At 60.5% G+C, this 57,213-nt stretch carries 50 protein-coding genes and 1 pseudogene (1 of these 51 only partly in view); 19 read left to right on the forward strand and 32 right to left on the reverse strand.

Going from position 1 to position 57,213, the window contains the following annotated elements; genetic code table 11:
* Positions 1–469 precede the first annotated feature (469 nt).
* The gene (locus ACLD1Y_RS18450; protein WP_429479283.1) at positions 470–1,594 is read left to right on the forward strand and encodes an IS481 family transposase; all 1,125 of its coding nucleotides are present in this window, start codon (positions 470–472) and stop codon (positions 1,592–1,594) included.
* A 381-nt stretch (positions 1,595–1,975) separates the two neighbouring features.
* Here the strand turns inward: ACLD1Y_RS18450 and ACLD1Y_RS18455 are convergent, their stop codons facing one another.
* The 6 genes from ACLD1Y_RS18455 to ACLD1Y_RS18480 form a co-directional block, all read right to left on the reverse strand.
* Complete coding sequence (locus ACLD1Y_RS18455) at positions 1,976–4,417, reverse strand: penicillin acylase family protein (RefSeq protein WP_429479284.1); 2,442 nt, start codon at positions 4,415–4,417, stop codon at positions 1,976–1,978.
* 230 nt (positions 4,418–4,647) lie between these two features.
* Positions 4,648–5,292 (reverse strand): glutathione S-transferase N-terminal domain-containing protein, encoded by a 645-nt coding sequence (locus ACLD1Y_RS18460; RefSeq protein WP_429479285.1) that lies wholly within the window; start codon positions 5,290–5,292, stop codon positions 4,648–4,650.
* A gap of 93 nt (positions 5,293–5,385) precedes the next feature.
* Complete coding sequence (locus ACLD1Y_RS18465; protein ID WP_429479286.1) at positions 5,386–6,171, reverse strand: ABC transporter ATP-binding protein; 786 nt, start codon at positions 6,169–6,171, stop codon at positions 5,386–5,388.
* Positions 6,168–7,226: a FecCD family ABC transporter permease gene (locus ACLD1Y_RS18470; RefSeq protein ID WP_429479287.1), complete on the reverse strand. Its 1,059-nt coding sequence runs from the start codon at positions 7,224–7,226 to the stop codon at positions 6,168–6,170. Before ACLD1Y_RS18470 ends, ACLD1Y_RS18465 begins: the two co-directional genes overlap by 4 nt.
* Positions 7,227–7,356: 130 nt before the next feature.
* The gene (locus tag ACLD1Y_RS18475; protein WP_429479288.1) at positions 7,357–8,484 is read right to left on the reverse strand and encodes an ABC transporter substrate-binding protein; all 1,128 of its coding nucleotides are present in this window, start codon (positions 8,482–8,484) and stop codon (positions 7,357–7,359) included.
* Positions 8,485–8,509: 25 nt separating this feature from the next.
* Positions 8,510–10,891, reverse strand: a complete 2,382-nt coding sequence (locus ACLD1Y_RS18480; protein ID WP_429479474.1) for a TonB-dependent receptor — start codon at positions 10,889–10,891, stop codon at positions 8,510–8,512.
* 210 nt (positions 10,892–11,101) lie between these two features.
* Here ACLD1Y_RS18480 and ACLD1Y_RS18485 point away from each other — a divergent pair, with 210 nt between their 5' ends.
* Entirely contained in the window at positions 11,102–11,812 is a 711-nt protein-coding gene (locus ACLD1Y_RS18485) for a response regulator (protein ID WP_429479289.1), read from the forward strand.
* Positions 11,809–13,194: an ATP-binding protein gene (locus tag ACLD1Y_RS18490; RefSeq protein WP_429479290.1), complete on the forward strand. Its 1,386-nt coding sequence runs from the start codon at positions 11,809–11,811 to the stop codon at positions 13,192–13,194. The genes ACLD1Y_RS18485 and ACLD1Y_RS18490 overlap by 4 nt, the downstream gene beginning before the upstream one ends.
* Positions 13,195–13,339: 145 nt before the next feature.
* Here ACLD1Y_RS18490 and ACLD1Y_RS18495 read toward each other — a convergent pair whose 3' ends face one another.
* Genes ACLD1Y_RS18495 through ACLD1Y_RS18510 form a run of 4 tightly spaced genes read right to left on the reverse strand, consistent with a single transcriptional unit; the run spans position 13,340 to position 15,016 of the window.
* A complete protein-coding gene (locus ACLD1Y_RS18495) occupies positions 13,340–13,546 on the reverse strand; it encodes an SEC-C metal-binding domain-containing protein (RefSeq protein WP_034137262.1) in 207 nt (68 codons plus the stop codon).
* Positions 13,543–14,025 carry an LEA type 2 family protein gene (locus ACLD1Y_RS18500; RefSeq protein WP_429479291.1) on the reverse strand — a complete coding sequence of 161 codons (483 nt, stop codon included), beginning with the start codon at positions 14,023–14,025 and terminating at the stop codon, positions 13,543–13,545. The genes ACLD1Y_RS18495 and ACLD1Y_RS18500 overlap by 4 nt, the downstream gene beginning before the upstream one ends.
* Before the next feature lie 18 nt (positions 14,026–14,043).
* On the reverse strand, positions 14,044–14,514 hold the full coding sequence (locus ACLD1Y_RS18505; RefSeq protein WP_135310924.1) for a YchJ family protein: 471 nt from the start codon (positions 14,512–14,514) through the stop codon (positions 14,044–14,046).
* A gap of 4 nt (positions 14,515–14,518) precedes the next feature.
* Positions 14,519–15,016 (reverse strand): DUF6231 family protein, encoded by a 498-nt coding sequence (locus tag ACLD1Y_RS18510; RefSeq protein WP_429479292.1) that lies wholly within the window; start codon positions 15,014–15,016, stop codon positions 14,519–14,521.
* 190 nt (positions 15,017–15,206) lie between these two features.
* On the opposite strand from ACLD1Y_RS18510, the gene ACLD1Y_RS18515 reads away from it, so the two are divergent.
* Both ACLD1Y_RS18515 and ACLD1Y_RS18520 read left to right on the forward strand, forming a co-directional pair.
* On the forward strand, positions 15,207–15,902 hold the full coding sequence (locus ACLD1Y_RS18515; protein WP_429479293.1) for an OmpA family protein: 696 nt from the start codon (positions 15,207–15,209) through the stop codon (positions 15,900–15,902).
* A 172-nt stretch (positions 15,903–16,074) separates the two neighbouring features.
* Positions 16,075–16,833, forward strand: a complete 759-nt coding sequence (locus ACLD1Y_RS18520) for a collagen-like protein (RefSeq protein ID WP_429479294.1) — start codon at positions 16,075–16,077, stop codon at positions 16,831–16,833.
* 107 nt (positions 16,834–16,940) lie between these two features.
* Here ACLD1Y_RS18520 and ACLD1Y_RS18525 read toward each other — a convergent pair whose 3' ends face one another.
* Positions 16,941–17,405, reverse strand: a complete 465-nt coding sequence (locus ACLD1Y_RS18525; protein WP_429479295.1) for a CopD family protein — start codon at positions 17,403–17,405, stop codon at positions 16,941–16,943.
* Between the two features lie 99 nt (positions 17,406–17,504).
* On the opposite strand from ACLD1Y_RS18525, the gene dinG reads away from it, so the two are divergent.
* From dinG to ACLD1Y_RS18555, 6 genes are all read left to right on the forward strand, one after another.
* The gene (gene dinG / locus ACLD1Y_RS18530) at positions 17,505–19,649 is read left to right on the forward strand and encodes an ATP-dependent DNA helicase DinG (RefSeq protein WP_429479296.1); all 2,145 of its coding nucleotides are present in this window, start codon (positions 17,505–17,507) and stop codon (positions 19,647–19,649) included.
* Between the two features lie 88 nt (positions 19,650–19,737).
* On the forward strand, positions 19,738–22,035 hold the full coding sequence (locus ACLD1Y_RS18535) for a beta-galactosidase (protein WP_429479297.1): 2,298 nt from the start codon (positions 19,738–19,740) through the stop codon (positions 22,033–22,035).
* 82 nt (positions 22,036–22,117) lie between these two features.
* On the forward strand, positions 22,118–23,263 hold the full coding sequence (locus tag ACLD1Y_RS18540; protein WP_429479298.1) for a serine hydrolase domain-containing protein: 1,146 nt from the start codon (positions 22,118–22,120) through the stop codon (positions 23,261–23,263).
* A 143-nt stretch (positions 23,264–23,406) separates the two neighbouring features.
* Entirely contained in the window at positions 23,407–24,534 is a 1,128-nt protein-coding gene (locus ACLD1Y_RS18545) for an OmpA family protein (protein WP_429479299.1), read from the forward strand.
* A gap of 27 nt (positions 24,535–24,561) precedes the next feature.
* Positions 24,562–25,209, forward strand: a complete 648-nt coding sequence (gene pdxH, locus ACLD1Y_RS18550; RefSeq protein WP_429479300.1) for a pyridoxamine 5'-phosphate oxidase — start codon at positions 24,562–24,564, stop codon at positions 25,207–25,209.
* 264 nt (positions 25,210–25,473) lie between these two features.
* Positions 25,474–25,938, forward strand: coding sequence for a glycine zipper 2TM domain-containing protein (locus ACLD1Y_RS18555; protein ID WP_003189251.1), 465 nt, complete (start codon positions 25,474–25,476; stop codon positions 25,936–25,938).
* Between the two features lie 767 nt (positions 25,939–26,705).
* Here the strand turns inward: ACLD1Y_RS18555 and nhaA are convergent.
* On the reverse strand, positions 26,706–27,881 hold the full coding sequence (gene nhaA / locus ACLD1Y_RS18560; RefSeq protein WP_429479301.1) for a Na+/H+ antiporter NhaA: 1,176 nt from the start codon (positions 27,879–27,881) through the stop codon (positions 26,706–26,708).
* Between the two features lie 217 nt (positions 27,882–28,098).
* On the opposite strand from nhaA, the gene ACLD1Y_RS18565 reads away from it, so the two are divergent.
* Positions 28,099–29,193, forward strand: a complete 1,095-nt coding sequence (locus tag ACLD1Y_RS18565) for a PLP-dependent cysteine synthase family protein (RefSeq protein ID WP_429479302.1) — start codon at positions 28,099–28,101, stop codon at positions 29,191–29,193.
* Between the two features lie 136 nt (positions 29,194–29,329).
* Here ACLD1Y_RS18565 and ACLD1Y_RS18570 read toward each other — a convergent pair whose 3' ends face one another.
* From ACLD1Y_RS18570 to ACLD1Y_RS18580, 3 genes are all read right to left on the reverse strand, one after another.
* The gene (locus tag ACLD1Y_RS18570; RefSeq protein ID WP_429479303.1) at positions 29,330–30,943 is read right to left on the reverse strand and encodes an NAD(P)/FAD-dependent oxidoreductase; all 1,614 of its coding nucleotides are present in this window, start codon (positions 30,941–30,943) and stop codon (positions 29,330–29,332) included.
* A gap of 106 nt (positions 30,944–31,049) precedes the next feature.
* Positions 31,050–31,721, reverse strand: a complete 672-nt coding sequence (locus ACLD1Y_RS18575) for a COG3650 family protein (protein ID WP_429479304.1) — start codon at positions 31,719–31,721, stop codon at positions 31,050–31,052.
* A gap of 95 nt (positions 31,722–31,816) precedes the next feature.
* Positions 31,817–32,416: a short chain dehydrogenase gene (locus ACLD1Y_RS18580; protein WP_429479305.1), complete on the reverse strand. Its 600-nt coding sequence runs from the start codon at positions 32,414–32,416 to the stop codon at positions 31,817–31,819.
* Positions 32,417–32,520: 104 nt separating this feature from the next.
* Here ACLD1Y_RS18580 and ACLD1Y_RS18585 point away from each other — a divergent pair, with 104 nt between their 5' ends.
* On the forward strand, positions 32,521–33,429 hold the full coding sequence (locus ACLD1Y_RS18585) for a LysR family transcriptional regulator (RefSeq protein WP_429479306.1): 909 nt from the start codon (positions 32,521–32,523) through the stop codon (positions 33,427–33,429).
* Here the strand turns inward: ACLD1Y_RS18585 and ACLD1Y_RS18590 are convergent.
* From ACLD1Y_RS18590 to ACLD1Y_RS18630, 9 genes and pseudogenes are all read right to left on the reverse strand, one after another.
* On the reverse strand, positions 33,426–33,911 hold the full coding sequence (locus tag ACLD1Y_RS18590) for a DoxX family protein (protein WP_429479307.1): 486 nt from the start codon (positions 33,909–33,911) through the stop codon (positions 33,426–33,428). The two genes, ACLD1Y_RS18585 and ACLD1Y_RS18590, sit on opposite strands and share 4 nt — an antisense overlap.
* The gene (locus ACLD1Y_RS18595; RefSeq protein ID WP_429479308.1) at positions 33,908–34,684 is read right to left on the reverse strand and encodes a DNA-binding domain-containing protein; all 777 of its coding nucleotides are present in this window, start codon (positions 34,682–34,684) and stop codon (positions 33,908–33,910) included. Before ACLD1Y_RS18595 ends, ACLD1Y_RS18590 begins: the two co-directional genes overlap by 4 nt.
* Positions 34,681–35,559 (reverse strand): MNIO family bufferin maturase, encoded by an 879-nt coding sequence (gene bufB / locus ACLD1Y_RS18600; RefSeq protein ID WP_429479309.1) that lies wholly within the window; start codon positions 35,557–35,559, stop codon positions 34,681–34,683. Before bufB ends, ACLD1Y_RS18595 begins: the two co-directional genes overlap by 4 nt.
* 23 nt (positions 35,560–35,582) lie before the next feature.
* The gene (locus tag ACLD1Y_RS18605; protein WP_429479310.1) at positions 35,583–35,879 is read right to left on the reverse strand and encodes a BufA1 family periplasmic bufferin-type metallophore; all 297 of its coding nucleotides are present in this window, start codon (positions 35,877–35,879) and stop codon (positions 35,583–35,585) included.
* Between the two features lie 424 nt (positions 35,880–36,303).
* A pseudogene (locus ACLD1Y_RS18610) lies at positions 36,304–36,999 on the reverse strand (ABC transporter ATP-binding protein); the annotation flags it as partial.
* 1 nt (position 37,000) lies between these two features.
* Positions 37,001–37,768, reverse strand: coding sequence for a high-affinity branched-chain amino acid ABC transporter ATP-binding protein LivG (livG, locus tag ACLD1Y_RS18615; RefSeq protein ID WP_017735934.1), 768 nt, complete (start codon positions 37,766–37,768; stop codon positions 37,001–37,003).
* Positions 37,765–39,018 (reverse strand): high-affinity branched-chain amino acid ABC transporter permease LivM, encoded by a 1,254-nt coding sequence (locus ACLD1Y_RS18620; RefSeq protein WP_429479311.1) that lies wholly within the window; start codon positions 39,016–39,018, stop codon positions 37,765–37,767. Before ACLD1Y_RS18620 ends, livG begins: the two co-directional genes overlap by 4 nt.
* Positions 39,015–39,938 carry a high-affinity branched-chain amino acid ABC transporter permease LivH gene (gene livH, locus ACLD1Y_RS18625; protein WP_429479312.1) on the reverse strand — a complete coding sequence of 308 codons (924 nt, stop codon included), beginning with the start codon at positions 39,936–39,938 and terminating at the stop codon, positions 39,015–39,017. The genes ACLD1Y_RS18620 and livH overlap by 4 nt, the downstream gene beginning before the upstream one ends.
* A 229-nt stretch (positions 39,939–40,167) precedes the next feature.
* Complete coding sequence (locus ACLD1Y_RS18630; RefSeq protein WP_429479313.1) at positions 40,168–41,295, reverse strand: branched-chain amino acid ABC transporter substrate-binding protein; 1,128 nt, start codon at positions 41,293–41,295, stop codon at positions 40,168–40,170.
* A 340-nt stretch (positions 41,296–41,635) separates the two neighbouring features.
* On the opposite strand from ACLD1Y_RS18630, the gene ACLD1Y_RS18635 reads away from it, so the two are divergent.
* The gene (locus ACLD1Y_RS18635; protein ID WP_017735930.1) at positions 41,636–41,938 is read left to right on the forward strand and encodes a DUF2288 domain-containing protein; all 303 of its coding nucleotides are present in this window, start codon (positions 41,636–41,638) and stop codon (positions 41,936–41,938) included.
* Between the two features lie 270 nt (positions 41,939–42,208).
* Positions 42,209–43,300: a hypothetical protein gene (locus ACLD1Y_RS18640; protein WP_429479314.1), complete on the forward strand. Its 1,092-nt coding sequence runs from the start codon at positions 42,209–42,211 to the stop codon at positions 43,298–43,300.
* A 36-nt stretch (positions 43,301–43,336) separates the two neighbouring features.
* Here the strand turns inward: ACLD1Y_RS18640 and ACLD1Y_RS18645 are convergent, their stop codons facing one another.
* The 3 genes from ACLD1Y_RS18645 to ACLD1Y_RS18655 all read right to left on the reverse strand — a co-directional run bounded on the left by ACLD1Y_RS18645 (position 43,337) and on the right by ACLD1Y_RS18655 (position 48,490).
* Complete coding sequence (locus tag ACLD1Y_RS18645) at positions 43,337–45,514, reverse strand: hypothetical protein (protein WP_429479315.1); 2,178 nt, start codon at positions 45,512–45,514, stop codon at positions 43,337–43,339.
* A 205-nt stretch (positions 45,515–45,719) separates the two neighbouring features.
* Entirely contained in the window at positions 45,720–47,984 is a 2,265-nt protein-coding gene (locus ACLD1Y_RS18650; protein ID WP_429479316.1) for a putative bifunctional diguanylate cyclase/phosphodiesterase, read from the reverse strand.
* Positions 47,985–48,124: 140 nt separating this feature from the next.
* Positions 48,125–48,490, reverse strand: a complete 366-nt coding sequence (locus ACLD1Y_RS18655) for a YkgJ family cysteine cluster protein (RefSeq protein WP_429479317.1) — start codon at positions 48,488–48,490, stop codon at positions 48,125–48,127.
* Positions 48,491–48,741: 251 nt separating this feature from the next.
* Here ACLD1Y_RS18655 and ACLD1Y_RS18660 point away from each other — a divergent pair, with 251 nt between their 5' ends.
* A complete protein-coding gene (locus ACLD1Y_RS18660) occupies positions 48,742–50,088 on the forward strand; it encodes a spinster family MFS transporter (protein WP_429479318.1) in 1,347 nt (448 codons plus the stop codon).
* A gap of 148 nt (positions 50,089–50,236) precedes the next feature.
* Here ACLD1Y_RS18660 and rapA read toward each other — a convergent pair whose 3' ends face one another.
* Complete coding sequence (rapA, locus tag ACLD1Y_RS18665; protein WP_429479319.1) at positions 50,237–53,083, reverse strand: RNA polymerase-associated protein RapA; 2,847 nt, start codon at positions 53,081–53,083, stop codon at positions 50,237–50,239.
* A 219-nt stretch (positions 53,084–53,302) separates the two neighbouring features.
* On the opposite strand from rapA, the gene ACLD1Y_RS18670 reads away from it, so the two are divergent.
* The gene (locus tag ACLD1Y_RS18670) at positions 53,303–53,644 is read left to right on the forward strand and encodes an aspartate-semialdehyde dehydrogenase (RefSeq protein WP_429479320.1); all 342 of its coding nucleotides are present in this window, start codon (positions 53,303–53,305) and stop codon (positions 53,642–53,644) included.
* Here the strand turns inward: ACLD1Y_RS18670 and ACLD1Y_RS18675 are convergent.
* The 3 genes from ACLD1Y_RS18675 to ACLD1Y_RS18685 form a co-directional block, all read right to left on the reverse strand.
* Positions 53,641–54,822, reverse strand: a complete 1,182-nt coding sequence (locus ACLD1Y_RS18675) for an aminotransferase class V-fold PLP-dependent enzyme (RefSeq protein ID WP_429479321.1) — start codon at positions 54,820–54,822, stop codon at positions 53,641–53,643. The two genes, ACLD1Y_RS18670 and ACLD1Y_RS18675, sit on opposite strands and share 4 nt — an antisense overlap.
* Complete coding sequence (locus ACLD1Y_RS18680; RefSeq protein ID WP_429479322.1) at positions 54,819–55,289, reverse strand: RidA family protein; 471 nt, start codon at positions 55,287–55,289, stop codon at positions 54,819–54,821. The genes ACLD1Y_RS18675 and ACLD1Y_RS18680 overlap by 4 nt, the downstream gene beginning before the upstream one ends.
* Before the next feature lie 89 nt (positions 55,290–55,378).
* Positions 55,379–56,245, reverse strand: a complete 867-nt coding sequence (locus ACLD1Y_RS18685) for a LysR substrate-binding domain-containing protein (RefSeq protein WP_429479323.1) — start codon at positions 56,243–56,245, stop codon at positions 55,379–55,381.
* Between the two features lie 98 nt (positions 56,246–56,343).
* Between ACLD1Y_RS18685 and ACLD1Y_RS18690 the strand changes: the two genes are divergently transcribed.
* Both ACLD1Y_RS18690 and ccoM read left to right on the forward strand, forming a co-directional pair.
* The gene (locus ACLD1Y_RS18690) at positions 56,344–56,538 is read left to right on the forward strand and encodes a hypothetical protein (RefSeq protein ID WP_429479478.1); all 195 of its coding nucleotides are present in this window, start codon (positions 56,344–56,346) and stop codon (positions 56,536–56,538) included.
* 143 nt (positions 56,539–56,681) lie between these two features.
* Complete coding sequence (ccoM, locus tag ACLD1Y_RS18695; protein ID WP_337678412.1) at positions 56,682–56,798, forward strand: cytochrome c oxidase subunit CcoM; 117 nt, start codon at positions 56,682–56,684, stop codon at positions 56,796–56,798.
* 139 nt (positions 56,799–56,937) lie between these two features.
* Here the strand turns inward: ccoM and ACLD1Y_RS18700 are convergent, their stop codons facing one another.
* Positions 56,938–57,213: the end of an inorganic phosphate transporter gene (locus tag ACLD1Y_RS18700; RefSeq protein WP_429479324.1), read on the reverse strand. Its footprint extends 1,200 nt past the window's final position; 276 of the gene's 1,476 nt are visible here — the last part of the coding sequence; the start codon falls outside the window, past its right edge — the gene reads right to left on this strand; the stop codon is at positions 56,938–56,940.

The following is a 57,213-nucleotide window of genomic DNA, read 5'->3' on the forward strand; positions in this document are numbered from 1 at the left end:
GGTGGGGCGAAGTCTCCCACGGTCTGTACTGGCTAGAGTCAGATGCTGGCTTTTAGTCCCACCACCCCTACAAGTCTAACCATACAAGCTGGCTTGCCTGCGATGAGCATAGGTATCTACACAACGATTGAACCTGACCGACCCCGAAGCTCTGGCTCTGGCTTTTGATTTGGCTTTTGATCTTGATCTAAGCGCCCCGTTAAACCACGCTGGCCGAACGCAGGCTTGAATCCGTGGGTAACCCGGCAGGACGCCGGGTTAGCCGCACTGGGCCATGGATGGCCCATTGCGGCGGCCCACGGATTCAAGCCGGAGTGAGGGCACACCGAGCCTAGGCGAGGTGCCGAGTGGTGGGGCAAGAGCCCTTTGCTTACTTTGGGGCTTTTTGTACGGACCGGACACATGGTTGACGGGTGTACGGGGACATGGTGGACACTTTGCGGCGAGTCAACTTCGCCGGAAAGCCATCATGCCTTGGACTACGAGAGACGCCATGAGCCTGAAACAAGAGTTCGTTGCCTTAGCACGGCAACCCGGTAGCAACAAACGTGAGCTATGTCGACGATTCGGTATCAGCCCGCAAACAGCGTACAAGTGGCTCAAACGCTACGAGGCGCTGGGTCAGCCTGGCCTGCAAGAGAAGTCCCGCAGACCAGCGAATAGCCCCAAGCTGACCCAGACAGCGTTGGAGACACAAGTCATCGAGCTTAGACAGGCTCATCCGGCATGGGGTGGACGCACAATCAGTAGCCTGCTGGAAAAGCGCATCGCTCCCAGCACCGTCACCAATGTCTTGCATCGGCATGGCCTGATTCAACCGCCTCAGAAGGAACATGCGGCGACACTGCGATTTGAACACGACGCGCCTAATGATCTTTGGCAGATGGATTTCAAAGGGCATTTCGCACTGCAACAAGGTCGATGCCACCCCCTGACTCTGTTGGACGACCACTCCCGGTTCAGCCTAGCCATTGAGGCCTGTGACAATGAACGGGCAGCCACGGTGAAGGAGAAGATGATCGAGGTTTTTCAGCGCTATGGCTTGCCGGTTCGGATCAACGTCGATAACGGTCCTCCCTGGGGCTCGCCACGCAATCCGGGTGAGGTTTCAGAGCTGAGTATCTGGCTGATTCGCCTTGGAATCCGCATCAGCTTCAGCCGCCCTCACCACCCTCAGACCAATGGAAAGATCGAGCGTTTCCACCGCTCGCTCAAAGCAGAAGTGCTTGATGGGCGGTACTTTTCCACACTGATGGACGCTCAATCGGCTTTTGATCAATGGCGTGAGGTTTATAACCTGCAGCGTCCTCATCAGGCGCTGGGCTACAAGGTACCTATGGACCGCTATCGGAGCAGCTCTTGGGCGTATCCACGGCAACTGTCGGAGTTTGAATACGGCCCAGATGATGTGCTGGCCAAGGTGTATGACAGTCGATTTCGCTTTCAGAAACGCTACTTCAGCATCGCCAAAGGTCTGCGTGGACAACACATCGCAATACGCCCTAACGCTGAAAGAGATGGCTTGTTTGACGTCTACTTCTGCCATCAATTTCTACGGACCTTCGACGTGAATAACCCTGACTACGGGGCATAATGTGTCCACCATGTCCCCGCACAGGTGTCAACCATGTGTCCGGTCCGTACAGGCTTTTCCAAAGTGAGCCGCCGTAAGGGCGGAACCCTAAGTAGCCGTTACCCAAATAACGGATATGTACTCCGACCACCCCCCTGTAGCGCCTGACACATAGCTATCGCAGGCAAGCCAGCTCCCACATTAGACCGGTGTACATCCAGCAAAACTCAGCCGCAGGACAGGCCGCCTTCGCGAGCAAGCCCGCTCCCACAGGTCCAGCGCAAGACTCAAAGTTGTGTAGATACCTATGCTGCGATGAGGTCCTGTCAGTCATTCTTTCAGTGACTGAAACGCCGCCATCGCAGGCAAGCCAGCTCCCACATTTTGATCCGGTTTATGCAGTTACTTACCGGGGGTCAGGGTCAACCGAGCCTTGCCATACACCTTCTCAAAGTTCTGCGGCTGCATCGGGAAGCTCAAGTATTGCGCCTTGAGCGACGGGTCGATGCCATTGGCATAGTTCGGGCTGGCGGGGTTGCCGGATTGGCCGATGCCGCCTTGGCCCATCATCGGCTCTACCTGCCCGAAGTCGACGATCATGCGCAGCGCCGGCACCTGGGTGGTGTTGAAGTCCTGGCCCCAGTTGTACGGCGAAGGGTTCAAGGTGTTGTGGTCGCCGCCGGAGGCCAGCGGGCCGCGAATCACTTGGCCATTGCTGTTCTTCCACGTGGTGCTGTGCAACTTGCCCCACTGCCAGGCCTTGTGATCAGCGCCCAGTTGGCTGTCGCCAGCAGTGATGGCGGCGGCCAGGCTACGGGCCAGGATCGCCGGTTTATCTTCTTTTTGCGAGGTGCGCACGTCATCCCAGAACGGGCTGTCTTCGCGGCCCAGCAGGTGGTCGGCCTGGGCGGCGTAGGACAGGCTGGCGTTGCTGACAAATGCCTTCCAGCTGGCGCTGTTTTCCGGACCAAGCTCGTCGAGGAAGATCTGCTTGGTGCTTTCCTGCAGGAACAGTTCGTACAGCGCGGCGTCGGCGGAGGTCGACACCAGGCGGCCATCAAACGCCATCAGGCGATTAAGCGCCTCACGCGCCTTGGCCTGTTCGGCCGCTGGCAGCGCATCAATCGCCTGTTTCAGCGGTTGGGCCATGCCCGGTGCCTGGAACATGGTCTTGAGCTTGGCGGCAAAAGTAGTGGTCTGGTCGTACTGCATGGCGATCATGCTGCGGTTGTCGTGCTTGCTAGCATTGGCCAATTGCGCCAGGCGCTCGCTGCGCTCCGGTGCATCCCATGAGTTGGACAGCTGCATGCCATAGCCGCGCGGTGCGGTGCGTTGGTTGGCAGTGCCGATCCAGCCTTGGGCCGGGTCTTGGTCGTACGGGTGCAGCATCGCGTCGGCGTAGCCGTCCCAGTCAAACCGCGCATCCCAGCCCGGCGACGGCAGCAGGCCTTCGCCTTCGCGGCGGTTGGGGAAGCGACCGGTGACTTGCCAGCCGATGTTGCTGGCGTCGGCGAACAGCATGTTCAGCGGGATGGCGCGAATTTCGCGGGTGGCGTCCGAGGCTTTGGCGACGTTTTGCGCGCGGGACAGGTCGAAGAACGCGTCCAGGCTCTTGTCGTCCTTGAAGTCGGCGGTTTGCAGGGCCAGGCCCAAGCCGGTGGTCAGCGCCTGGCTGCTGTTGAGCAGGGCGCCGTGGCGGGTTTCGTACACCACTTCGCGAATCGAGCGTTGGCCTTTGACGAAGAAGGTTTCGTTACGTACGCCGGCAGGTAGCCATTTGCCGTTGTTCTCGTAGTACAGCGCGCTGCCTTGGCGTTTGACCTTTTCCAGGAACAGGTCCTGGGTGTCGCCCTTGACCGTACTCATGCTCCACGCCACCTTGCCGTTGAAGCCGGACAACAGGGTTGGCAAACCGGCAATCGATGCACCTACTGCCTGGTATTTCGGTGCACGGATCTGCACGTAGTTCCACGGCGACGGCGCCTGTGGCTGGGCGGCCAGGTCACCCGCCAACAGGCTTTTGCCGCTGCGGCTGCGTTGCGGGCCGATGGCCCAGTTGCTCGATGTGGTAACCGCCAGGGAATTGAGGCTGCTCAGTTGCTGGGTGACGGCATCCAGACCGGCCAGGCCGGTGATCTGGCTCAGGGCCACGCCTTTGAGTTTCTCGGCTTCGGCCAGCGGGATCGCTTCATCCGGGGCGCTTGGGGTGAGCCAGGCGAGTTTGTCGACACCGACTTTTTGCGCCAGCACCAGGGACGCAATCTCTTCTTGCAGGTTGGCCGACTCGCTGAAATTCAGCAGGCAGAACAACAGCGCCGAATCTTCTGGCTTCCAGTACTCAGGCTTGTAGCCGGTCTGGGCCAGGTCTGGCGGCAGCTTGTCGCGGTAGCGGAACAGATAGGCGTTGACGCCACGGGCATACACCTCAAAGAAGCGCTTGAGACGCGGGCTTGAGGCGTTGTACAGCTCGCCGGCGCTTTTTTTCAGGTTGACCGCCCGCATGAAACGGTCGACATCCAGCACCTGCGGCCCCGACATTTCCGCTAAACGGCCCTGAGCCAGCAGGCGCAGGGTGACCATCTGGGTGATGCGGTCACTGGCGTGCACATAGCCGAGGCTGAACAGCGCGTCGTGGAAGGTGTTGCTTTCAATCAGCGGCATGCCTTGGGCATTGCGGCGCACCGACACGTTTTGTGCCAGGCCTTTGATCGGTTGCACGCCGGCAACCGGCGGCAAGGTGTCCTGGGTGCTCTGGAGTTGGCAACCGGCCAGGCTTAATGCACTGGCCACTGCCGCGGCAACGCCGAACCGGGGAAGAAAATGTGAGAGGGCTGGCGAGGCCATGGCAAAGCTCCTGCGGGGGGTAGCGTCAGTAAAGGCGCTACGTTAGTGAGCGCGGCGATACGACGCAAGCGGGAGTTTTGGCAATTGGATGAGAACTTAAGACGGGTGGAGATTTAAGTGTGGGAGCGGGCTTGCTCGCGAATGCGGTGGGTCAATCACATCTGCATTGACTGATCCACCGCATTCGCGAGCAAGCCCGCTCCCACATTTAGACCCTGTACGACTTAAGATCAGGACTTCGGCGGGTTCACTTTCTGCACCAACTCATACGCCCGCACCGTCGCCGGCCGCTCCTTGATGCTGTTAAACCAGCGATGCAGATGCGGGAAATCTTCCAACCGCTGGCTTTGCCACTTGTGGGAAACAATCCACGGGTAGATCGCCATATCGGCAATGCTGTAGGTCTCGCCCGCGACAAAAGCACGATCCGCCAGGCGCCGATCCAGCACGCCATACAGGCGCGCGGTTTCGTCGACATAGCGCTTGATCGCGTAGGGGATCTTCTCCGGTGCGAATTGGCTGAAATGGTGGTTCTGACCTGCCATCGGCCCCAACCCACCCATTTGCCAGAACAACCATTGCAGGGTTTCTTGGCGACCGCGTAGGTCTTGTGGAATGAACTGGCCGGTTTTTTCCGCGAGGTACAACAGGATGGCGCCGGACTCAAATAGCGAAAGTGGCGTGCCACCGTCGATCGGGTTGTGATCGACGATGGCCGGGATGCGGTTATTGGGAGCGATCTTCAGGAAGTCTGGCTTGAACTGGTCGCCCTGGCCGATGTTGATCGGGTGTACCTCGTAGGGCAGGCCGGCTTCTTCCAGGAACAGTGACACTTTGTGACCGTTGGGGGTTGTCCAGTAATACAGGTCGATCATGAAGCTCTCCAATTGAGCGAATGCCTGTAGGTATAGGTGATGCTGGGTGTACGAAAATTCAATGAAACATTTGCGCATACCCTTAGAAGCAAATCACACGGCCCCATCCACCAATACCTGCAACGACTGCTGGGAGCAGCGCTCGATGCGCGCCCGCACGCGGTACACCTCGGCAAACAGCAGCGGGTCGAGCACGTCATCGGCGGCACCGCTGGCATACAGGCGGCCTTGGCGCAACACGGCGATACGGTCGGCAAAACGCGCTGCGAGGTTGATGTCGTGCAGCACCACCACGGCGATCAGGTTGTGTTCGCGCACCAGGTCGCGCACGCAGTCCATCACTTTCAATTGGTAATTGAGGTCGAGGGCGCTGGTGGGCTCGTCCAGCAACATCACTTGGGGGCGGCGCGCGATCAGTTGGGCAAGGCTGACCAGTTGGCGCTGGCCACCGGACAAGGTGCTCAACAGTTGATCGGCCAAGTGGGCAATGCCGATGCGCTGCAAGGCCTCGAACGCTTCACGCAGGCACGCGTCGCTGGACAGTGGGATGCCGTCCACATTGGCCACGCGCAATGCGGCGATCACACTTTCCATCACGCTCAGGCTCAAGCCCGGCGGCAGGTTTTGCGGCATATAGGTGACGCGCCGTGCACGTTCGGCCACGGACATCGCCGACAGGTCGAGGTCACCCAGTCGCACAACGCCTTGCATCTTTTCCAGCCCGGCCACGGCGCGCAACAAGGTCGACTTGCCGGCACCATTGGGGCCGATCAAGGCGGTCAGGCTGCCGTGGGGCAAGGTGGGCAAACTCAGGTCATGCACGATCTGCCGCCGGCCATAACTGACATTGGCGTGGTGGATGCTCAACCCTTTGCTCATAACTGCCTCCCGCGCTTGAACACCAACACGACAAAAATCGGCACGCCCACCAACGCGGTGACAATGCCTACCGGTACGATCACGCCGGGCATGATCAACTTGCTGGCAATCGACGACAGCGACAGCAGCAACGCCCCGGTCAAGGCGCTGGCCGGCAGCAGGAAGCGTTGGTCTTCGCCCACCAGAATCCGCGCGATATGCGGACCCACCAGGCCGATAAATCCGATAGTGCCTACAAACGCCACGGCGGTGGCCGACAACAAGCTGATGCGCAACAACGAGAAAAACCGCAGGCGTTTCACATCCACGCCAAAACTTTGCGCACGGTCTTCGCCCATGCGCAGCAGGGTCAGGCGCGGCGCGGCGGTGAAGGAAAACGGCAGCACCACTGCGACCACCAGGGCCAGGATGCTCAGTTTGTCCCAGTTGGCGCGGGTGACACTGCCCAAGGTCCAGAACACCAGTTGTTGCAGCACATCTTCGGTGGCCACCAGTTGCAGCAAGGCCACCACCGCATTGCAACTGAACACCAGGGCGATGCCGAACAGCACCAGGCTTTCTACCCCGGCGCCGCGCAGGCGTGACATGGCTTGCAGCAAAAACACCGAGGCCGCCGCGAAGATGAAGGCAGAGATAGAGATTGCGGTGTTGGCCGACACCCACAGCGTGGTCACCGGAAACACGATCACCAGGGACGCACCCAAGGCCGCCGCCGATGACACGCCCAAGGTAAACGGGCTGGCCAGCGGGTTATTCAAAATGGCCTGCATCTCGGCCCCGGCCAACGACAGTGCGCAACCCACCAGCACTGCCATCAGTGCGTAGGGCAGGCGTACGTTCCAGATGATGACCTGGTCGGTGGCGCTCAAGTGGGACGGGTGCACAATTCCGTCGAGCAAGGCCAGGAGCCCCATGCCCGATGGGCCGCTGGCCAGGTCCACCAGGATGGCGCAGACCAGTGCGGTGCCGAGCGCGGCCAGCAGCCAGGCACGCCGTGCGAGCAGGCGGCGGTAGCCGTGGGTGGCGCTGGCGAGGTCGAGGGTTTGAGTGGTCATGAGGTTCACACGGTTTCAAAAGCAATGGAGATCTAAATGTGGGAGCGGGCTTGCTCGCGAATGCGTAGTGTCAGTCACTGAATAGTTGCCTGAACCACCGCTTTCGCGAGCAAGCCCGCTCCCACATGGTTTACCGCGTTTCTGCAGTGACCTTGGTGTCGATCCAGTAGGCACCCTGCAACGGCATCCCCAGGAACTGCTCGTTTATCTGTTCCATGGTCGCCTGCGGGTCCAGCTTGGCGAACACCTGCGGGTGCACCCACTTGGCCAACGCTTCAATCGCCAGCAGGTTGTACGGCGAGTTGTAAAAGTCATGCCACAGGCCGTGGGCATTGCCTTCGCGAATAGCACGCAGGTTGGCGAATTCTGGACGCGCCAGCACCCGGTCAAATGCTTCGCGGGCTTCATCGGTGGTTACGCCAGCCCCCAGGATCAACCCCGGCTTGTGGTTGCCGGTGGCGACATACACATCCGGATCAGCCTTCAGCGCGTACTCCACGCTGATATCTCCCAGCGCCCCCGGCACCACATCGGCGGCGATGTTGCGCCCGCCCACCAGCTTGATCACTTCACCCATGCCGCTCTTGCCGGTGGTGTGCCCCGGTGCTTGCCAGGCGCCGGCCAGCAGTTCGAGGAACACACTGGGGCGCGGGCCCGCAGGCAAAGTGGCCACGGCGTCGGTGATGACCTTGATGTGCGCATCATAGAAATCCAGGAACGCCTTGGCCTGATCTTCGCGCCCCAATGCCTGGCCCAGCGCGTTCATGCTGGTGTGGGTGCCTTGCACCGGGTTGATGCGAAAGTCGACGAACAACACCGGAATGCCGGCCTTGGCTAGCACATCGGCGACCGGGCTGTGTTCGGTGGGGCCGTGGCCGGAAATGCTGAACACTGCCAGGTCCGGTTTAAGCGAGAGGATTTCCTCGGCGCTCACGCTTTGTTCCGACGCCTGGCCGATCAGGGGGATGTCTTTTACTGTCGGGAATTTCGCGACGTAGGCGTTGTAGGTGTGCTGGTCCAGCAGCTTCATATCGTTCTGCCAGCCGACGATGCGCTGGAACGGCGCATCGCGGTCGAGCAAGGCAAAGGCCGAAATCAGCCGGCCTTCACCGAGGACAACGCGCTTTACGTTGTCGGTGACTTCGACCTTGCGGCCCAGCACATCGGTGACTTGCTGTGCGGCAGCGGTTTCGGCATGGCCAAGGACCAGCGCGGCAAACAGCACGCCGAGTTTGAGCAGTTGACGGGGTGTGCGCATGGCAAGGGCTCCTGATACGGGAAATTTAGAATTCATAATCGACGCTGGCGGTGAGGGTGCGCCCGGCGCCGGGGATGCCGTAGAGCTGGAAGCCGTCGAGGGAGGCGCCGACCTGGCTGTAATAGAACGTGTTGAACACGTTGTTGAGGTTGAGGTTGACCGTGGTGTCCTTGTTCACCTTGTATTGCGCGGCCACGTTGCTCAGCCAGTAGCCAGGGGCTTTTTCGTGGTCGCGGGTGTAGATCGCGTAAACGCCGGAGGCGCCGCTGGCGTAGCTGCTGTTGTTGTTCAAGCCCCCGACGTACTTGTTGTCGGTGTAGCGGCGTCGGCCCACGTATTGCTCGCCGTAGCTCAGGCTCAGGGCGTCGGTGACGGCGTAGGTGGTCCACAGGTTGGCGGTGAGGTCAGGCACGTTCTTGGCTTCGGCGCCTTTGTTGATGCCTTTGGTCTGCACACTTTTCAGGGCCGAGAAACCGCTGTAGGCGGTCCAGCGCGGGGTGATATTGCCTTGCAGGCCCAACTCGATACCGTCTACACGCTTGGCCGGCAGCGCACGTACCGGGGCTGATTCGCCGTCCTGGTATTCCCAGGAGTTCTCCAGCTCGGTGCGAAAGATCGCCGCCGTGACGTTCAGCATGTCGTGGGCGATGTCCCACTTGGTGCCCAGCTCGTAGGTCTTGGATTTGGCCGGGCTGTAATTGCTGGTGCTTGCAGCACCGTAGATCTGGTTGTTGGTGGACGCGCCGAGTGCCGAGGGTTGTGCCGCTTCGCTGTAGGACGCGTAGATGCTGCCGTTGGGCAACGGCTTGAACACTGCGCCCACCCGACCGCTGACCGCACCGTCGCTGCTGCTAGTAGTGGCCTGGCCGCGTTGGCGGGTTTCGGCCTGCCAGTTGTCGTAGCGCAGCGAGCCCAACACTTGCCATTGATCGTTGAGGGTGACGGTGTCGCCCAGGTAGATGCCAGCGTTGTCGATCACCGAGCGTGGCTCGCCGACGCCTTTGGTGACATAGGTGCTGGCGAAGCTATGACTGGGGTTGCTCATGTCGAACAGCATGTTGCCGTCCGGCACTTCGGCGTTGCGTTTCAGGCCGCCGTAGGTCTCGTGGTAGAACTCCAGGCCCGAGACCACGGCGTGTTGCAGGCTGGCGGTATTGAACTTGAAGCTGAAGTCGGTCTGGTTATCCAGGATGGTGTAGCGCTTGGACAAACCAAAGTCGCTGCCACGCAGGATGCCGTAGGCGGTGTTGCTGTTATTCACGTAGTCCGTGTAGGCATTCACCGTGCTGCCCGGCACTTGGCTGATCGGGCCTACACCGGTGTAGCCCAAGGTCGCACAGCGGGTGCCGGTGCAGGTTTTACCGCCGCTGGCGCTGGCGGCGAAAAAACGTGCCGGGGACAGCACGGCGAAGTTGTCGCTGCGTTCCCAGCGGGTCTGGTTACGCAGGTTGGCGTCATTCCAGTCGAAGTCGTGCTCGAAACGTGCGGTCAGCGAGGTGGTTTTGTTTTCTTGGGTGTAGAGGCTGGAGTCGCCGTACCAGTTGGAGCGTTTCACGCCGGGCATGCGGTCGCCGTTGGTGCCGCGCTGGATGGGCACGCCGCCGTCCGGGGTGTTGGTGTCTTTCTGGTAGAAGGTGTCGATGAAAAAGCGCGTGTCGGTGCCCAGGCCAAAGCCGAACGAGGTGGCGATGCCCCAGCGGTCGTAGTCCACATCGTCGCGCTCGGACACTTGGTTGTAGTGCTTCATCAGGTTGACGCGTACGGCGGTGGTGTCGTTCAGCTGTTTATTCAGGTCGGCGGTGAGGCGGCGGTACGCGTCGGTGCCGATACCGGCGGACACTCGGTTGGCATCACCCAGGTGCGCTTCTTTGCTCACCAGGTTGACGCTGCCGCCCACGGCGGAAACCCCGGACTCGATGGAGCCGGTGCCCTTGAACACTTCGGCCTGTTGCAGGTTGAAGGTGTCAGTGCGGGTGGACATGCCGGCATCGCGCACGCCGTCCACGGTCAGGCTTTGTTCGGACGAGAAGCCGCGGATCGAAAACAGATCGCCCCAGCCCAGGTTGCCTTCACCGGACATAAAGGTGATGCCTGGCACGTTGCGCAGCACTTCCTGCAGGGTTTGCGCGTTTTGTTCCTTGAGCACCTGCTGGGGCACGATGGTCACGCTTTGCGGCGCATCCAACAGCGGCTGGCTGATTTTTGTCGAGGTGACCCGGTCGACCTTGAAGGTGGAAGTGGCTTCGCCGTCGACCTTGATTTCCGGCAGGCTCAGCACCGAGTCATTCGTGGTAGCGCTGGTGGCGTCGGCCCAGGCAACCGGGGTTACGCTGCCTGCGGCAAGCAAGCCGAACATCGGGGCCAGGGTATTTTGCAGCGCATGGCTACGGGGTGTGGGCAATGTGATGGACGGTGGCATAGGATACATCCGAGTCTAAATTACAATTACTCTCATTTAGGTTCGGTAGTCTAAAGAGCGATTTCACCTGCCATGCCCTGGCTTTGTATCGCTGATGCGTGATTATCGGTTCCTACAACATTCCATTACATTTGCGTACACAGCTGGCTGAACTTTCGGCTATTTGCTGCGTTTTATAGTTTTTCGGATTGACTGCCCATGGCCAAGCAAGACCACCTCCTGATCGTCGATGACGACCCGCAAATCCGCCAGTTGCTCTGCGACTACCTGAGCGATGCCGGCTTCCAGGTCTCCACCGCCGCCGATGGCAAGGAGATGCGTCGGCGCCTGGAATTGAATGTCATCGACCTGATTGTCCTCGACCTGATGCTGCCCGGCGAAGACGGCCTGAGCCTGTGCCGCGAACTGCGGGTAAGTTCCAACACGCCGGTGGTGATGCTCACCGCCAAGGGCTCGCTGATCGACCGTATCGTCGGGCTGGAAATCGGTGCCGACGACTACCTGCCCAAGCCGTTCGACCCCCGTGAGTTGCTGGTGCGCATCAAGGTGGTGCTGCGCCGTGTGCAGAGTTTTCCCGACCGGGCGCGCTTGGATGAGGCGCCGAGCATTCACTTTGCCGGCTGGCAACTGGACACGCGGGCGCGGCAATTACTGTCGCCGGACGGGGTGGTGGTCAGCCTGGGCAACTCGGATTACCGCGTGCTGCGCCTGTTGTTGCAGCATCCCAATCGGCCCCTGAGCCGCGACTTTTTGCTCAACCATGTGTTCGACAAAGACAGCACGCCGTTCGACCGTTCCATCGACGTGTGCGTCAGCCGCTTGCGCTCACAACTGCCGGCCGGGTTGATCAAGACGGTGCGCAACGAGGGTTACATGCTCACCGCCGACGACGTGGCGCTGGAGTCGTGAGACTGCTGCCGCGTTCGCTGTTCGGTCGGTTGGTGCTGATTTTGGTCAGCGGCATGCTTGCGGCCCAAGCCCTGACCAGCAGCATCTGGTACGACCGCCGCCATGGCCAGGTGCTGGAAATTCCCGCACGGCTGATCGCCACGCGGCTGGCCGACATAGTGCGCCTGGTGCACAGCGACCCGCAGCAGGCTGATCAACTGATCAAGCTGCTCGACAGCCCACACTTTCATCTGACCCTGAGCGATCAGGCCAGCGCGGTGCCCAGCAGCTTGCACGACAGTGACCGGCCTACGGAGCGATTGCTTAAAAAGGTACTGTCGGAGAAAACCGGTTACTCCCAGACCCTGATTCTTTTGCAACTGTCCCTGGTGGACGGTGAAGGGCAAACCGCCGGGCTCTCCACCTTGCTCGGCTCCAAGCCGGTGGTGGGGCAATTCCTGATCGACCTGCGCCTGCCGGATGGGCGTTGGTTGCAGGTGGATGCTCGCGAGGAACAGGGCTGGACCAGCACCTCGCCGCTGGACCTGTTGTTCGACTATGTGATGCGCATTTATCTGCTGCGGGTGTTGGTGCTGGTGGTGATTGCCCTGGTGGCGGTGCGCCTGGCCATCCGCCCGCTCAACGCCTTGGCCAAGGCGGCCGAAGCGTTGGGGCGCGACATCCAGCGCCCGCCGTTATCAGAAGATGGTCCCACCGAAGTGCGCCGCGCCGCCCAGGCGTTTAATGCGATGCAGCAACGCCTGATCGCCAACATCGCCGAACGCACGCGCTTTCTCGCGGCGATTTCCCACGACCTGCGCTCACCCATCACACGCCTGCGCCTGCGCACCGAGATGCTTGATGACACCCGCACCCGTGAGCGTTTTCGCAGTGACCTGGAAGAAATGGAGCACATGGTTGCCAGCACACTGGATTTTGTCAGTAGCGGCGAAATCAACGAGGCGCGGCAAAATATCGATATCAATGCCTTGTTGCAAAGCCTGCAGGCGGATCTGGAAGACGTCGGCGAAAGCGTGCGCATCGAAGGCCGGGCGAAACAACCATTGCCGGGGTATGCGCGCAGCCTGAAACGGTGCGTGCAGAACCTGCTGGAAAACGCGGTGCGTTATGGCCGCGACGTGGTGGTGCGGGTCGAGGACCAGGCAGACAGCTTGAAGATCATCATCAGCGACCGGGGCCCGGGAATTTCCCAGGAACAGCTGGAGCAGGTGATGGAGCCGTTTTATCGGGTGGAGGGGTCACGCAATGCCGAGACCGGCGGGTATGGGTTGGGATTGAGCATTGCTCACACCATCGCCAGGGCGCATGAGGGGCGGTTGAGTTTGAGGAATCGGGAGGGTGGGGGGCTGGAAGTTGAGTTGCAGTTCCAACGCAAAACCTGAACTTGAAACGCGGTCCAATGTGGGAGCGGGCTTGCTCGCGAAAGCGGTGGGTCAGATATGAATCCAGTGACTGATTCACCGCATTCGCGAGCAAGCCCGCTCCCACACAAGCCCGTTTACACATTTGGATCTTGCGCGTGGCGTATTACGCCCCGTGGCACTTCTTGAATTTCTTCTCACTGCCGCACGGGCAAGGATCGTTGCGGCCAACGTCCTTCAACGCATTACGCACCGGCTCCTGGTGAGCGTGGCCGCAGTTCGGGCCGTGGACATGGCCGTGGTCGTGATCATGGTGATCGTGATCGTGATCGTGGTTGCAGTCAGGACCATGGACATGGGGTTGCTGAGTCATTGATGTCGCTCCGGAATAAAATCGCCGGGGATTATCTCGCCATTGTGGGCCACCTGCACGTCATAACCGATGAATAATCCGGTTTTGAGCTCGCCTTCCAAGCGATATGGCACGGGGTGGTCGGGTTTTTTCAGCATCTGCACCACATCGCGGATCTGTGGCCAGAGGTTGGTGCGCACCGATACCCGGAAAAATTTATGGCCCCGTGGCGGCACCGTGAGCCATTCATTGGACTCGCCTTCGGTCAGCACGAAATTTCCCAGAGTCACCTTGTAGATCAGGCCGCGCACGGTCAGGTCGTCGTCATCGCGGTTATCCACGCGAAAGTACAGCTTGAACTTCTGCTCCAGCAGCTTGGCCCGCACCACTTCGACTTTTACCAGGGATACGTGGGGCGGTGGCGCGTCGTCTTCGAACCAGGAGGCACAACCGGTGAGGGTCAGGGTAAACGCCAGCATCAAGCTGTAGATCCGAAGCATGGCGTCAGTCCTGTAGGGTCAGAGATAGCTGGAGCAACACTTCTTGAATTTCTGCCCACTGCCACACAGGCAGGCATCGTTGCGCCCGGCCTTCACCTCCACGGTCGGGTCGATGAAGTACCAGCGCCCGTCATTCTGTACGAAAGAAGACTGCTCGCGGTGGCTATGTTCGCCGGTGCTGTCATGCCAGCGTGCGGTAAAGGTCACGAACGCGTGTTCCGGCTGCCCGCCGAACACTTCCGAACTCTCCACTTCCAGGCCCAGCCAAGTGCTCTGGGCACTCCAGGCGCCGATGGCGTCGCGGTCCAGGCCAGCCTGTTGCGCGGGCAAGGTGGTCGCCACTAAGTAGTCCACCAACCCCAGCACGTAGGCGCTGTAGCGCGAACGCATCAGCGCGCTGGCGCAAGGTGCCGGGTGGCCGGCGTGATAATGGCCGCAGCAGGCATCCAGCAGGTTGCCACTGCCGCAGGGGCAAATGGATGTACTCATTGGGTTACCACCAATACTTTCCAAAATTTTCCGGGTTGGCCCAGAAGCGGGCGTTGAGCCAGTCCGGCACCTGTTTATAGTCAAGCAGATCGTAGGTAAACAGCGTCAGAACCTGTTCATCGCGCTGGAATCGCTCGCCGGCTTGTAGGGCCAGGGAGAAGAAGTCGGTGTCTTTCCAGTCGCAGGCGCCCAGGTCAACCAGCACGGCAATCCGGCTGGCATTGAGGTTGCGGATGCCGCCGAGCAGGGTCAGGCCTTGGGGTTTTGACAGGTGTTCCAGGCAGTCGACCACCAGTGCCAGGTCAAAACGCTGCGCCGCAAGCGCTGCCGGCAGCGGGCCGGGCGGGGCTACGGCGACTTGGGTGTCCGGGTGTGCGGCTTGAAAGGCTTCCAGCGCCGGGAACTGGCTGGCGCCCAGCAACAGCAGGCGTTTGGGCCGGTGTTGGTCGAGCAAGGCGGCCAAGGCTTGCTGGGGTGTACGAGAAGAAATACCAGCGGTCATCACAGATCCTCACATCAGGACCGTAGAGACTAGCGCGGCTGAGCGTGCTGGCCTAGAGCGGGTAATTGCGAAAAGCCAGCCATACAAGGCCATCCTCAATGAATCCGGGGGTATGGCCAACTGGCGCAGATGAAAAGAGCCGTCTTTACTCCACCCATCGGCCCCCGCCGATCCCCTCAGGAGAAATCAGATGAGCATCATGCGGACAGCTCTACCTTTGGTTCTGCTAACCGGAGTATTGACAGGTTGCGCAGGCTTGCAAAAAACCGATTGGCCCACCTGCGCCGCCGTGGGTGGTGTAACGGGCGCGGCACTGGGTGCCACCGAAAGTTCTTCATGGGCCGGCGGCGGCGCATTGGTGGTCGGCGGCCTGGCCGGTGCCTATTGCTGGGTGCACGGCGATGGTGACGAAGACGGCGACGGCGTACCGGACAGTCGCGACAAGTGCCCGGGCACGCCTAAAGGCGTGCCGGTGAATGCCGATGGTTGCCCGCCTGTGCCGGTAGCGGCAGTGGTTGAAGAGGTGGTCGTGGTCAAGGAGGAAACCATCGTGATCCGCGATGTGCACTTCCAGTTCGACTCGGCCAAGTTGACAGCGACGGATAAAACCAAGCTCGACACCATCGCCACCCGCCTGAAGCAAGAGGCCCCAGGCGCACAACTGCGGGTCAGTGGCCACACTGACAGTGTCGGCAAAGACGCCTACAACCAGAAACTCTCGGAAAAACGCGCGCACTCGGTCACCGATTACCTGATTGGTGCCGGTGTACCTCGCAGCAACTTTGTGTCCGTCACCGGTGCCGGTGAAAGCCATCCGGTCGCCGACAACAAAACCGCTGAGGGCCGTGCCCTGAACCGCCGCACAGAAATCCAGATCAACCGCTGACAGCCCTTGCCCCTGTGGGATCCACAGGGGCATTGCCGGTGGGCCCTCGCTGAACCTTCCCGTTTATTAACTTTTTTGAACCTTCACTGGCAAATCGCCGGTAGAAGTCGTTACTGTGCGTCCAAAGAAAAAACTAGAAATATTTTTTGAATGCACTTGAGGGAGCTCCACGATGCGCAAGGTTTTACTGTTGGCCCTGTTGGTCAGCCCCGTTGCCCTGGCCCAGAGCGTCAGTGTTGAAACCAACTCATTGATGCGCCTGCCCAGCAGCACCAGCGTGTTGCAACTGGAGCGTCTGGATGTGGCGGACTACGGCACTTTGCTGATTCCCGCCACCATCAGCCAAGTCACCGTGGATGAGCTGCACCTGGGGCGCGAAGCGCGCATCGCCATTGCTCCTGGCGGTACCGGGCTGCAACTGCAAGTGCGCCATGCGCAACTGGATCACGGCAGCCAGATCACCTCGCGCGGAGCCCCCGGCACCCATGAAAAACCCGCCAAGGCCGGACGTGACCTGACCTTGCGCATCAATTCCCTGACGGCAGAGCAGCTTTCGGTAGACGCCCGCGGCGGCGCCGGTGCCCAGGGGTATGCCGGGTTAGACGGCGCTAATGGCGTGGACCCAGGCTGCACCTGGGGTTCGGCCGGGCGTGGGGCCAATGGCGATAACGGCGGCGACGGCTTGCCAGGCGGTGCAGGGGCGCTGGTGCGGGTTGAACTGCCACAGAGCTTCCCGGCTGAACAGATCAAGGTCTGGGTGGACGGCGGTGCCGGCGGTTTGGCGGGCACGGCGGGCAAGCCTGGGCGCGGTGGGCAGTCCAAGGGCTGCCTGGTGTACCAGGCTGATGGCGGCGAGAAGGGCCGCCCTGGGTTGGAAGGGCAGCCGGGGCCTGCGGGGCCAGCGGGTGCTGTCACTATTCAGCGGCTCTGAGTCGTCTGGGCTGACGCTATCGCGGGCGAGCCCACTCCCACATTTGGTTTGTGAACACCTTTAAATGTGGGAGGGGGCTTGCCCCCGATGGCGGATTCAAGGTCGCCTCAGAACATCGGCCGGGCCGAAGCAATGGCTACCACCACCAACCCCACCATCAAATTAATCCCCACCAACCGACGAATCTGCCCCAACACCGCAGCCCCCACCGGCCAATCCTCAGCCGCCACCGCCGCTCGCAACTCCGGGAATTTCAACGCCTGGATACGGATAAACAGCGCTGTCATCACCACATACAACCCCATCATCACCTGCACATAACGCGGCGCGGTCTCAAACCCGCTAAAGCGCAGTTGCAGCAGGCCAATGCCGCTGATCGGCAAAACTGCCACCGCGACCCATACCCACACGAAAAAACGTTGAAACACATTTGCCCACAGCTTGAGCCGGGCAGGGCCCTCAAGTGCCGCCATTGCGGCGGGGCGCAGGATCATCCAGGCGAAAAACATACCGCCGACCCAGATCAGGGCGGCCAATACATGCAAGGTGTAGGCGAGGCTAAACGCGGTCATTGAAGTACTCCGTTCTGCGCGGGATTAATTAGCGGGGTATGATAGCGGCCGATCCGAACCACTGAAAATTTATCCAGCGTTTTTTGCGCCCGACTATCCATGATCAGCACTGAACTCAAAACCACGATCCAGGGCGCCTATTCGCGTTTTCTCGAAGCCAAGAGCTTGAAACCGCGCTACGGCCAACGCCTGATGATCGCCGAAGTGGCCAAGGTCCTCGGGGATATCGACACCGATGACGAAGGTCGGCGCAGTGGCGACCCTGCGGTCGTGGCCGTCGAAGCCGGCACCGGTACCGGCAAGACCGTCGCCTACAGCCTGGCCGCGATCCCCACCGCCAAGGCCGCCGGCAAGCGCCTGGTGATCGCCACCGCCACCGTCGCCCTGCAAGAGCAGATCGTCTACAAAGACCTGCCTGACTTGATGCGCAACAGCGGGCTGAATTTCACCTTCGCCCTGGCCAAGGGCCGTGGCCGCTACATGTGCCTGTCCAAGCTCGACGTACTGTTGCAGGAAGGCCACGCACAAACCGCCACGGCATCGCTGTTCGAAGAAGAAGGCTTCAAGATCGAAGTCGATGAAGTCAGCCAGAAGCTATTTACCAGCATGATCGAGAAGCTGGCCGGCAATAAGTGGGACGGCGACCGCGACAGCTGGCCCACCGCCCTGGAAGATTCCGACTGGGCGCGCCTGACCACCGACCACAGCCAATGCACCAACCGTCATTGCCCCAACTTCGGCCAATGCGCTTTTTATAAAGCCCGCGAAGGCATGGGTAAGGTCGACGTGATCGTCACCAACCACGACATGGTGCTGGCCGACCTGGCCCTGGGCGGCGGTGCCGTATTGCCCGACCCCCGCGACACCCTTTACGTGTTCGACGAAGGCCACCACCTGCCGGACAAAGCCATCGGCCACTTCGCCCACTACACCCGGCTGCGCTCCACCGCCGATTGGCTGGAGTCCACCGCCAAGAATCTCACCAAGTTGCTGGCCCAGCACCCGCTGCCGGGCGACCTGGGCAAGCTGATCGAACAAGTGCCGGAGCTGGCGCGGGAGATCAAGACCCAACAGCAGTTCATGTTCAGCGCCTGTGAGCAGGTGGCCGACTTCAAGCCCGGCGAAGACGTGGAAGGCCGTGAGCGGCCGCGTCATCGTTTCGTCGGTGGCTTGATCCCCGAGCATATGCGCGAAATGGGCATCGAGTTGAAGAAGGGCTTCTCACGCCTGACCGACCTGTTTACCCGCCTCACCGACCTGCTTAAAGAGGGCATGGACGGCGAGGTCAACATTGGCATCGCCAGCAACCAGGCCGAAGAATGGTACCCACTGTTCGGCAGCCTGTTGTCCCGCGCCCAAGGCAACTGGGAGCTGTGGACCGCCTTTACCGTGGAAGACCCGGAAGACAACCCGCCCATGGCGCGCTGGCTGACCCTGGCCGAAAGCGGGGCGCTGTTTGATATCGAAGTCAACGCCAGCCCCATCCTGGCTGCCGAGATGCTGCGCCGCAACTTATGGAACGTGGCCTACGGCTGCCTGGTGACCTCGGCCACGCTGACCGCCCTGGGCACTTTCGACCGCTTCCGTATGCGCGCCGGCCTGCCGAAAAAAGCCGTCACCGCCGTGGTGCCGAGCCCGTTCCATCACGCCGATGCCGGTGTGTTGCGGGTGCCAGACCTCAAGGCCGACCCGCGGGATGCAGCGGCCCACACCGCAGCAATTATCCGCGACCTGCCGGAATTGGTCGAAGGTTCACGCGGTACGTTGGTGTTGTTCTCATCGCGCAAGCAAATGCAGGACGTGTTCGACGGCCTCGACCGTGACTGGCGCAAGCAAGTGTTTATCCAGGGCAACCTGTCCAAGCAGGAAACCCTCAACAAGCACAAGGCGCGAGTGGACGGTGGCGATTCCAGCGTGCTGTTCGGCCTGGCCAGTTTCGCCGAAGGCGTGGACTTGCCCGGCGCCTACTGCGAACACGTGGTGATCGCCAAGATCCCGTTCTCGGTACCGGATGACCCCGTCGAAGCGGCCCTGGCCGAGTGGATCGAAGCGCGGGGTGGCAACCCCTTCATGGAAATCTCGGTGCCGGATGCTTCATTGAAGCTGGTGCAGGCCTGTGGACGCTTACTGCGTACCGAGGAAGACCGGGGCACCATCACCTTGCTCGACCGCCGTTTGGTCACCCAGCGCTATGGCAAAGCTATTCTTAATGCTCTGCCGCCGTTCAGGCGCGAAATTTCTTAAGCCACCGTGGGCGGTTTCGCCCACTTCGTGGTCTATCTCAATCATGTCATCAGGCCATTCACCGGCCGTCTGGGAGAACCTTGCTCGTATGATTCGCACGCTGCCCGCTCTTTTTGCTCTGTTGTTCGCTGCGCCCTTGATGGCCGCGCCTGCCGGGCAACAGACCCTGTTCAACTTCGTCCGGCCTGCCGATGTGGTCAAGGTCGCGACCCAGGACGCCAGCCTGCCGCAATACAACGCCGAACAAACCCCCGAAGGCGAGGTGTTGCGCCGCATCACCTTCAATCCGGCGGCCGAGCCGAGCCTGATGCTGAGCCCGCAGACCGGTGCCTGGGACTGGTCCCAATCCAGCGCCATGAGCCTGCGGATCCAGAGCGCCATGGACTGGGCGCTGACTCTTTACGTCAAGGTGCAGAGTGCCGACGGCAAGACCTTGCTCAGTCGTATCGACCTGCCGGCTGGCCCGGCCCAGACCCTGCTGATTCCGCTGCAAGCCAACTCGCCGCTGAGCCAGGGCATGAAGGCCGGGCCACCGATGCCGATTACCGTGGACGGCCAGCGCGTGTTGCTGGGCAGCAGCGCGGGTGAAATCGACCGCAGCCAGGTGGTTTCGGTCACCCTGTCGATGATCAAACCCAACGCCGCCCAGAGCATTCTGCTGGAGCGCTTCGGCGTGCAGGACGGCGAGCCGGTGCTCAAGGCCGCCTACAGCGAGTTGGTGGATGCCTACGGCCAATCCACCCGTTCGCGCTGGCCGGAGAAGGTCGGCAGCGACGAGCAACTCAAAGCCGGCGCGGCCAAGGAACAGCAACAGCTCCAGAGCTGGCTGGCCACACGGGATAAATCCGCTGTGGACCAATACGGCGGCTGGAACAAAGGCCCAGCCTTTGACGCCAGTGGGTTTTTCCGTACCGAGAAACGCGACGGTCGCTGGTACCTGGTGACGCCGGAAGGCCATCCGTTTTACTCCCTGGGAGTCAACACCGTGGCCCCGGACAACAGCCAGACCTACGTGGCGGGCCGTGAATGGATGTTTGCGGCACTGCCCAAACCTGGCGAGCCTTTTGATAAGTACTATGGCAGCAGCGACAACCGCACCGGCAACGGCGCGGGCGAAGGCCGCAGTTTTGGCGCCGGACGTTGGTATGACTTCTATGGTGCCAACCTGCAACGCACCTATGGCGGTGAGGGCTTCGACCAGAAACGCTGGGTAACCCACACCCTCGACCGCTTGCAGGCCTGGGGTTTCAACACCGTGGGCAACTGGAGCGACGAGGACCTGGCCACCGCCGACCGGGTGCCCTACACCTTGCCGCTATCAATTGTCGGCGACTACACCAGCATCAGCACCGGCACCGACTGGTGGGGCGGCATGCCCGACCCGTTCGACCCGCGCTTCGCCATGGCCACCGAGCGCGCCGTGGCCATTGCTGCCCGCGATCATCGCGACGATCCCTGGTTGATCGGTTTCTTTGCCGACAACGAACTGGCTTGGGCCGGTCCTGGCGATGATGCTAAATCCCGCTACGCCTTGGCTTACGGCACTTTGCGGATGACCACCGATGTACCGGCCAAGCGCGCGTTCCTCAAGCAGCTGCGCGACAAATACCGTAACGAAGGGGGGCTGTCCAAAGCCTGGGGCATTCACCTGGCTGGTTGGGAACTGATGGAAGACCCGGGTTTCGAGCCGCCGATGCCGAATGCCGAGCACCCGGAAATCGAAGCCGACTTCAAATTCTTCCAGAAGACGTTCGCCGACGCCTACTTCAAGACCATTTCCGACTCGCTCAAATGGCACGCGCCCAACCAATTGCTGTTGGGCGGCCGCTTTGCTGTGAGTACGCCGGAAGCGGTGGCGTCCTGTGCCCAGTATTGCGATGTGTTGAGCTTCAATATGTACACCCTCAAACCCCAGGACGGTTACGACTTCGCCGCCCTGCGCGCGCTGGACAAACCGGTACTGATCACCGAATTCAACTTTGGCTCCGCCGACCGTGGCCCGTTCTGGGGCGGCGTGACGCAATTGGCCAAGGAAGACGACCGCGCGGTGGCCTATGGCAACTTCCTTAAGCAGGCAATGGCCGAGCCGTCGATTGTCGGCGTGCATTGGTTCCAGTATCTGGACCAGCCTGTGACCGGTCGCTTGCTGGATGGGGAAAATGGCCATTTCGGCCTGGTGGGCATCACCGACGTGCCGTTCCAGGGCTTTGTCGACAGTGTGCGCAAAAGCAACCTGGCGGCGGTTGACCAACTGGGCAAGGAAGCCGAAAAGGCCAAGGCGTCCAGCGCCGTGCGTGAGGGTGAAGGCGGCAAAGGCGGGCATGACGGCAAAGGCGCGGGGCAGGGCGCTGGGCATGCCGGTGGACACTCCGGCAACGGCCATTGATTAAGGTTTGATGGGTTCACAAATCCTACAATGGCTGGAACAATGTCGACCACTTTTTAGCGTGTTTTCCGAGGGCGTTCAGGTGCAGATTCAGGGTCATTACGAACTCCAGTTTGAAGCGGTACGCGAAGCTTTTGCCGCGTTGTTCGATGACCCGCAGGAGCGTGGCGCCGGGCTTTGCATACAGATCGGTGGCGAAACCGTGGTTGACCTGTGGGCCGGCACCGCCGACAAGGACGGTGCCGAGGCCTGGCACAGCGACACCATCGTCAACCTGTTCTCCTGCACAAAGACCTTCACGGCGGTCACAGCCCTGCAGCTGGTGGCTGAAGGCAAGCTGCAGCTGGACGCTCCGGTCGCCAAATACTGGCCCGAATTCGCTGCCGCCGGGAAAGAAACCATCACCCTGCGCCAGTTGCTCTGCCACCAGGCCGGGTTGCCGGCGATCCGCGAGATGTTGCCCACCGAAGCCCTGTACGACTGGCAGTTGATGGTCGACACCCTGGCCGCCGAAGCTCCGTGGTGGACGCCGGGCCAAGGCCATGGCTATGAGGCAATCACCTACGGCTGGCTGGTGGGCGAACTGCTGCGTCGCGCCGATGGCCGTGGGCCGGGCGAGTCCATCGTGGCGCGGGTTGCGCGGCCATTGGGGCTGGACTTTCATGTGGGCCTGGCGGATGAAGAGTTTTATCGCGTGGCCCATATAGCGCGCAGCAAAGGCAACATGGGCGATGAGGCCGCACAACGTTTATTGCAAGTAATGATGCGTGAACCGACGGCGATGACTACGCGGGCATTTGCCAATCCACCGTCTATTCTGACCAGCACTAATAAGCCCGAATGGCGGCGCATGCAGCAGCCAGCGGCAAATGGCCACGGTAATGCACGCAGTCTGGCGGGTTTTTATAGCGGTTTGTTGGACGGAAGTTTGCTGGAAGCCGACATGCTCGAACAATTGACCCGTGAGCACAGTATGGGTCCGGATAAAACGTTATTGACACAAACCCGTTTCGGTTTGGGGTGCATGTTGGATCAACCCCAACTGCCCAATGCCACGTTCGGCCTTGGCCCGCGTGCATTTGGCCATCCGGGGGCGGGTGGTTCGGTGGGGTTCGCCGACCCTGAGCATGATGTAGCGTTTGGTTTCGTGACTAATACATTGGGGCCTTATGTACTTATGGACCCGCGGGCACAGAAGTTGGTCGGAATATTGGCCGGTTGTCTGTAAACCCCTTGCTGTTTCACGTTTTTTTGTTACAAAGGCAACTATAAGAAGGTGCTGTAGGAAAAGTTGTAACTTTATTCTCCTTCAAGCGTCTGTTTAACGGGTCATCCAGGCCCTCCGGTTTTTTCTCATTTTGTGGATATATCATGTTATCGAACAAGTCCTTGGCACTGGCGCTTTGCCTCACCATTACTGGCTGCGCACAAACTCCACAAAATGATGCCGACGGCGGGCATTGGTGGTCATTCGGGTCGGATAAGACCGCTACCAAGGATGCCGTGACCCAAACCGAGGCCAAGCCCGCTGCCGGCGCCAAGCCTGCTGCGCCTGTAGCCGCCGCTGCCGCGCCTGCCGCCAAGGCAGACACCGGCTCCAGCTGGTGGCCGTTCTCCTCCAAGAGCGCTGACGACAAGGCGGCCGACGCCAAGGCCGATTTGAAAGCCGACCTCAAGGCCGCCACACCCGCTCCTGATGCCGCCGCCGTCGCCAAGACCGACAGTGAAACCCACTGGTGGTGGCCATTCGAAAGCAAGCCAAAACCACTGGCCAAGGTCGACGTGACCAATGTGCCGATGCCCGACCCGAAAATTACCCAAGCCTGGCTCGACGACTACGAGCCACGCCTGCGTGCTGCCATCAAGGACAGCAACCTGCAGCTGGAGCGCCGTGACAACGTATTGGTGGTGATCGCGCCAGTAGACGGCTCCTACAACCCGAAACGCCCGGCCATGCTGCTGCCGATTACGTTGGGGCCGTTCACCCGTGTTGCCAAGGCGGTTGAAGCTGATCCCAAGACCGCCGTGTTGGTACTGGGCCATGTGGACGCCACGGGTACCGCGCCTGCGAGCCAGACATTGAGTAAAGAGCGTGCGCAATCCATCGCGTCCATCTTCAGCCTAAGCGGCCTGAAGCAAGACCGCCTGATGCTGCGTGGCATGGGCGACTTGATGCCACGTGCCGCCAACGACAGCACCCAGGGCCGTGCGCTGAACCGTCGCATGGAAATTATGTTCACTCAGCGTACAACTATGTTGGCCCTGCTGAGCAAGTACAACTCGGGCAAGACACCGCCTGTGGCTGAGATGGTTGCCGTACAGAACGCTCCGGCTCCGGCGCCTGCTGCTGCCAAAACCCCTGCGAAAAAGGCACCCGCCGCCAAGAAAGCCGCTGCCAAACCAGCCGCCAAAAAGGCCCCGGCCAAGCCTGCTGCCAAGAAACCGGCTCCGGCCAAAGCCAAGGCAGCTGCACCGGCGAACGACCAGGCGAAAAACTGATCTGTTGAACCAGAAGGATAAAGCTGCATGACCCAGGCCCTGGCCGATATGCGCCGTGACTACACACGGGATGGTTTGAGCGAGGCCCAGGCCCCGAGCGAGCCGTTTGCCTTGTTCCACCAGTGGTTCGCTGACGCGGTGAAAACCGAACAGCCGCCAGTGGAGGCCAATGCCATGACGCTGGCCACGGTCGACCAGGACGGTCGCCCGCACTGCCGCATCCTGTTGCTCAAGGGCCTGGATGCGCAGGGCTTTACCTTCTTCACCAATTACCAAAGTGCCAAGGGCGAACAGCTTGCGGCACGGCCGTTCGCGGCCATGACCTTTTTCTGGCCGACCCTGGAGCGCCAAGTGCGTATCGAGGGGCGAGTGGTCAAGGTGACGCCTGAGGAGTCGGACGCTTATTACCAGGTCCGTCCGCTGGGCAGTCGTCTGGGCGCGTGGGCATCGCCACAGAGCAAAGTCATTCGTGACCGTGAAGAACTGCAGGATCTGCTCAAGGCCACCGAACAGCGTTTCAGCGATACCCAGCCTGATTGCCCCGAGCATTGGGGGGGCTATCGTCTGCTGCCGGAACGCATCGAGTTTTGGCAAGGCCGCGCCAGCCGCCTGCACGACCGTCTGAACTACCGCCTGCAAGGGGCACAGTGGACCCGCGAACGCTTGGCACCCTGAGCTGCACCTTTCGTCGTTTAACCTGAATATTACCCTGCGCGCCGACGTCTCTATTCAAGAGACGTCGGCCGCGTGCGGCTGCGCGGCTACAATATGGAAACCGTCATGACATCTCTTGGCACAAATGCTGAGATACCGTTGATCGAGTTTTCGGCTACTGGCAGTCTGTACTAAGGCTGAATGAATGCAGTTTTCTGCCGTGCTTGCCGTGACAGGCGCCAAGCTGCAGCGTTTAATGACCCCCTGTCCTTTGGAGTTGATGCTATGCGTAAGTCCGTTTTACTGGTTGCCTGCTTTACCACCCTGTCATTGCTGCTGGGTGGCTGCGCCTCGAGTCTGACCGGCGACTCGTACTCCCGTGATGAGGCGCGTCGAGTCCAGACCGTGCGCATGGGTACCATTGAATCCCTGCGTCCGGTGAAAATCGAAGGCACCAAGACCCCAATCGGCGGCGCTGCCGGTGCCGTTATCGGCGGCGTTGGCGGCAGCGCTATCGGCGGCGGCCGTGGCAGCATCGTGACTGCCGTGATCGGCGCCGTCGCTGGCGGCCTGCTGGGTTCGGCCACCGAAGAAGGCCTGACCCGTACCCAAGGCGTGGAAATCACCGTACGTGAAGACGACGGCAGCATGCGCGCCTATGTGCAGGCTGTGCAGGAGAATGAAATCTTCCGCATTGGCGACCGTGTGCGCATCATGACCGTTGATGGCACCAGCCGCGTTACGCGTTAAGCGCTGGGTGTAGAAACACAAAACCCCAACCGGGTGATCGGTTGGGGTTTTTTCTAGGGATCTAAGGGTCAAAACCTTTGAGAACATTGTTTGACCACTGAGCATCTGATAATGGCGATTCGAAAAATGCAGGCAATAAAAAACCGCCTTAGTAGGGCGGTTTTTTATTGCCTGCCTGGTTTTAAGCCGGGCTTGCATACTCACAGGACGCGGTGACATGGTCGAGATACTACTGTCGACTAGGCGGGTGTGCAAGGTTCAGCGATGAGCGGCTGACTTCATTTGTAAGATTTTTTATTTCAGTGTTTGCGTAAAAAATTGACATGAAAATCTAGGACTCACCACGAATTCGATCACGTGCAGTCACACCTTGGACCCGGGCGCTCAGTTAGTATCCACACCGTTCCATGTTCATTGCTTTGTAGTTTGGCTGGGTCAGTATCCAAGGTTTTGGACCTCCCGCCACGGGCTAGTAATCCGTGCCGGATTCATGCGGAAGGCCCATCAACCCAGCCACCTCAAAGGACGCGGTGACAGCATCCGAAGGCCCACGTGTTCCGGTAAGTGCGCTGGAGGTCAGGCCCAACCCTTGGAGGGCCGAGTATGTCTAAGTTTGCACGACGTACGTGGAACCTCGTAGTGAACTGCCTGCGTGTTTATCACGTGTGGAAGTTCCTGCGGGACAGCTTTGATGACCTGTAAGGTCTGAGAAGTGGAGCCCCCTCGGTTCAAACCGAGGGGGCTTTTTAGTTTCGGGGGCTGTAACTTCACACCGTCTTGCGACTCGCCATCGCCGTCACCGCATAACCAATACACGCCGCCAATATCGACCCCGTCAGAATCCCCATCCGGTCCTCCCCCGCAAACTCACTGGCGCCCGGCACAAACGCCAGAGAGCCGACAAACAGGCTCATGGTGAAACCGATACCGCATAGGATCGCCACGCCGAATACCTGGCCCCAGTTGGCGCCGGAGGGCAGGGCGGCGATGCCGGTCTTGACGGCGAGCCAGGTGAGGCCGAACACGCCGATGGTCTTGCCGATCAGTAGGCCGGTGGCAATGCCCATGGGCACGTGGTGGGTGAAGCTTTCCAGGCTGACCCCAGTCAGTGACACACCCGCATTGGCAAAGGCAAACAGCGGCAGGATGCCGTAGGCGACCCACGGATGCAGGGCATGCTCCAGGGTCATCAAAGGTGAAGGCTCGGCGTTCTTGGTGCGCATAGGGATGCAGAACGCCAGGGTCACACCGGCCAGGGTGGCATGCACGCCACTCTTGAGTACGCACACCCACAGGATCAGGCCGATGATCAGGTACGGACCCAGTTTGATCACCCCCAGGCGGTTCATGGCAATCAGTGCTATCAAGCACAGGCCCGCGCCCGCCAGGGAAGCACCGGACAGGTCGGCCGAATAGAACAGAGCAATCACGATGATCGCACCCAGGTCATCAATGATGGCCAGGGTCATCAGAAACAGTTTCAGCGACACCGGCACACGCTTGCCCAACAGAGCCAGGACGCCAAGGGCGAAGGCGATGTCGGTGGCCATCGGGATCGCCCAGCCGGACAGCGCAGCGGGGTAGTCCTTGTTGATAGCCCAGTAGATCAGCGCCGGCACCACCATGCCGCCGATGGCCGCAGCCCCCGGCAATACCACTTGCGATGGCTTGGACAGGTGGCCGTCAAGCAACTCGCGCTTGACCTCCAGGCCGATCAGCAGGAAGAACAAGGCCATCAGGCCATCGTTGATCCACAGCAGGGCAGGCTTGGCGATTTTCAACGCACCCACCTGGGCCACCACCGGCACCTCGAGAAAGGCGTTGTAAAGGTGCGAAAGCGGTGAGTTGTTGATGATCAACGCCAGGGCGGCGGCGGCGATCAATAACAGGCCACTGGCGGCTTCCAGCTGGAAGAAACGGGTGAAAGTGCTACGCAGAGGCAAGGGATGCTCTCCAATCAAGGTTCAATAGGTGGGTACCCTAACCCGTACCGTTAGTTGTTAAAACAAAAGTTATATTCTTATTTGTTATAAGTGGGGCGTGCCGTCAACGTCGCTTTCACCGCAGGTAATTGTGTGTCCAATTGAGTCGTTACTGTATCTGTGTGGAGTGTAGGAAACCTCCTAAGATTGGTGTTGAAAACTCTTAGAGAACTCCAGCATGAGCGACCACCGTCCCTGGGCCCGCGAAGCCATTCGCATCATTGAAGCGGACTTCCAGCGCAGCGCCGATACGCACCTGATTCCGCTGCCACTGCCGGGCCTGCCGGGTATCGCGTTGTACTTCAAGGACGAATCCAGCCACCCCACAGGTAGCCTCAAGCATCGGCTGGCCCGCTCGCTGTTCCTCTATGCGCTGTGCAATGGCTGGCTCAAGCCAGGTGCGCCGGTGATCGAAGCCTCCAGTGGCTCCACCGCCATTTCCGAAGCCTACTTTGCGCGCTTGCTCGGCCTGCCGTTTATTGCGGTAATGCCGGCGACCACCTCCCAAGAGAAAATCGCGCAGATTGCCTTTTATGGTGGCAAGAGCCATTTGGTACAAGATCCGACGCAGATCTACGCCGAATCTGAACGCCTGGCGCAGGAAAGTGGCGGTCATTTTATGGACCAGTTCACCTACGCGGAGCGTGCCACCGACTGGCGGGCGAACAACAACATCGCCGAGTCGATCTTCCAGCAGATGCGCTTTGAGCAGCATCCGGTGCCCAGTTGGCTGATCTCCAGCCCTGGCACTGGCGGCACCACGGCGACCTTGGGCCGCTACGTGCGTTATCGCCAGCATTGCACCCGTGTGCTGTGCGCCGATGCCGAGCGTTCGGTGTTCTTCGACTTCTATCAAAGCGGTGATGCCAGCTTGCGATTGGACTGTGGTTCGCGCATCGAAGGCATCGGCCGGCCCCGGGTGGAGGCTTCGTTCCTGCCCAAAGTGATTGATGCGATGGTCAAGGTGCCGGACGCGTTGTCGCTGGCAGCGATGCATTACCTGGCCGGGCGTTTGGGGCGGCGAGTGGGTGGTTCCAGCGGGACAAACCTGGTGGGCGCGCTGTTAGCGGCGCAGCAGATGAAAGCGGCGGGGGAGTCGGGGTCGATCGTGGCGATCTTGTGTGATGGCGGCGAGCGTTATGCCACGACTTATTACGATCAGGCGTGGCTGGCAGCCCAAGGCTATGAGTTGGAGGGGTTGATTGCGCTTGTTGCGGCGTGCGTCGAACAAGGCCAACGATTGCCAGATAGCATCTTGCGCGCGAATATCTGACCAGACACAAAAACTAATGTGGGAGCTGGCTTGCCTGCGATGGCAGTCGTTCAGCCAACTCCTGTGTGGGCTGACACTCCGCTATCGCAGGCAAGCCAGCTCCCACAGATGATTTGTGGTGGCTGGCTGAATGTTGTCAGGCTTCGAGGCCGAGCATATCCCGGGCCACCGCCTCGGCAATCCGAATCCCATCCACACCGGCGGACAGAATCCCACCCGCGTAGCCAGCACCTTCGCCAGCCGGGAATAGGCCTTTGATGTTCAAGCTCTGCATCGACTCGTCGCGGGTGATCCGCAGCGGCGACGAGGTGCGTGTCTCGATGCCGGTCAACACCGCATCGTGCAGCGAGTAGCCCTTGATCTGCTTCTCGAACGCCGGCAGCGCTTCACGGATGGCCTCGATGGCGAAGTCCGGCAAGGCCAGGGCCAAGTCGCCCAGTGCTACGCCGGGCTTGTAGGACGGCTCCACACTGCCGATGGCCGTGGACGGTTTGCCGGCGATGAAATCACCCACCAATTGCGCCGGAGCTTCGTAGTTGCTGCCACCGAGGATGTAGGCGTGGGACTCCAGGCGCTCCTGCAGCTCAATACCGGCCAGCGGCCCGCCTGGGTAATCTACTTCCGGGGTGATGCCGACCACGATGCCGGAGTTGGCATTGCGTTCGTTACGCGAGTACTGGCTCATGCCGTTGGTGACGACACGATTGGGCTCGGAAGTGGCCGCTACCACGGTGCCGCCTGGGCACATGCAGAAGCTGTAGACCGAGCGGCCGTTCTTGGCGTGGTGTACCAACTTGTAGTCAGCCGCCCCGAGTTTCGGATGCCCGGCGTATTTACCCAGGCGCGCGGCATCGATCAGCGATTGAGGGTGTTCGATACGGAAACCCACCGAGAACGGCTTGGCTTCCATGTACACGCCGCGACCGTGCAGCATGCGGAAGGTGTCACGGGCGCTGTGGCCCAGGGCCAGGATCACGTGTTTGGACAGGATCTGTTCGCCGCCATCCACCACCACGCCGCAGAGTTGGCCCTCTTCGATCAGCACGTCGGTAACCCGCTGTTCAAAGCGCACTTCACCGCCTAGGGCGATGATCTGCTCGCGCATGTTTTCCACGACGCCGGTCAGGCGGAAGGTACCGATGTGCGGCTTGCTGACGTAGAGGATTTCTTCCGGCGCGCCGGCTTTCACAAACTCATGCAAGACTTTGCGGCCGTGGAATTTCGGGTCCTTGATCTGGCTGTACAGCTTGCCATCGGAGAACGTCCCGGCGCCGCCTTCGCCGAACTGCACGTTGGATTCTGGGTTGAGCACGCTTTTACGCCACAGGCCCCAGGTGTCCTTGGTGCGTTGGCGCACTTCCTTGCCGCGCTCGAGGATGATTGGTTTGAAACCCATCTGTGCCAGCAACAGCCCGGCAAAAATCCCGCAAGGGCCGAAACCCACCACGATTGGACGTCCCGTCAAGCCTTCCGGTGCCTGACCCACCACGTTGTAGCTCACGTCCGGTGCCGGGTTGACGTTGCGGTCATCAGCGAACTTGAGCAGCAAGGCAGCTTCGCCCTTTACGTTCAAGTCGATGGTGTAGATGAAGCACAGCTCCGAGGATTTCTTGCGCGCGTCGTAGCTGCGTTTGAACAGGGTGAAATCGAGCAGGTCATCACTGGCGATGCCCAGGCGCTGCACGATGGCAGGCCGCAGGTCTTCTTCGGGATGGTCGATGGGCAGCTTGAGTTCGGTGATTCGTAACATGACGGGATCCGGTAGGCGGCGGACAAAATGGCCGGCTGTTTTGCAAACCGGCGATTATAAGCCTCAATGGCGGTTTCCCGTCATGTTAAAACAGCGCCGGGCGCAGTCAGTCGTCGCGCGAGCCGCCAAACGACGCGCAACCACGCTGTACCTGGCCATTGACGCGCAACTCGGCGGTCATGTGTTGCAAGCTACCGCTGGCGCTGTCCACGCAGCGTTGCGGGGCTACCCACAACTCGACATGCTGGTTGTTGGCTTCGGTCATCAGGTTGAAGCGGCCGTCACCGATTTGCTCTTCCACATACGGCACCGCCAAGGGCGGCTGGCCTTCACGTTCCAGCACCATGCCCTTGGCGGTGACGTTCATTGCCCAGGCCGGTTTGTGGCCGTTGGCCCGCAGGATCATGCGCTTGAAATCCGGGTCTTCGCAGGCTGAGGTCGAGCGCTCTACACGGTAGAGTTGCTGCAGGTCCACCGAGCCTTGGGTGCCGGCCGCGACGCCGGAGAACTTGCCGCGCAGGTCGGCAAACAGCGCCCCTTGCTGGCCGGCCAGGGAAGCGGCTTCCTGCAGGATATTGGTGCCACCGGTGTCGTTGACCACGTAGTTGCGCTTGTCGTTGCACGGTTGGAACAGCAGCTTGTCACCCACCGCCGTGAGTTCGCCCTGCATGCGGGTCATGCCCGCAAGCGACGGCTTGGCCGGCTCGCTCTCGAACATCTGGCAGGCGGCGAACAGAGGAAGCAGGGCAAACAAGGCAAGGGTACGGGCGGCACGCATAAGGGGTCTCCAGACAAGTGCCGACACGTTACGCAGGCTGGCGGTGCATCACAACCCCACCGGCCAGCTTCAGGCAATTCTTACGGACGCGGGATTTAGCCGACGATAAAGGTCTGACCGGTTTGCAAGCCTTCGACGCTTTTGGCGTAGGCCAATGCCACATCAGCACCCGGTACGGGTTTGTAGCCACGGAAATACGGCGCATAGCTGTCCATGGCTTCAACCAACACATTCGCACTCACCGAGTTGACCCGCAGGCCCCGTGGCAATTCGATCGCGGCCGCTTTGACGAAGGCATCGATTGCGCCGTTGACCAATGCCGCCGAAGCGCCGGTGCGGATCGGGTCACGGTTGAGAATGCCGCTGGTGAAGGTGAACGACGCACCGTCGTTGGCGTATTGCTGGCCGATCAGCAGCAGGTTGACCTGGCCCATCAGCTTGTCCCGCAGGCCCAGTTCAAAGTCGCTTTCGCTCATCTCACCCAGTGCCACGAAGTTCACACTACCTGCCGCGCAAACCAGGGCATCGAACTTGCCGGTCTGTTCGAATAGTGTGCGGATCGAGGCGCTGTCGCTGATATCCACCTGGAAATCACCGCTGCTACGGCCAATGCTGATCACCTCGTGACGCTGTGCCAGTTCGGCCTTGACCGCTGAGCCGACAGTGCCACTGGCGCCAATCAATAGGATTTTCATGCTGATGTTCCTCCAGGGGGTAAGTGAAGGTTCAGTCTAGAGTGGCTTTTTCCCTGGATAAACGTGCTAATAGGCAACCTTTGGTTTTCAAATGGAAACAATCCATGAGCGAGATGGATGACCTGGCAGCGTTCGCCGTGTTGATCGAAGCGGGTAGCTTTACCGTGGCAGCGCAACAACTGGGTTGCAGCAAAGGCCAATTGTCCAAGCGTATCAGCCAGTTGGAAGCGCAGTTTTGCGTGGTGTTGCTGCACCGCACCACTCGCAAGCTCAGCCTGACCGCTGCGGGTGCCGCGTTGTTGCCCCAGGCCCAGGCGTTGGTGGTGCAAGTGGACCGCGCCCGTCAGGCATTGGCCCGGCTCAAGGACGATCTGGCGGGGCCGGTGCGTATGACGGTTCCGGTGTCGTTGGGAGAAACGTTCTTTGATGGCTTGCTGCTGGAGTTCTCAAAGCAGTACCCGCAGGTGCAGATTGAATTGGAACTGAACAACAGCTACCGGGACCTGGCGCGGGATGGCTTTGACCTGGGGGTTCGTTCCGGTGCGATTGAAAACGAGCGCCTGGTGGCCAAGCCGTTGCTGGCCTGGCACGAGATGACGTGTGCCAGCCCGGCGTATCTTGAACAGCACGGCGAACCACAAACCCCAGCCGACCTGGCGACTCACACCTGCCTGCTCAACAGCCACTACAGCGGTCGCGAAGAGTGGTTGTACCACCAACAGCACGAGCTATTGCGCGTACGGGTCAGTGGCACCTTCGCTTCCAACCACTACAACCTGCTGAAGAAGGCCGCGCTGGTGGGCGCTGGTATCGCCCGCCTGCCATCCTACGTACTGCCAGCGGAATTGGCTGACGGTCGATTGCGCTGGCTCCTGCGCGATTATCAGACGCGAAGCATGCCGATGTATCTGGTTCATCCCTATCAGGGAGGCTTGCCGCGCCGTACCCACGTGTTGGCCGATTACCTGGTGGCGTGGTTCAAGCGCAGCGGCGAAGCCCTCGATCGGCTTTAACGGTAGCGGCGGGCGATCAAGTGGTCGATGGACAGGCGCCCAGGGCCCTTGGCCACTAACAGCAGCAACAGGGCAATCCAGGTGCCGTGGGTGGGGTAGGCGTCCGGGTAGACGAACAGCTGAATGACCAGCGTCATGCCGATCAGTGCCAGGGCCGAGAATCGCGTGGCAAACCCCACCAGGATCAGGACCGGGAAAAAGTGCTCGGCGAACGCCGCCATATGCGCCGCCACTTCTGGCGACAGGAGCGGTACGTGGTATTCACTGCGAAACAGCGGCAGGGTCGAAGCGGCGAGCCGAGGTTCGCCCAGTTCGAAGGTGCCGCCGATCACGTCCACCGCAAAACCCTCCACCTTGGTTTGCCCGGACTTCCAGAACACCGCGGCAATGGAAAAACGTGCGACAAAAGCTATCACGCTGTAGGGGATTTGCTCGAAAAGTTGAATGATCCGTTCAACCAGGCGCGGTAGGAAAGTGTTCATGGCGATACCTTTTGTTCGGTGTGCAGATGAGTGATGGCGTTGTGAGTGATCAGCAGCGTGAGGCATTGGTGCAGATCAAATTCGGGCGCGGCGGCCAGGGCCAGCTCCATGGCCTTTTCCAGTGGCGTGCCGCGGTCGAGGCTGTTGATAAAGGCCACTGAACCACTGTCGATGGCGAACACTTTGACCGCCAGGCCTTGGCGAAGCACCAACGCGCTCTGGGCGTGCCAGGGGTTGAGGGTGGCCAGGCCGCCTTCGATCTGATGGGCTGCCCACACCGCGACTACGGCATACGGCGAGTCCAGCGTGGACAACGAGGGATTCAGTTGCAGGCGCAACCCACCCAAGTCCGTTTGGCCTTGCAGGGCCTGGAGTACGGCGTGTTGGTCCAGCGGCTGGCAATCGGCCGCGTGGTAGGCACACACCCGCAAGCGCTCCAGCCGGGCGATATCCGCCAGGTAGGGCACGCTGGCCGCAGGCTCAAAACCCTGGATGAACGCGGCCAGGGTGCTGCCGTAGTCGCTGATAATCGGGCTGGTGGGCGGATGCGCTTGCACGTAGAGGCCGGCCATGGCACGGAAAAACTCATCGCCCACCAGTTGCAGAGTCACGGGATAGGCGGTAGCCAGCGCATTGATCAATGAGCTGTGCACGTTATTGCGATACACCGTAAAGCGGCTGGCAGGGTCGGCACCGTTACTGCTGAACAATCCATCGGGGCAAGGCTGGTCTGGCGTCAGCAGTGCCTTGGAAAACGCGTCGTAAAGACTCATGGGCGGACCTGCCGTAAATGCCAATCGGCGTGCTCAGCTTCCGCTTGCAGCACAGTGAACGCGGGCACTTGGTTGTCTCGTTCGATCAGTGTCGCCACCGGCCCGATACGTGCCAGTACCTGTTCATATAGTTGCCACACGGCGTTATCGATGGGTGCGCCATGGTCATCAATCAACAGGCGGTCACCCAGGCTGTCGGTGTCTTCGGCAAACCCGGCCAGATGAATCTCATCCACCGCGTGCAAGGGCAGGGCATCTATGTAGGAATGTGGATTGCGTTGGTGGTTGATGCAGGACACATAGACGTTGTTCACATCCAGCAGCAGGCCGCAGCCGGTGCGGCGGATGATCTCGCTGATGAAGTCGGTCTCGTCCAGGGTAGAGCGCTGCAATTGCAGGTAGGTTGAAGGGTTTTCCAGCAGCAACGGGCGCTTGAGGGTGCTTTGCACCTGGTCAACGTGTTCGCACACCCGTTGCAGGGTGGCGTTGTCGTAGGCCAGGGGCAGCAGGTCATTGAGGAACACCTGGCCGTGGCTGGACCAGGCCAGGTGTTCGGAAAAAGACTGGGGTTGATAGCGTTCGATCAGCCGGGCCAACCGCGCCAGGTGTTCACGGCACAGAGGGCCTTCGCCGCCGATGGACAGGCCCACGCCATGCAGCGACAGCGGATACTGTTCGCGGATCAAACCCAAGTAGTGATGAAACGGGCCGCCGGCCACCATGTAGTTTTCGGCGTGCACTTCAAAAAAACCGATATCGGGTGAGGTCTCGAGTACTTCAATAAAGTGCTCAGGCTTGAGCCCCAGCCCGGCCCGGCGTGGGAGGCCGGGCGCCTGAGCCTGGGGGACGGCTTGCAGGGATGAAAGGGTCATCATCAGTACTCAGGCTTGGCAGGTAATCAAGACTTGGCGGTGAAGGCAGCTTCCTGGCCGAAACCAGTTGGCGAGGTGGAGCTTGGGGTTTTAAGGCAGGTACCGGCTGGGACCAGTTTCCAGGCGTTGGCCTGGTCTTTGGTTTTCGAGGTGCCGGCGCAGGAAGTACCGGCGCCTGCGGCGCAATCGTTCTTGCCGGCTTCGGCGACACCGAAGCATTTTTGCATGTCGTCGGCAGCGTGGGCGGTGGTGGCCAGGGTGGACAGGCTCAGGGCGGAACCGAGGGCCAGGATCAGGGAGGCGGCGGACAGTTTAGTGGTCATGGTCTATCTCCAGCAGTGGGTTGAGTTGGCGGGCTTGAATGCCTGCTTGTAGCAGTAGAGGTGACGGGAAGGAGTCTGTTACACACCTGTCGAAAATAATTTTGGTTTCGCAAAATTTAAGGATCACACAAAGCAAATGTGGGAGCGGGGGGGGGGGGGGGGGGGGGGGGGGGGGGGGGGGGGGGGGGGGGGGGGGGGGGGGGGGGGGGGGGGGGGGGGGGGGGGGGGGGGGGGGGGGGGGGGGGGGGGGGGGGGGGGGGGGGGGGGGGGGGGGGGGGGGGGGGGGGGGGGGGGGGGGGGGGGGGGGGGGGGGGGGGGGGGGGGGGGGGGGGGGGGGGGGGGGGGGGGGGGGGGGGGGGGGGGGGGGGGGGGGGGGGGGGGGGGGGGGGGGGGGGGGGGGGGGGGGGGGGGGGGGGGGGGGGNCGCCGAGGTATGCCTCACGCACCTTCGGATCGGTCAGCAACTGCTCGCCAGTGCCCTGCATCACCACCCGGCCGTTTTCCAGCACGTAGGCGCGGTCAGCGATTTTAAGCGCCTGGTTGGCGTTCTGCTCCACCAGGAACACCGTTACACCGTCCTTGCGCAGCTGTTCGATGATGTCGAAGATCTGCTGGATGATGATCGGTGCCAGGCCCAGTGACGGTTCGTCCAGCAGCAACAGCTTGGGTTTGCTCATCAGTGCCCGGCCAATGGCGAGCATTTGCTGCTCGCCGCCGGACATGGTGCCGCCGCGCTGGCTGAAGCGCTCCTTGAGCCTTGGGAACAGGTGCAGCACCTTGTCCATCTGCTCCTGGAAATCGCCCTTGTCGGTGAAGAACCCGCCCATGGCGAGGTTCTCTTCAACGGTCAGGCGCGAGAACACGCGACGGCCTTCCGGCACTACCGCAATGCTCTTGCGCATGATTTGCGACGACTGCTGGCCCACCAACTCCTCACCCATGTAGCGGATGCTGCCGCTATGGGCTTGGGGCGAACCACACAGGGTCATGAGCAAGGTCGATTTACCGGCGCCGTTGGCACCGATCAGCGTGACGATTTCACCCTGGCGGATCTCCACGTTGACGCTGTGCAGGGCCTGGATCTTGCCGTAGAAAGTGGAAACGTTTTCGAATTGCAGCATTTTACGCTTCCCCCAAATAGGCTTTGATCACTTCAGGATTGTCGCGGATCTGCTCCGGCGTCCCGTCGGCCAGCGGCGTGCCCTGGTTGATCACCACGATGTGGTCGGAAATGCTCATGACCAGTTTCATATCGTGTTCGATCAGCAGCACCGTGACGTTGTGTTCCTCACGTAGCACGCTGATCAGCGCCTTGAGGTCTTCGGTTTCCTTGGGGTTCAAGCCAGCGGCTGGTTCGTCGAGCATCAGGATCCGCGGGCGGGTCATCATGCAGCGGGCGATTTCCAGGCGACGCTGCTGACCATAGGCCAGGGTGCCGGCCGGGCGGTTGGCGAACTCGGTGAGGTTGACCTTGTCCAGCCAGTACGCGGCGAATTCCATGGCCTCGCGCTCGCTCTTGCGGAACGCCGGGGTCTTGAACAGGCCTGCCAGGAAGTTGGTGTTCAGGTGACGGTGCTGGGCGATCAACAGGTTCTCGACCGCTGTCATGTCCTTGAACAACCGTACGTTCTGGAAGGTGCGCACCACGCCCTTGCGGGCGATCTCGTGGCCGGCCAGGCCCTGGATCGGCTGCCCGTCCAGCAGGATGCTGCCACCGCTCGGCTTGTAGAAACCGGTGAGGCAGTTGAACACCGTGGTCTTGCCGGCGCCGTTAGGGCCGATCAAGGCAACCACTTGTTTCTCTTTCACGGTCAGGGCCACGCCGTTGACCGCCAGCAAGCCGCCGAAGCGCATGCTCAAGTTTTCGACTTTCAGGATCTCGCGGCTCATTTGCGCAGCTCCATGTGTGGACGTTGCATGGGCAGCAGGCCTTGAGGACGCCAGATCATCATCAGCACCATCATGGCGCCGAACATCAACATGCGGTATTCGCTGAACTCACGCATCATTTCCGGCAGCAGGATCATTACGATTGCCGCCAGGATCACGCCCAACTGCGAGCCCATGCCACCCAATACCACGATGGCGAGGATGATCGCCGACTCGATAAAGGTGAACGACTCCGGGGTGACCAAGCCTTGGCGAGCCGCGAAGAAGCTGCCGGCAAAACCTGCGAACGCAGCACCCAGGGTGAACGCGGAGAGTTTGATGATGGTCGGGTTCAGGCCCAGGGCGCGGCAGGCGATCTCATCTTCGCGCAGGGCTTCCCACGCACGGCCGATTGGCATGCGCAGCAGGCGGTTGATCACGAACAACGCGGCCAGTGCCAGCACCAGCGCCACCAGGTACAGGAACACCACTTTGCTCACCGGGTTGTAGTCGATCCCGAAGTACTCGTGGAACGTCTGCATGCCTTCTGCGGCGGTACGGTCGAACGACAGCCCGAAGAAGGTGGGTTTGGGAATGCTGCTGATGCCGTTGGGGCCACCGGTGATGTCGGTGAGGTTACGCAGGAACAACCGAATGATTTCACCGAAACCCAGGGTCACGATGGCCAGGTAGTCACCGCGCAAACGCAGCACCGGGAAGCCCAGCAGGAAGCCGAATGTCGCCGCCGCCATGCCCGCCAACGGCAAGCAGATCCAGAAGCTCCAGCCCAGGTAGTGCGAGAGCAGCGCATAGGTGTACGCACCCACGGCGTAGAAGCCCACATAACCCAAGTCGAGCAGGCCGGCCAGGCCCACCACGATGTTCAGGCCCAGGCCCAGCAACACGTAGATCAGGATCAGGGTGGCGATGTCGACGGCGCCGCGCGAGCCGAAGAACGGCCAGATCAACGCAGCCACGATCAGGCCGATGATGATGTAGCGCTGGGTGCGCGGCAGGGTCAGGAATTGGCTGACCTTGGGCGATACCAGCGGGCCACGGTTGCTCTTGAGCAAGGCACTGAATTGATCGCTGAACAACACGCGCAGGAACATCAGCACCGAACACAGGGCAATGACAGTCAGGGTCACGGGCCCGGTGCCATGCACTTCCAGGTTGATGCCGACAATGCTCAGCTTGAGGCCGAGTACCGGAAAGGCCACGGCCCAGACCAGCAAGGCGCTGAAAAACGCCGATTTAAGATATCTGCTCATACTTTCTCAACCTCCGGACGGCCCAGGATGCCGGTCGGACGGAACAACAGCACCAGAACCAAGAGGCCGAACGCCACGACGTCCTTGTATTGGTCGCCGAAGATATCGGCGCCGAACGCTTCGGCCACACCCAGCACCAGGCCACCGAGCATCGCGCCCGGGATACTGCCGATGCCGCCCAAGACCGCTGCGGTAAAAGCCTTGAGGCCTACCAGGAAACCGGCGTTGGGGTTGATCACGCCGTACTGCATGCTCAGCAGCACCGCCGCAACGGCAGCCAGTGCGGCACCGATCACGAAGGTCAGGGCGATGATGTTGTTGGTGTTGATGCCCAGCAGGTTGGCCATCTTGATGTCTTCGGCGCAGGCCCGGCAGGCGCGCCCCAGACGGGAGCGGGAGATGAACAGGGTCAGGCCCAGCATGGCCACCAGGGTGACGACGAAGACCAGGATCTGCATGTACGAAACCAGCACTTCTTGTGCGCCACCCGGGCCGAAGGAGAAGCTCCCCGGGATCAGGTTGGGAATGGATTTATCCTTGGAATCCTGGGACAGCAATACGGTGTTCTGCAGGAAAATCGACATGCCGATGGCGGAAATCAACGGGATCAGGCGGTTGCTGCCACGCAAGGGGCGATACGCAACGCGCTCGATACTGTAGCCATAGGCACTGGTCACGACGATCGACGCAAGGAACGCGGCGGTCATCAACAGCGGCAGGGAATGGATACCCATCATGGCCAGCCCGGCAAGGGCGATAAAGGCCACGTAGGAACCAATCATGTAGACCTCGCCATGGGCGAAGTTGATCATTCCAATGATGCCGTAAACCATTGTGTAGCCAATGGCTATCAAGGCATAGGTGCTGCCAACGGTCATCCCGTTAACCAGCGTTTGGAAAAAATGATAGATCTCAGGCATTACAGCGCTCCTAAAAACCCGATACGCATTTCACTGGTGGAGTCATGTTCCGGCCCCGGGCTGTGTTCTGTGACCACATTTGCCCAGCGCGTTTGCCAGCGAACCGCTGGTGACGGTTTTAAGATTTTCAGGTGAGCCAGCGCCCGGATCGCGGGTGACAGGCCCATAAACCTCGTAAAACAAAGCCCACTGCTCTCACAGTGGGCTTGTTGGACCAGTAACGCCTGGCTTACTGAGGGGAAACTTCGGTTTTTGGTTTGCCGAAGTGCCATTCGTAGACCACGAACTTGAAGTCCTTCAGGTCGCCCTTGGCATCAAAGCTCAGGTCGCCGGTTGGGGTCTTGAAGGTGCCTGCGTGGATGGCTGCTGCCACCTTGGCGGTGTCTTCGCTCTTCGCGGCAGCGATACCGCCAGCGATGACTTCAACAGCCGAGTAGGCCGGGAACACGAATGGACCGGTTGGGTCCTGCTTGTTCTTGGTGAACTCTTCAACAATTGCCTTGTTGGCCGGATCGGTGTCGAAGGATTTTGGCAGGGTGACCAGCAGGCCTTCGGAAGCGCCCTGGGCGATTTGCGAGATGGAGTCGTTGCCGACGCCTTCTGGGCCCATGAACTTGGCATTCACGCCTTTTTCCTTGGCTTGGCGCAGGATCAGGCCCAGCTCAGGGTGGTAGCCGCCGTAGTAGACGAAGTCGACGTTGGCTTGCTTGAGCTTCTGGATCAGGGAACCGAAGTCTTTGTCGCCCGCGTTGATGCCTTCGAAGAGGGCAACCTTGGTGCCTTTTTTCTCGAGGGTCTGTTTGACGGCGGTGGCGATACCTTCACCGTATTGCTGTTTGTCGTGGATCACAGCAACGACTTTCGGCTTCACGTGGTCGGCGATGTAGTTACCGGCGGCAGGGCCTTGAGCGCTGTCCAGGCCAATGGTACGGAACACCAGTTTATAACCACGGGAAGTGATTTCCGGGCTGGTGGCGGCCGGGGTAATCATGATCACGCCTTCGTCTTCATAAATATCGGACGCTGGCTGAGTGGAGCTGGAGCAGAGGTGGCCGACCACGAACTTGACGCCGTCGTTGACCACTTTGTTGGCGACGGCAACGGCTTGTTTAGGATCGCAAGCGTCGTCGTATTCCTTGGCCTCAAGCAGTTTGCCGTCGACGCCGCCCTTGGCGTTGATGTCGGCGATGGCTTGCTTGGCACCCATGAATTGCATGTCGCCGTATTGCGTCACCGGGCCGGTTTTCGGGCCGGCGATGCCGATCTTGATGGTGTCGGCTGCGAACGAATGGCCGGCAACCCCAGCCAGGACCATTGCGGCAAACAGTTTGGAAATCTGCTTAGTAGCCTTATTCATAGTGCTCCACTCTTACTGTTGTATTTTTTATAGTTCTAGCGGCCTTGTGAGCTGCTGAACCGGATCAGATATCTCGGATATCCCCCGGCAGTGCCCTGGCAACTGTACCGGTACAGTGTAGAGCGCCGGTTGATCGCTTGAAAAGCTGGCTGCTGGGGGCAAAACCCGGGCGTGTCGCTTAAATGAAAGAAAAAGACAGAATTGCGGCGGGTTGATGCCGGAGTCTCGGGCAATCCTTGGCTTTTCTGACACTTTCTATCGATGACTCATTTGCAACTGGGTTTTTCTACAAGAGCCGCGACGTTATGATTGCGCCGATTTTTTACTCAGGTGAATTCCCATGACGCAAGAACCTAGCACCCTCTATGCCAAGCTGCTCGGCGAAACCGCCGAAATTTCTTGGAAGGAGCTTGAGCCGTTCTTTGCCAAGGGTGCCCTATTGTGGGTCGATGCCGGCCTGGATTTGATCGAAGCCGCCGAGGGAATGGCCGAAGACAACCGTGACAAAGTCGCTGCCTGGCTGGCCTCAGGCAGCCTTGGCGAGGTGTCTGCGACGCGGGCATTGGACTTGGTTGAACGCGATCCTAGCCTATGGGCAGTGGTGGTTTCGCCGTGGATCCTGATCCAGGAAAGGGCGGCCTGATAAAATCGAGCACCAAAAAGGTGCGAGATTCTCTCGAGAATAAGTGTGTAGCCGAGTAACCGCTGAGACGGTGATGGCATCTTGCCGTAGAGAAAGGTCACAGCTGAGGGTGACGTGCGCGTCATGGGAACAGTTTTCTCACCGCTAAACCTGCGGAAGAATTGTTTCTCGGTGTGAACAAAGGCGCCTAACCATCAGAAAAGTCCGTAAGGCTCGATGAATTTTTGGTGGATTCCGGTAAAGTTCGCGGCTTGTTCCATGGAGCTAGCCATGCCGTCAGCGCTGCCACCTTTAGAGAAAATGCCGCACCAGTTGCTCTACCTTGTCTACGGTAATGGGGATGTTTATCGGCGCGAGGCCAAGTTCAGCATTCTCACTGCCCTGTCCCAGCTCAAATCAGGCGAGTCGCTGTGCATCCGGGTCATGACCGATCGCCCGCAGGACTACATCGGCTGGCCGGTTGAAACCATCGAGTTGGACCCACAGACCCTCGCTCGGTGGCAAGGCGAAAACGGTTATATCCATCGCCGCAAGGCCTGTGCCATCGCCCAGGGCCTGACGCTGGCAGACAAAACCCTGTTCGTCGACACCGACACGTTGTTCCTCAAGTCTCCCCATCGTGTGTTCGAGCTGATCGAGCCCGGCCAATACGTGATGGACGAGTTCGAATACGATTGGAGCTATGTGTGCAAGCGCCCCGACTACCTCAAGCTGGGTCGTCACCTGCACGCTCACGGCATCAGCGCCAGTAACAGCTTCAAGCTCTACAACAGTGGCCTGTGTGGTGTGCGGGCCAGCGATGGGCCGCTGCTCGACACATCGATTCGGCTGATCGACGAGTGGACCCGCGACGCGTTCGAGATCCATACCATCGAACAAGTCGCAATTTCCTTCGCGATGCGCGGCAATACGGTGCGCGAGGCGCGCAAGTTTGTTCATCACTTCTATGCCGACAAGCGCTTCTTCCATGCGATGCAGGCACATTTCTTCAACCTGCATGGTGAGGCGTTCGACCCCGCGCTGGTTACGCGATGCCTGGACGTGCCCAAGGTCAAGCCGGTGCCGTCGCCCTGGCAGCGGCTGCGTATCAAATGGAAGTTGCGCAATCATCGCAAGCACGTGAAAAGGGTCGGCCGTGACTTGCTCTACGGCAGCGCGGCGCCAGCGCATCCTTATTACGATGTCTGTCGACATGGCTGGTGGGAGTCGGCGTTGCGTGAAATCCGCGGGTGGGACGAAGTCGAGCAGAAAAGGTTTTTTGGCACGAGCGAGAGTCACTGGCCAACACAATTACCCCGGCCTACCAAGCCGACCGACGAGCAAAAGATCCTCACTTTCCTGCGCCAACAACAGGCGCGCTGAAAGGGCGACGGCGTCGAGCGGCGCCGTCGCCTGTGCTCAGGTGGTCTTGCCCGTGTGGTTATTCAACGAAATCACCTTGGTCTTGCCGATCCGGTGACGGTAGATCTCACGCAGGTACTTGACCGCCTTCTTCACGCAATCCCGTGACAGGCGAATGTCATTGATCGACACAAACTTGTCCTTGTCGTTGATCAACTCGCGGTACTTTTTCTCATACATCGGCTTGATCGCGTACCAGTTGGTATCGAGGATTTTTGCCGGGTTCTCGAACTCGTTGAGCAACTCGTCGATACGGTCTTCGTCGAAGTCCTCGTGGATGATGAAGTCCAGGATCGAGTTGTCCAGCGTGTCATCGAAGCGGTACGGGTTGCGCGCAAAGCAGCGTTTGATAAACGCCACGATCAGCGTGAGGAAGTCGTCCGACAGGCACGGGCTTTTGGCGATCAAGGTGGTCAACGACAGGTTGGCCGACGCGCCGATCACCAGGGCATAACGCTTTAGGGTGGTGTTGGGGAACAGGCTGTTGAGGTGGGTCTTGAGCCGGTTCAGGTCCATGTAGGACAGCTTGTAGTCCTTGGGCAGCGACACAATGGACACCACCGACGAGCAGTTCTTGAAGAAGTGCAGGTCATGCAGCGCCGCCGCGTCATAGCCCGAATTCTTGTATTGCTCCAGGGACGCCTTGTAGCGTTTGGATTCAATCGGCAACAGGCTGATGCCTTCGATGGCTTGGGTGACCTTGTTGAAGTGCGGCAGGTCGATGGAGCGGAAGAACAGGTCATCGATATTCAGGCGCTGGGGTTCTTTCTCGAACACCTTGAACTTGTCGCTCGACGGCGGCGGGGTTTCCGGCACCACGGATTCGGCGTAGGCAATCGCCACCGGGCCGGCCAGGCTCATAAACAGGTCGTTGGCATCCAGGCGAATGGTTTCGCCAATGTCGATACCGGCGCGACGGAAGTAATTCTGGTCGTAGTCGGTGGTCACCGCTTGGGCCGTGAGGATGTTGAAGATCTGCTGGGAGATGTACTGGTTGGCGTGTTTTTCCATGGCATTGACATCAATGTTCTGGATATTGCCGTCATCGCTTTCTTCGGCGTAACGCATGATGTCGTTGGAGATCAGCATCATCGCGTTCCACGGGCGGATGCGGCCTTTAACGCTGGCTTCGCTGCTGTCTTCGTTGGCGAAGTTGTAAGAGAAGTCCCATTCTTCCGACAGGTACTTGCACAGCAAGCGCCCGGCGTTGATATGCAGCGCCTCGGACATTTCACTGCGGTGGTCGGAAATATTCGGCAGCACGCAGATACCGCTGGTGAAGATCGGCTCGAACACAAAGGCATGGCCGCTCTTGCTGTCGTGCTCGTCGGCGGGCTTGGTGTCGAACGTCTTGTTCATGTACGAGTGCTGTTGGGCCAGGCCGAATTCCGAGGCCATGCCCGAACCGGTACCGCCGCCAGCGCTGAAAATCGAAAAATACAGGCGCGACTGGTTGGCCTTGATGCCGCAGGAATCGATGAGATACGAGTGGATCATCTTCCAATCGGGGCTAGAAAAGCGCTGGGTGTCTTTATTGAGGATGATCTTGGCCAGGTACTGGCCGAGGATCGGCGCGTTACCGGCGCCACCGGCATGCACTTCCGACAGGTCCATGATCTTCATTTTGCTGTAGTCGCGTAAAAAGCCGCTTTTTTCGCCCTTGCGCGAGAAGCGGATACGCCCGGCGATGTCTTTGTCCAGGTCGCCCAGCATCACCAGTGGTTCCACCAGGAACACTGGTTTGGTGGCCTTGCCGCTGCCCAGGCGCAGGTTGTTGCGGATCCATTGGGCCGGGCTGTAGCCCTTGTCGGCGGACTTGTCCTCGGTGCTGAATTCGTTGAGGTAGAACTTGCGCGCGTTGTACACCAACTCCGCCACGTCCAGCGCAATGTTCGAACCGCAGCGGCCCAGGCCAATCAGGCACACCGACGGGAACTCCTGTTCGCTACGCTGCTCGCCGTCGACTTCCAGGTGCGGCGGGCGCGGGAACACCATGTCGCGCAGGCCGTCGAGGTTATCGAGGATGCGGTCGGTATTGGTTTCGGTGAAATACAGGTATTGCTGGGTGGCCAGCGGGCGCGCGCTGCTCAATGACTTTGAACCTGAGGGCTTGTCCGCAGGAGCGGGGAGCGACACGTCGGATACCACGGTGGCAGAGTTATTTTTAGAAGTCATTGTGCGCCATGTGCCTGGGCGGATGGCTGAAGCAATTCAAAGGGCCATCACGGAATGGGAGTTCGCGACTTTTACAGTGCGTCCTTGTCCGGGACGATGGGGTTGGACCCAGGTTTTTCCACGGGAAACGTGGCCAGACTCTGATGAATCGGCCGTTCGTCGGGGTTCTTTAGGCAAATGATGGCGAAATGCCAAAGATTGGGCGTCAGCGAATTGGCCTGACGACGGACGTGGGCCCGGAGCGGGCAGGGGAAGGCTCTTTCGGTGTGCCGGTGTCCTTGGTGCCCGCGGTGCTGAACGGGTAGAGCGGGTTGCGCATTTCGATGCCCTGGATCACGCCGATGATGTCGCTGGCCGACACCGCCGGGCTCAGCAGGTAGCCCTGGACGAAGTCGCAGCCATGCTTGAGCAGCAGGTCGAACTGGGCCTGGGTTTCCACGCCTTCGGTCACCACCTCCAGGTGCAGGGTGTGAGCCATGCCGATCACGGCCTGGACGATCTCGATATCGGCGGTGGATTTGGGGATGTCCTGGATAAACGAGCGGTCAATCTTCAAGGTGTTGAGGGGCAAGCGCTTGAGGTAGGCGAGGGACGAGTAGCCGGTGCCAAAGTCATCGATGGCCAGGGACACCCCCAGCGCCCGGATTTGCCGCAGCAGCGCCAGGGTGCTGCTGATATTGCCCATCAGCGCGTTTTCGGTGACTTCCAGTTCCAGGCGGTTGGCGCCGATCCCGCTGAAGCGCAAGGCGTCCTCGATCTCATCCGCCAGCTCATCACGGGCCAGGTTCAGGGCCGAGCAGTTCACCGCCATGGTCAATTCGGTGTAGCCCCGTTCCGTCAGCAGGCTCAGGTCGTGACAGGCCTGGCGCAGCACCCAGTGGTCGAGGTCGGCAATCAAGCCGTTGTTCTCAGCAATACCGATGAAGCGGTCCGGGGCCAGCAAACCGTGCTGCGGGTGTTGCCAGCGTACGAGGGCTTCCAGGCGCGTGACTTTGCCCAGCTTCATGTCGAAGATCGGTTGGTAGAACAGCACCAACTGGTTGCGTGTGCGCAGGGCACCGCGCAGTTCCTCTTCCAGTTGCAGTTCGAGGAAGGCGCGGGTTTTCAGGTTGGAGCTGAAGAACGTCAGGCTGTTACGCCCGGTGTCCTTGGATTGGTACAGCGCCAGGTCGGCGGTTTTCAGCAGCTCTTCGCAGGTCAGGCCGTCATCGGGAAACAGGCTGATGCCGATGCTGGTGGTCATCACCATGCGCCGTCCGGCCAGTTCGATGGGCTCTTTCATTTTTTGCATGATGCGCTGGGCCATGTGGCGGGCTTCATCGCGGTGATGGATGCTGATGAGGATGCAGAACTCGTCGCCGCCAAACCGTGCCACCACATCTTCATGGCTGCGTACCGAGCCCTTGATATGCCCGGCCAGCACCGAAAGCAACTGGTCGCCGGCATCGTGGCCGAGGCTGTCATTGATACGCTTGAAGTGGTCGATATCGAGGAAGATCACCGCCATCATGCCGTGTGAGGCGGTTTTTTCGGCGAGTTTTTCCGCAAAGATCTGGTTGAAGCCCCGGCGGTTGAGCAGGCTGGTCAACGCATCATAATGGGCGACTTGTTGTAAGGAGGCGCGGGCCTGGTCCAACTCGCTGAGCAAGGCATTGACCCGGCGCAGGTCACGTTCCTTGTGCTGCAGTTTCTTGTCCGCGAGGGCGGCGCTGATACTGCTGCCGATCACCAACAAGGTAATGACGGCCACCGACAAGCCCAGCTGGATGGGGTTGTTGTCCAGCGGCAGCGACAGGTCGGCACCGTTAGGCACCATCAGGCGCATGGCCGCCATGCCGGTGAAGTGCATGCTCAGGATGCCTGCGCCCAGCACCAGGCTGGCGGCGTACTTGAGCAACTGATGAAACACCCCGGCACCGTTGCGCAAGTAACTCGACAGCAGTAACGCCGCCAGGCTGGCGCCGATGGCAATGGCGACCGAAGCCAGGAACAACTCCGATCCAAAATACACCTGGGCCTGCGAGCGCATCGCCGACATACCGACGTAGTGCATCAAGGCGATGCCAAGCCCCATCCACACCGATGCCAGCACGTACTGGTGAAAGCGCAGTTGGGTATGGCTGAGGGTCTTCATCGCAAACAACGACGCCACCAGCGCAATCAGCAGCGAGGCGAACGTCATGAGCAATTCGTAGTGGATGGCGATGGGGGCCTGGAAGGCCAGCATACTGATGAAATGGGTGGACCAGATGCCGCCGGCCAGGCAACCGGCACCGAGCCAGCGCCAGTGGCGCCTGGCGGTAGGGTCTTCGACATGGCCGACGCGTTCAGCCATGTCCAGCGTGCCGAAACCTGCCGCGCACGCGACCAAGTAGGCCAGCAGCACCAGAAAGGGGTTATGACTGCAATTGAGTAATAAGTGCCCGCTTTCTGGCAGGTCGGTAAAGAAATGCAGACCCAGCCATTCCATAGCATGCCCACCATAGAGTCATTACGTCACTGCCTACGGCGATGACCTACAGAGTCGAGTATAGAAGCCATGGGGGATTCGCCATGAATAATGGCACTTTGCTCTCAACGATTTTGGCATGCCATCCATAGCGTTTAATGCTAAGCGCTGATGGGCAATTCCAGTTTGAACGGCATTTCCAGTGGCGGCAGGCCAAAGGCCGCACGGGCGGCATCGCAATCGACGTTCTGCACGCCCTCGTGCCAGGACGCTTCAAACTCTCGGCAGGGGCTGGAGCGTTGCTCATAGATCGAGCAACGGGTGCCTTTGCCTACTTCGCCCTCAAGGCTGCAGCAGCGTGCAGGCTTCTGGTCGGTACCGATCATCGCCACACGCGTGGGGTTAATCTGAACCACCAGGTCATCGGGCACCGTTCCGCCGGATGAGGCGCACTCTCCCCAAAAGAAAGACACGCGAAAGTAGGAACAGCAGGCACCGCAACTCAGACACGGACTGGCTTCGGACATGGGCGTCATCGATAAGAAAAGCAGGAATGGGGTGTTACGGAAGGCTCGCCATTCTATCCGGGCCATGGCCGTTGGGAAGGGGGGCACTCACATATATTTTTGTAGGGAAAGTCCCGTAATGCCGGGTGAAATCATGCCCTATCAGCTTTACGAATCATTACAGACAACCGCCGTCCGCCTGACTATGTTGCAGGTACCGGGCAGGATGCATCGGGCATCGCAGCTCTCATAACAATAAAAGAGACGGACCCATGCAGAACTCGACCCAAGCGGCGAATGCCTGGCGCATTCTGTTCCTGCTGTTCCTCGCCAACCTGTTCAACTTCTTCGACCGCACCATTCCGGCGATCATCATTGAGCCAATCCGCATGGAATGGCACCTGAGCGACTTTCAGCTCGGCATCATCGGCACCGCCTTTACCATCGTCTACGCCATTGCCGGCCTGCCGCTCGGGCGTATGGCCGACACCGGCTCGCGCAGCAAGCTCATGGGTTGGGGCCTGTTCGCGTGGAGCGGGCTCACGGCGGTCAATGGCATGGTCGGTAGTTTCTGGACCTTTTTGCTGGTGCGCATGGGCATCGGCATCGGTGAAGCCAGTTACGCGCCCGCCGCCAACTCGCTGATTGGCGATCTGTTCCCGGCACACCGTCGCGCCCGGGCCATGGGGATTTTCATGCTGGGCCTGCCGCTGGGGCTGTTGTTGGCCTTCTTTACCATTGGCTGGATGGTCAAGGCGTTTGACAGCTGGCGCGCACCCTTCTTTATTGCCGCTGTGCCGGGGATGATCCTGGCGGTGTTCATGTTCTATATCAAAGAGCCCAAGCGCGGCGCGGCCGAAACCGTGCGTGTTTCCCAGGAGCGTGTCGATCGTCCGATTCGCCGTATCCTGGCGGTACCGACATTCCTTTGGCTGGTGCTGGCGGGGTTGTGTTTCAACTTTGCCACCTATGCCTGCAACTCGTTCCTGGTGCCGATGTTGCAGCGCTACTTTCTGATGCCATTGCAGGAGGCGGCCGTCGCCACAGGCGTGATTGTCGGGTTGACCGGCCTGGTGGGCTTGACGTTGGGCGGCTGGGTTGCCGACAAGATCCATCAGCGCATTGCCAATGGTCGGCTGCTGTTTGCCGCATTCAGCTTGATTATCTCGACCGTCTGCACGGCCTGGGCCTTACATGCGGGGCGCATCGAGATTGGGGTGTTCGTTGCGGTATTCAGTGTGGGCTGGCTGTTTGCCTATAACTTCTATACCTGCGTGTACACCGCGATCCAGGACGTGGTCGAACCGCGCCTGCGAGCCACGGCGATGGCGCTATTTTTTGCAGGCTTGTATTTGCTGGGCGGTGGCATGGGGCCGATTGTGGTGGGCGCCTTGTCTGATCACTTTGCCCATTCGGCGATGTATGCCGCGGGTGCTGAGCAAATGACAGAGGCCTATAAAGCGGTGGGCTTGCATGACGCCATGTACCTGATTCCGGTGGCGCTGTTCTTGACCATGCTGTTTCTGTTCCAGGCCTCACGCTGTTTTGTGCGCGATGCCAAGAAGATGAAGGAGGGGTTGAGTGCAGTGGAGGTGCCGGGTTCAGCGGTGACGGCTTGAGACCGAGTTGACCCCTTCGCGAGCAAGCCCGCTCCCACATTTGATTGCATTTCAACTGGAGAAACTCAATCAAATGTGGGAGCGGGCTTGCTCGCGAAGAGGCCCGAAAGGCATATAAAGAAGGCCCGCATTGCGCGGGCCTTCTTTTTTAGCCGGCGACCAGTACCCGGATCGCTTCCAGACGCAACGCCGCCTTATCCAGCATCGCCAAACCTTGCTCACGCTGGTTACGCAACGCCACCAACTCACTGTCGCGCACGGTCGGGTTGACCGCTTGCAACGCGGTCAATCGCGCCAGTTCTTCGTCGGTGTCTGCCGCCAGGCGACGCTTGGCCTCGGCCACGCGCTCGGCATGTTGCGGGGTGATCTTGTCTTCACCGGCGTTGATCCGTGGCGTCAGCTGGTCGCGCTGGGCCTGGATGAACTTGTTGGCGCTGGCCCGTGGCACGCTTTCCAACTGGTCGTTCAAGGTCACGAACGACACACGGCTCGACAGGTCGTTGCCATTGGCGTCCAGCAGGCAGCGCAAGGCGGCCGGTGGCAGGTAGCGGCCCAATTGCAGCGAGCGCGGTGCAACCACTTCGCTGACGTAGAGCAGTTCCAGCAACACAGTGCCTGGCTTGAGCGCCTTGTTCTTGATCAGCGCCACGGCGGTGTTGCCCATGGAGCCGGACAGCACCAGGTCCATGCCGCCCTGCACCATCGGGTGTTCCCAGGTGATGAACTGCATGTCTTCGCGCGACAGTGCCTGGTTACGGTCGTAGGTGATGGTCACGCCTTCGTCGTCGCCGAGGGGGAAACTGGCGTCGAGCATTTTTTCGCTGGGCTTCAGGATCAGCGCGTTTTCCGAATGGTCTTCGCTGTCGATGCCAAACGCGTCGAACAAGGTTTCCATGTAGATCGGCAGGGCGAACTGGTCGTCTTGCTCCAGGATGTCTTCCACCAGCGCATCACCTTCACCGGCACCACCGGAGTTGAGCTCCAGCAGGCGGTCGCGGCCGGTGTGCAGCTCTTCTTCGAGGCGTTCACGCTCGGTGCGAGCTTCGTCGATCAGGGCTTGCCACTCGCCATCGTCGGCTTCTTCCAGCAGCGGCAGCAGGCGCGGGCCGAACTGGTGTTGCAAGGCGTTGCCGGTCGGGCAGGTGTTGAGGAATGCGTTCAGCGCCTCGTTGTACCACTGGAACAGGCGCTCTTGCGGACTGGTTTCCAGGTACGGCACGTGCAGTTCGATCACGTGTTTCTGGCCGATCCGGTCCAGACGGCCGATGCGCTGTTCCAGCAGGTCGGGGTGGGACGGCAGGTCGAACAGCACCAAGTGGTGGGAGAACTGGAAGTTGCGGCCTTCGCTGCCGATCTCGGAGCAGATCAACACCTGGGCGCCGAACTCTTCATCGGCGAAGTAGGCGGCGGCGCGGTCACGTTCGAGGATGTTCATGCCCTCGTGGAACACCGTGGCCGGGATGCCGGAACGCACGCGCAGGGCGTCTTCCAGGTCCATGGCGGTTTCGGCGTGGGCGCAGATCACCAGGACCTTGGTGCGCTTGAGCATTTTGAGCTGGTCGATCAGCCATTCGACCCGTGGGTCGAAGCGCCACCAGCGGTTTTCTTCTTCGATATCCGGCTGGGCTTGGAAGCTGACTTCCGGGTACAGCTCGGCGTGTTCGCCCAGCGGCAACTCCAGGTATTCGTCCGGGTTCGGCAGCGGGTAGGCGTGCAGCTTGCGCTCCGGGAAGCCTTGTACGGCGGCGCGGGTGTTGCGGAACAGCACGCGGCCGGTGCCGTGGCGGTCGAGCAACTCGCGCACCAGGCGGGCGCTGGCTTCGGTGTCGCCATCGTTGACGGCGGTGAGCAGGGCTTCGCCTTCATCACCGAGGAAACCCTGGATGGTTTTATGCGCTTTAGGCGACAGGCGCCCCTTGTCCATCAACTCCTGCACGGCTTCGGCTACCGGGCGATAGTTCTCGCTCTCGGCGCGGAAGGCGGCCAGGTCGTGGAAGCGGTTCGGGTCCAGCAGACGCAGGCGCGCGAAGTGGCTGTCCTGGCCCAGTTGTTCCGGGGTGGCGGTGAGCAGCAGCACGCCGGGGATCACTTCGGCCAGTTGTTCTACCAGGGCATATTCCGGGCTGGCTTTCTCTTCGTGCCATACCAAGTGGTGGGCTTCGTCGACGACCAGCAAGTCCCAGCCGGCGGCGAACAGCGCGTCCTGGGCCTTCTCGTCGTCCACCAGCCACTCCAGGGCCACCAGCGCAAGCTGAGTGTCTTCGAACGGGTTGGCGGCATCGCTTTCGATAAAACGTTCTTCGTCGAACAGCGCAACCTGCAGGTTGAAGCGGCGGCGCATTTCTACCAGCCATTGGTGCTGCAGGTTTTCCGGCACCAGGATCAGCACGCGGTTGGCGCGGCCCGACAGCAACTGGCGATGGATCACAAGGCCGGCTTCGATGGTCTTGCCCAGGCCTACTTCGTCGGCCAGCAATACCCGTGGCGCGATTCGGTCAGCGACTTCGCGGGCAATGTGCAGTTGGTGGGCAATCGGTTGCGCACGCACGCCACCCAGACCCCACAGGGAGGACTGTAATTGGCGGCTAGTGTGTTCCAGGGTGTGGTAACGCAGTGAGAACCACGCCAGCGGGTCGATCTGGCCGGCGAACAGACGGTCACTGGCCAGGCGGAACTGGATGAAGTTGGAGAGCTGGGTTTCCGGCAGGGTGACCTGCTCGTTCTGCCCATTGAGGCCGTGGTAGACCAGCAGGCCGTCAACGTCGTCGACTTCCTGTACGGTCATTTTCCAGCCTTCGAAATGGGTGATGCTGTCGCCCGGCGAGAACCGCACGCGGGTGAGGGGCGCATTCCGTAGCGCATACTGACGAGTGTCGCCAGTGGCCGGATAGAGCACGGTCAACAAGCGGCCGTCCTGTGCCAGAACGGTGCCTAACCCCAGCTCTGCTTCGCTGTCACTAATCCAGCGTTGCCCCGGTTGATACTGCTGCGCCATGCTGCCTGACTCCCGCCGTGAAAAAGCCGACTATCTTAACGGAACAAGGCCCTCATCCAAAGGACTCTGACAAAAACTACTCCGTTTGAGTGGGTGATCGAAGTTTGAATCGACGGGTGGCGGGCACTTGGGAGTGTCGACTGGGTCACAGCTTGGCGAGCTGGTATTCAAGTCGCCCTGCAACCCGCCGACAGCCTGTTGATCAGGAGAGTAAACCTTATGCTGCCACCCATGCTGCCCGTCAGCGTTGTGCCGGTCACATCACAACTCGATCCGGTGCGCCAGAAGCCGGATATCCCGCCCGTGGTGCCAGTTCAAGCGGGCTCCAATGAAAGCACTATCGACTTGAAAAAGGGCGATGCCGAGCAGTCCACCCTCCTGTTGCGCGAAGAACAACGTCGCCAGCAAGAACAGCAAAAACGCCGGCGCGAAGCCGACGAAGACCCAGAGCAACACCTGGCGATTCCGGGCGATTTGCTCAATGCCGACAACACCGTGCCGGTCATCCCGTTGATCGAAGATGCGCCGCGCCAGGGGCTGTGGGTGGATGTCGAGGTCTAGTCGCGCAGTTCCCGCAGGGCCGTCAGCAGCAACTCGATGTCGTGCTCGTTATTGAGCGGGCTGACGGAGATCCGCGCAACACTGGCCAGGCCTCGCGCCTGCATGTCCAGCGGGGTGTAGGCCACGCCGTTGGCGCCGATGTTTATACGCTTCAAGCCCAGTCGCCGCTTGAGTTCGAAGGCGTCCATGCCTGCGAGGTTGAAGGCGATCAGTCCTGATTGAGCCGTGCCCAGGTCATGCAGGGAAATGCCCGGGATCTGACGCAGCCCTTCGCGGATTCGCGCGCTGGTTTGTGCGACCTGTTCCCATACCTGCTCAATTCCCAACCGATTTATTTCCTGTAAGGCATTGCCCAATCCTGCCAATAGCGCGAAGGATGCCTCGCTGGTTTCAAAGCGGCGGGCGTCGTTGCGCAGTTCAAAACCTTCGGCGGTCCAAGGCGCGGAAAACACATCGCGCTGGGCGGGGTTCAGGTGTTGGAGAAAGCCCGGCCGTATGTAGAGCAATGCCGTACCCCGTGGCCCGCGCAGGTGTTTTCGGCCAGCCGATTTGAGCACATCGCAGTGCAACGCCTGCACATCCACCGGCACCTGGCCGACGGCTTGGCCCGCATCGATGAAGTAGGGGATGGCGTGACGCCTGGCCACTTCGCCGATGGCCTGGGCAGGGTTGATCAGGCCGCCATTGGCCGGGAGCCACGTCAGGTCGATCAGCTTCACGCGGGCATCAATCATCGCCTCCAATGCCAGCGGGCAAACGGCGCCGGTGTTATCGCAGGGAATGACTTCTACACAGGCGCCGGCCTGGACGGCCAGCTCCATGCTCGCCAGGTTGCCACCCCATTCGTGACGCCCCACCAGGATGCGATCTCCCCGCTGCCACGGCCCCAATGCCTGGAAGGCCATGCTCCAGGCGGTCGAGCCACTGCTGGCAAACGCAATCGAGGCGGCAGGCGCATTGAGCAGTTGCCCGGCAGCGCGTCGGGCTTTTTCCACCAGCACGGCGCCGTGTTCACTCGCCTCCATCGGCCCGTCGCGGGCTTCGCGTTGCAGCTGCTCGATGATTGCATCGAGCGTCGCCTGGCTGGGCAGGGAGGCCCCGGCGTGGTTGAAGTGCACGATGCCGGACCGGCAACCGGGCGTGGCATCACGCAACTGCTGGACGTGCAGGGGGCTCATGGGCGCAGCTCAAAAATCGCGTCAACCTCCACCGCCACACCGGCTGGCAGGCTGGAGACACCCACGGCGGTGCGCACATGTCGGCCCTTGTCACCGAGGACGTTGACCAGCAGGTTGGACGCGCCATTGGCGACCGCGCTCTGTTGCTTGAAGTCGGCGCTGCTGGCGATGAAAACCCCCAGGCGCAGGGTGCGCGCCAGGCGCGACAGGTCATCCCCCAGCGCGTCGCTCAATTGGCCGAGCAGGCTGAGGGCCGCCAGTTCCGCGGCCTGGGTGCCTTCTGCATCGCTGAGGGATTCACCTAATCGGCCGACGTAGGCAGGTTTGCTGTCCACCATCGGAATTTGCCCGGAGACCAATAGCTGGTTGTGGCTGATGACGTAGTTGATGTAATTGGCTGCCGGCTGACCGGGCGTGGGCAGTGTCAGGCCGAGGGCTTGCACGCGTTGACGCAGGGAGTCGCTCATGATCAATCCTCTGGGTTGGGAGGCTTGAGCATGTTGTCTGCATCGATGGGCGACAAACGGATAGATCTCACACGATGTATCGAAATAACTCACACGTCGCAGCAGACTTCCTTCAACCACTGACTGAAACACGCTGCCGCTTCGCCGGTGGCACCTTGGGGGGCGATCAGCCAATAGCCGATGTCGCTGTGGTAGGGCGGCCAGTCGAAGGCTTGTACCAGGCTGCCGTCTTTAAGCCTGCGTTCGATCAGGCGATGGCGACCCATGGCGATCCCCTGGCCAGCCACGGCGGCTTCGACCACGATGTTGTAGTCGTGCAGCATCACGCGAGGGTGGCTGGCGAGGTCGACTTGATAGTGCCTGGACCAATCGGTCCATTCGAATGGGCGGTGGGAGGTGGCCATCAGCAGCGGGCTGTCATGCCGTGCCTTGAACGCTGGACTGCACACGGGCGAGATCACTTCCGGCATCAGGCGGGTGGCCTGCACGTCGGGCCAATCACCCTTGCCGTAACGGATCGCCAGGTCGACTTCGGCGCCAGCCACGTTGGCCAACTGAATGGCTGGCAACAACTCCACCTGGATATGCGGGTAACGGTTGAGAAAATCCGCCAGGCGTGGGGCCAGCCACAAGGTGGCAAAGGAGGCCAGCAAGCCGATGCGTAGTACTGTGGTGCTTGGCGCGACCCTTTGGCTACGGGTCGCGGCGGCGATGGCATCGAGGGCCGGGCGGATTTCGTCGTAGTAGCGCTGGCCGTCGGCGGTCAGGTCTATGGCGCGGGTGCGCCGGATAAACAACGGTCTGCCCAGGTGATGCTCAAGCTTTTGCACTTGGTGGCTCAAGGCGCTTTGGGTTACCGAGAGTTCACTCGCCGCCTTGATGAAACTCAAGTGCCGCGCCACCGCCTCGAAGGCGCGCAGGGCCAGCAATGGCGGAAGGTCCTTATGCAGTGCCACCTGAGCGCGTCTCCAGTGCATGGGAAAGTGCCGATTTTGGGCGATGCCCTGCATTTTGTCGCCCGCTGATTTGCGGTGGGGCGGGGGAGGCCGCATTATTGAGCCATTCCCGCCACGACGTAAGCCATGCCATGAGTGATGACGACAAGCTGATCGACCTGAATGCCGAACGGGCCAAACGTGTCCATGACCTGAACGACAAGCGCCTGAATGAAGTGCGCCAGGCGTTTGAACAGGCGATGCCGCTGGGCAAAGCCAAGAAGAAAACCAAGAACAAACCAAAAAAACGTTGAACCTGCCTGCATCCGTTGATGCAGGTCAGTTATTGCCCTTCTTTACGCCCCGTCGCGGGCGACATTGATCCTTGTCAATTTTCCAATCCGCCTTCTCGATTAACTTAGCCCTATCGCAACAGGGCAAGTGCAGGAGGCCGGTCATGTTTATCGATAACGTGGTATTTGCCGGAGTGCTGACGGTCAGCCTCATGGTGGTGTTTTTTGCAGGGTTTGGACTTTTTATCTGGAAAGACGCGAATAAGCGTAAAAAACCCTAAGTCTTTCCGGGTTACATGAGCACGCAAGGCATTTTGGGCGACTTCGGTCGCCCTTTTTTTTGTGCGCGATTCAATAAAAAAAGTCATAAAAAAAGGTGCGACCCTCGCGGATCGCACCTTTTTTATTACGTGGAAGTTATCAGCTACCCAACGCCTTCGACGCCAACCAGAACAGCCCGGCCGACAGGCCTACTGTTGCTGGCAGGGTCAGCACCCAGGCCATCAGAATGGTCTTGACGGTGCCGCCTTGCAGGCCGCTCTTGTTGGCGACCATGGTACCGGCCACGCCCGACGACAACACGTGGGTGGTCGACACCGGCAGGCTGAAGATGTTGGCCAGGCCAATCATGCTCGCGGTGGTGATCTGCGCCGACATGCCTTGGGCGTACGTCATGCCCTGCTTGCCGATCTTCTC

Source organism: Pseudomonas sp. 18175 (assembly GCF_050432925.1).
Lineage (GTDB): Bacteria > Pseudomonadota > Gammaproteobacteria > Pseudomonadales > Pseudomonadaceae > Aquipseudomonas.

Coding starts and splice junctions, on each gene's coding strand:
- ACLD1Y_RS18470 (WP_429479287.1), bottom strand. CDS start 7,226: ATGACCACTCAAACCCTCGACCTCGCCAGCGCCACCCACGGCTACCGC.
- ACLD1Y_RS18545 (WP_429479299.1), top strand. CDS start 23,407: ATGTTATCGAACAAGTCCTTGGCACTGGCGCTTTGCCTCACCATTACT.
- rapA (WP_429479319.1), bottom strand. CDS start 53,083: ATGGCGCAGCAGTATCAACCGGGGCAACGCTGGATTAGTGACAGCGAA.
- ACLD1Y_RS18515 (WP_429479293.1), top strand. CDS start 15,207: ATGAGCATCATGCGGACAGCTCTACCTTTGGTTCTGCTAACCGGAGTA.
- livH (WP_429479312.1), bottom strand. CDS start 39,938: ATGCCTGAGATCTATCATTTTTTCCAAACGCTGGTTAACGGGATGACC.
- ccoM (WP_337678412.1), top strand. CDS start 56,682: ATGTTTATCGATAACGTGGTATTTGCCGGAGTGCTGACGGTCAGCCTC.
- livG (WP_017735934.1), bottom strand. CDS start 37,768: ATGAGCCGCGAGATCCTGAAAGTCGAAAACTTGAGCATGCGCTTCGGC.
- ACLD1Y_RS18635 (WP_017735930.1), top strand. CDS start 41,636: ATGACGCAAGAACCTAGCACCCTCTATGCCAAGCTGCTCGGCGAAACC.
- ACLD1Y_RS18640 (WP_429479314.1), top strand. CDS start 42,209: ATGCCGTCAGCGCTGCCACCTTTAGAGAAAATGCCGCACCAGTTGCTC.
- ACLD1Y_RS18535 (WP_429479297.1), top strand. CDS start 19,738: ATGATTCGCACGCTGCCCGCTCTTTTTGCTCTGTTGTTCGCTGCGCCC.
- dinG (WP_429479296.1), top strand. CDS start 17,505: ATGATCAGCACTGAACTCAAAACCACGATCCAGGGCGCCTATTCGCGT.
- ACLD1Y_RS18585 (WP_429479306.1), top strand. CDS start 32,521: ATGAGCGAGATGGATGACCTGGCAGCGTTCGCCGTGTTGATCGAAGCG.
- ACLD1Y_RS18525 (WP_429479295.1), bottom strand. CDS start 17,405: ATGACCGCGTTTAGCCTCGCCTACACCTTGCATGTATTGGCCGCCCTG.
- ACLD1Y_RS18580 (WP_429479305.1), bottom strand. CDS start 32,416: ATGAAAATCCTATTGATTGGCGCCAGTGGCACTGTCGGCTCAGCGGTC.
- ACLD1Y_RS18660 (WP_429479318.1), top strand. CDS start 48,742: ATGCAGAACTCGACCCAAGCGGCGAATGCCTGGCGCATTCTGTTCCTG.
- bufB (WP_429479309.1), bottom strand. CDS start 35,559: ATGATGACCCTTTCATCCCTGCAAGCCGTCCCCCAGGCTCAGGCGCCC.
- ACLD1Y_RS18565 (WP_429479302.1), top strand. CDS start 28,099: ATGAGCGACCACCGTCCCTGGGCCCGCGAAGCCATTCGCATCATTGAA.
- ACLD1Y_RS18630 (WP_429479313.1), bottom strand. CDS start 41,295: ATGAATAAGGCTACTAAGCAGATTTCCAAACTGTTTGCCGCAATGGTC.
- ACLD1Y_RS18570 (WP_429479303.1), bottom strand. CDS start 30,943: ATGTTACGAATCACCGAACTCAAGCTGCCCATCGACCATCCCGAAGAA.
- ACLD1Y_RS18500 (WP_429479291.1), bottom strand. CDS start 14,025: ATGCTTCGGATCTACAGCTTGATGCTGGCGTTTACCCTGACCCTCACC.
- pdxH (WP_429479300.1), top strand. CDS start 24,562: ATGACCCAGGCCCTGGCCGATATGCGCCGTGACTACACACGGGATGGT.
- ACLD1Y_RS18645 (WP_429479315.1), bottom strand. CDS start 45,514: ATGACTTCTAAAAATAACTCTGCCACCGTGGTATCCGACGTGTCGCTC.
- ACLD1Y_RS18450 (WP_429479283.1), top strand. CDS start 470: ATGCCTTGGACTACGAGAGACGCCATGAGCCTGAAACAAGAGTTCGTT.
- ACLD1Y_RS18455 (WP_429479284.1), bottom strand. CDS start 4,417: ATGGCCTCGCCAGCCCTCTCACATTTTCTTCCCCGGTTCGGCGTTGCC.
- ACLD1Y_RS18520 (WP_429479294.1), top strand. CDS start 16,075: ATGCGCAAGGTTTTACTGTTGGCCCTGTTGGTCAGCCCCGTTGCCCTG.
- ACLD1Y_RS18655 (WP_429479317.1), bottom strand. CDS start 48,490: ATGTCCGAAGCCAGTCCGTGTCTGAGTTGCGGTGCCTGCTGTTCCTAC.
- ACLD1Y_RS18575 (WP_429479304.1), bottom strand. CDS start 31,721: ATGCGTGCCGCCCGTACCCTTGCCTTGTTTGCCCTGCTTCCTCTGTTC.
- ACLD1Y_RS18590 (WP_429479307.1), bottom strand. CDS start 33,911: ATGAACACTTTCCTACCGCGCCTGGTTGAACGGATCATTCAACTTTTC.
- ACLD1Y_RS18460 (WP_429479285.1), bottom strand. CDS start 5,292: ATGATCGACCTGTATTACTGGACAACCCCCAACGGTCACAAAGTGTCA.
- ACLD1Y_RS18505 (WP_135310924.1), bottom strand. CDS start 14,514: ATGAGTACATCCATTTGCCCCTGCGGCAGTGGCAACCTGCTGGATGCC.
- ACLD1Y_RS18680 (WP_429479322.1), bottom strand. CDS start 55,289: ATGAGCGACTCCCTGCGTCAACGCGTGCAAGCCCTCGGCCTGACACTG.
- ACLD1Y_RS18495 (WP_034137262.1), bottom strand. CDS start 13,546: ATGACTCAGCAACCCCATGTCCATGGTCCTGACTGCAACCACGATCAC.
- ACLD1Y_RS18620 (WP_429479311.1), bottom strand. CDS start 39,018: ATGAGCAGATATCTTAAATCGGCGTTTTTCAGCGCCTTGCTGGTCTGG.
- ACLD1Y_RS18650 (WP_429479316.1), bottom strand. CDS start 47,984: ATGGAATGGCTGGGTCTGCATTTCTTTACCGACCTGCCAGAAAGCGGG.
- ACLD1Y_RS18595 (WP_429479308.1), bottom strand. CDS start 34,684: ATGAGTCTTTACGACGCGTTTTCCAAGGCACTGCTGACGCCAGACCAG.
- ACLD1Y_RS18485 (WP_429479289.1), top strand. CDS start 11,102: ATGGCCAAGCAAGACCACCTCCTGATCGTCGATGACGACCCGCAAATC.
- ACLD1Y_RS18670 (WP_429479320.1), top strand. CDS start 53,303: ATGCTGCCACCCATGCTGCCCGTCAGCGTTGTGCCGGTCACATCACAA.
- ACLD1Y_RS18475 (WP_429479288.1), bottom strand. CDS start 8,484: ATGCGCACACCCCGTCAACTGCTCAAACTCGGCGTGCTGTTTGCCGCG.
- ACLD1Y_RS18510 (WP_429479292.1), bottom strand. CDS start 15,016: ATGACCGCTGGTATTTCTTCTCGTACACCCCAGCAAGCCTTGGCCGCC.
- ACLD1Y_RS18605 (WP_429479310.1), bottom strand. CDS start 35,879: ATGACCACTAAACTGTCCGCCGCCTCCCTGATCCTGGCCCTCGGTTCC.
- ACLD1Y_RS18465 (WP_429479286.1), bottom strand. CDS start 6,171: ATGAGCAAAGGGTTGAGCATCCACCACGCCAATGTCAGTTATGGCCGG.
- ACLD1Y_RS18675 (WP_429479321.1), bottom strand. CDS start 54,822: ATGAGCCCCCTGCACGTCCAGCAGTTGCGTGATGCCACGCCCGGTTGC.
- ACLD1Y_RS18555 (WP_003189251.1), top strand. CDS start 25,474: ATGCGTAAGTCCGTTTTACTGGTTGCCTGCTTTACCACCCTGTCATTG.